We start from the raw sequence: 56863 nt of genomic DNA, 5'->3' as shown, positions 1-56863 counted from the left end.
TTACTTTGTGTAGAAAATCAGTCTAAAATACGTCCGTCACGGGAAAGAGTCACCACCTGCCAGGGGATGAACTTGCCGCTGGCCTGGAGCGCACGCTGGGCGGCGGACTGGAGCCCGCCGCAGCAGGGCACCTCCATCCGGACGATGGTGACGCTCTGGATGTCGTTGAGGCGGAGAATGTCGGTGAGCTTTTCGGCGTAGTCCACCCCGTCCAGCTTGGGGCAGCCGATGAGGGTCACCTTGCCCCGCATGAAATCATCGTGGAAGGATGCGTAGGCGTAGGCGGCGCAGTCGGCGGCGATCAGCAGCTTGGCCCCCTGGAAGAAGGGCGCCTGCACCGGGGTCAGCTTGATCTGGACCGGCCACTGGCCCAGCCGGGACACCGGCTTGCCGGCGGGAACCGCGGCAGGGGCCTCGGGGGCCTGGGCAGCCTGGAACTGGACGGCCCGGGAACCGGGACAGCCTCCCGCGTGGTGGGGGGCCTGCTGCTGGGCTTTGGCACGCTGGACGGCGGCCTCGTCGTAGGCGGGGGCCTCCCGCTGTTCAAAGGTGATGGCTCCGGTGGGACAACCGGGCAGGCAGTCCCCCAGACCGTCGCAGAAGTGCTCCCGCACCAGCTTGGCCTTGCCGTTCACCATCTCGATGGCGCCCTCGTGGCAGGCGGTGGCGCACAGGCCGCAGCCGTTGCATTTTTCCTGATCTATATGAATGATCTGTCGAATCATGGGGAAATCCTCCTTGGATGTGTTGGGGTTCTGAGGTGATTATAGTACAATGCGGGGAAAATGTATGTTGCTTTTACAACAAAAAGCGGAACGCAGCCCCAAAAACATGGATAAGCTGGGTGAAATCGCCCTGTTCCGCGGGGAATGGAGTGAGGCGGGGCTTTCCACGCAAAAGGCGCCGTCCTGTGGAAAAGACGGCGCCTCGGGGCTCAGGTGTGGAGGATCACCTCACAGCGGTCCTCCAGATTCGATGACAAAATGTATTTTTCTTCCAAAGGTATCCATTTTGTACGGAAATTCTCCAGGTTGACCCCCGGTCTCTGGGCAATGCGGGCCAGCCGGGTCTCCAGATCGGCGGTGACAAAGACGTGGAGGTCGTAGCAGGCCCACAGGTCGGGGTGGCAGCTGTAGGAGCCCTCCGCCAGAATGACCGGCTTCCAGGGGACGGCCACCGGGGGCTTCAGCTGGCCGGTGTGGCAGTCGTAGGGACGGTAGAGGGCGTCCCGGCGGTCCAGCAGGGGGGACAGGGCCTCAGTGAAAAACCGCTCCCGGTCAAAGTTGCCTCCCGGCTGGGCCATCCGCTGGGGCGTGCGCTGTTCGGGCCGGAGGAAAAAGTCGTCGGCGTGGAGGACGGTGCAGTCCAGCCGCTGGGCCAGCAGGGCGGCTACAGTGGTTTTGCCACTGCCGCACCGGCCGTCGATGGCCACCACGGCGCGGCCCTGCCGGGATAGAAGTTCCTCCACCCGCGCCGCAAGGGCGTCCAGCCCGGCGGGGGGAGAGGGGAGATGAGAAGTTTCCTGTGCGTTATGAATCATAGATGATTTCCTTTTCGTACATCAGTGGAGGCGAAAGGTTCTACCTTATTATATAGAAGATTCTGCGGAACGCAAGATGGGACCAGAAATCTGAAATGGTATCTGAAATTCGGTGCAAAAGGAAACACTTTGGGCCGATTTTTTCGTATAAAGCGGATAGACAATCACGTCGCTATGTGATACCCTAATATAGGATCAAATGATTGTGCCCCCAGGAGAGAAGGCCTGGGGGCGACGTTTGGCAGGGGCCGGCTGACGTGCACCGGGCGGCCCCATGGAAGTGTACACACCCAAGAAGAGAAAGGAACGGATTCAGAATGAAGAAGATTTCCCGCAAAGGTTTTCTGAAGATCGCCGCCGCTGCTGCCATGAGCAGCGTGACCGCCGGCGCCCTGGCCGCCTGTGAGTCGGCCGGTTCGGCTGTCTCGGGGGCTGCTTCGGGCTCGGGTTCGGTGGCAGCAGGGGCTACCTACATTCCCGGCACCTATGAGGGCACCGCCCAGGGCATTTCCTCCACCGTCAAGGTCACCATGACCTTCAGCGAAAGCGCTGTCACCGACGTGGTGGTGGATACCTCGGGTGAGACGGCTTCCTATGGCGCTGCCGCTGCCGAGGAGCTGAAAGAGCAGCTGCTGGCCGCCGGCTCGGCTGAAATCGACGGCGTGTCGGGCTCCACCATCACTTCGGATGCCGTCATGAAGGCAGCTCAGAGCTGCTTTGCCCAGGCTAAGGGTGAGGCGGTTGTGACCTCGGTCCAGCTGCCCTCCGGCGATGAGAACGACTGGCTGGGCACCGAGCCCGATATCGATGAGGCTGCCATCACCGATACCTGGGACACCGATATTGTCATCGTGGGCGCTGGCAACGGCGGTATGGCCGCTGCTGCCTTTGCCGCACAGAACGGCCTGAATTTCCGTATCATTGAGCAGAATGCTGCCGTTCAGGATACCCGTCACTGGTACGGAGCCATCGACACCGCCGCCGCCAAGGCCGCTGGCGCCGAGCCCTGCGACCGCGCCAAGCTGCTGAGCGAGATTTCCCGCTATGCCTCCGGCAAGTGCGACCAGCGCGTGGTCAAGACCTGGATCGATGAGTCTGCCGCCATGCACGACTTTGTGGCTGGTATTCTGGAGGGCGAGTACGGCTGGACCTGTGAGTTCACCTCTGGCACCGAGGCAACATGGCCCGCCGAGAACGCCGATCACAACACCGATTATCTTTACCCCGTCCAGGAGCACAACTACATGGCTTCTGAGTCCGCTTCTGGTATGCAGCGCAACCAGGCATTCCAGGATTATATTGAGAAGCGTGGCTACTCCATCGACTTCAACACCGCCCTGGCCAAGCTGGAGAAGAACAGCGACGGCCGCATCACCGGCATCATCGCCCAGAGCAACGAGGACGGCCACTTCATCCGCATCAATGCGGCCAAGGGCGTCCTGCTGGCCTGCGGCGGCTACCCCGGCAACCCCTACATGATGGAGCAGCTGGACCCTCTGGGCACCAGCGTCACCACCGCCTGCTCCTATTCGCCGGCTGACCGCGGCTACGGCATCCGCGCCGCCGTCTGGGCCGGCGCCAACCTGGACAAGGAGTCTGCTCCCATGCTGTTCGACCGCGGCGTGGTGCCTCCGGGACAGGACGCCGGCTACATCGACAGCCCCAGCGCCTTTGGCGGCAAGGCTTTCCCCGGCCCCATCAAGCAGTATAACCCCGGCACTCAGCCCTTCCTGAAGGTCAACCGCCACGGCGAGCGCTTTGCCAACGAGAGCAGCCCCTACAACGACATCGTCTACGCTGCCGCCCATCAGCCGGGCCGCGTCTACGCCCAGATCCATGACGACAACTGGTACGAGGACGTGCAGCGTTTCCATACCATCGGCTGCTCGGCCCAGACCCGCAACGGCGGTCCGGACTACGTGCTGCCCAAGATGGAGGAGGCTGAGGCCGCAGGCTGCTTCTTCCGCGCCGACACCCTGGAGGAGCTGGCCGACAAGCTGGGCTTCACCGGCGCCGACAAGGACACCTTCCTGGCCACCGTTGAGCGTTACAATGAGCTGTACGATCAGCAGAAGGACGACGATTTCGGCAAGCCGGCCTACCGTCTGAGCGCCATCCGCAAGGCTCCCTTCTATGGCTGCTGGCTGGGCGCTTCGCTGCTGACCACCGAGCAGGGCATCGCCATCAACGAAAAGGGCCAGGCTCTGGACACCAACAACGAGCCCATGGAGGGCCTGTACATCACCGGCGATATGTCCGGCAGCTTCTTTGCCAACAACTACCCCTGCCTGATGGCAGGCGTGGCCATGGGCCGCACCCTGACCTTCGCCCTGAAGGCCATCAAGGAGATGGGCGGTCTGGAGTAAAAACCGGCCGGGCATCCCCTGATCCCCCATAGAACCGAAAAAGAGCCGTGGAGCTTTGCCGCTCCACGGCTCTTTTGTTTGCGCTGAAGGCGGGCGGTCAGCGAATCTGACCGTTGCCGCGGATGATGTACTTGTAGGTGCACAGCTCGGCCAGGCCCATGGGACCTCGGGCATGGAGCTTCTGGGTGGAAATACCCATTTCGCAGCCCAGGCCGAACTCGCCGCCGTCGGTGAAGCGGGTGGAACAGTTGACGTACACCGCCGCGCTGTCCACCGCTGCGGTGAACAGGTCGATGTGTTCCTGGGTCTGGCTCAGGATGGCCTCGCTGTGGCCGGTGGAGTGCTCGGCAATGTGGCCGATGGCCTGCTGCACGTCCTCCACAACCCCCACCGCCAGGATGTAGTCCAGGAACTCGGTGTCAAAGTCCTGGGGCCCGGCGGGGGTGCCGGGGATGATGGCCGCGGCCTTCTGGTCCAACCGCAGCTCCACCGGATGAAGGCCGCGGGCCTCCCGGTCGGGGCCCAGACGCTGGGCCAGCCTGGGCAGGAAGGCCCCGGCGATGTCTTTGTGAACCAGGCAGACCTCCTCGGCGTTGCAGACGCTGGGACGGCTGGCCTTGGCGTTTTCGATGATGTCCAGTGCCTTGTCCTGATCGGCGGTGTCGTCCACATAGATGTGGCAGATGCCGGTGCCGGTCTGGATGCAGGGAACCTTGGCGTTTTCCACGCAGGCCCGGATCAGGCCCGCACCGCCCCGAGGGATCAGCAGATCCACATAGCCCACGGCGGTCATCAGGGCGTTGGCGGAGGCGTGGGTGGTGTCCTCAATCAGGCTGACGGCAGCAGCCGGCAGACCGGCGGCCGTCACTCCCTGGCGCAGGGCGTCCACAATGGCCTTGCTGGAGCGCCATGCCTCTTTGCCGCAGCGCAGAACACAGGCGTTGCCGCTCTTGAGGGCCAGGGCCGCCGCGTCACTGGTGACGTTGGGGCGGCTCTCGTAAATGATGGCCACCACGCCCATGGGGACGGCGGTCTTTTCGATCACCAGGCCGTTGGGCCGCTCGATGCGGCGCAGCACGGCGCTCACCGGGTCGGGCAGGGCCGCCACGTCCCGGATGCCCTGGGCCATGCCGTCCAGACGCTGTTCGTTCAGGGCAAGACGGTCCAGCATTACCTCCGAGATCCGCCCCCGGGCGGCCTCGATGTCGGCGGCGTTGGCGGCCAGAATGGCGGCCCGGTTGGCCGGGTTGTCCAGGGCGCCGGCCATCCCCATCAGGGCATGGTTCCGCTGCTGGGTGTCGGCCAGGGCCAGAGCGCCTTTCGCGTCACGGGCGGCGGTGAGAATCTCCTGTGTGGTCATGGGTCAGCCTCCTTTTTATTTGTTGGCCCGGGGCCGCGCTGCAAACCGGGTGCCGGCGGCTTCGCCCTCGGCAATCCTGTACAGCAGCTCGGGATGGGCTCCGTTGGCAATCACCATTTCCACCCCGTCGGCGGTGACCATCCGGGCGGCACGCAGCTTGGTGGCCATGCCGCCGGTGCCCAGGGCCGAACCGGCCCCGTCCGACAGGCTCATGATGTCCTCGGTGACGTTCTCCACCAGGGGGATCAGCTGGGCGTCGGGGTGGGTGCGGGGGTTGGCGGTGTACAGCCCGTCAATGTCGCTGAGCAGCACCAGCAGGTCCGCCCGGGCACAGCAGGCCACAATGGCCGCCAGGGTGTCGTTGTCGCCGATGGAGGAAATCTCCATGGTGGACACGGTGTCGTTTTCGTTGATGATGGGCAGCGCGCCCAGCTCCAGCAGGCGGTAGAGGGTGTTTTCGAAGTTCTGGCGGCGCTCGGTGTGCTCCACGTCCACGCCCGTCAGCAGAATCTGGGCTACGGTGTGGTTGTACTCGGCAAACAGCCGGTCATAGGTGTACATCAGCTCGCACTGGCCCACCGCCGCACAGGCCTGCTTGCCTGCCATGTCGGCGGGACGGCTGGGCAGGGACAGCTTGCCCACGCCCATGCCGATGGCGCCCGAGGAAACCAGAATCATCTCGTGGCCGGCGTTTTTCAGGTCGCTCAGGACCTTCACCAGCTCCTCGGTGCGGCGGATGTTCAGATGGCCGGTGGGATAGGTGAGGGTAGAGGTGCCGACCTTGACGACAATTCGCATGGCATCAGCCCTCCCGCAGCTTGATGGTCTTTTCATAGGCGGCGATGACCGCGTCGGTCACCGCCCCGCGGAAGCCCCGCTCCTCCAGCACCCGGACACCCTGAATGGTGGTGCCGCCGGGGCTGCAGACCGAGTCCTTCAGGACGCCGGGATGGCTGCCGGTGTCCAGCATCATCTTGGCGCTGCCCAGCAGCATCTGGGCGGCGTACTGCAGCGCCTTGGCCCGGGGCATTCCGCAGGCCACGCCGCCGTCCGCCAGGGCCTCAATGAACTGATACGCCCAGGCCGGGCCGCAGCCCGACACGCAGCAGGCGGCGTCCATCAGGTTTTCGGGCAGATTGTCCAGCATGCCGGCCCCTGCCATCAGCTGGCAGAAGGCTTCTTCCTCGCCGTCCTCCAGGCCCAGGGTGCAATAGGGAATCATCCCGGCGCCGGCCCCCGAGGGAATGTTGGGGTTGATCCGCACCACCGGGTAGTCGCCCCCGGCCATCTGGCGGATCTGCACCATGGTCAGGCCCGCCGCCATGGTGCACAGGATAAACCGCTCTTTGCGGCCCGCCAGCACCGGCTGCAGCTGGGCCAGCATGTCGGCCATCATCTGGGGTTTCACGCCCAGGAATACCACATCGCACAGGGCGGCGTCCTGGTTGGAGCCGGTGCGGCAGCCCAGCTCAGCCGCCAGGGCCTCGGCCTTGGCGGGGGTGCGGTTTGCCAAAACAACATTGCCCGGCTCCACCGTGCGGCAGATCGCCCGGGCCAGGGCTCCGCCCATGTTTCCGCAGCCAATAAAACCAATCGTTTTCATCCGGATTTCCTCCTTTACTTCCGATGGGACAGGATATGACGCGCCCGGCCCTGTCCGTTTGGCCGGGGTTCGCCCCGGGTGCCAGAGCCGCAGGCCTGCCGGATTCACAGGCGGACGCGGCGCCGGGGCGCGGTGTCCGGCGGCGTGCGTCACCCCTCGATGCGACCCGCCAGACCGCGGCATCTCAGGGGAAAACTCCCGCCCCGCGGCCGGCGCGCCTCTGCAGCCTGCCGCACGGCGGCACGCTGAAAATGCTGCTTCCATATTACCCGGAATGGCCCGCAAAATCAAGTCCTCTATACGGACGGTTGACAAAACCTGCCTGCGCGGTGTACAATAAAAACACAATGGGCTTGTGTGCCGACATGAGCCGGGAAGGGGGTATGCGCGTTGCGCAAGATGAAGCACGGACTGGTCCTGCTGCTGGCAGTGCTGGCTCTTTTGGTGTTGAGCGGCTGTTCGCAGCCCAAACAGGTTGGGACGCGCAGCATGGCCGGCGTGGCGGATCTGATCGCCAGTACGTCCGCCCAGACGGTGGTCACCAACGACGCCCCGCTGGACAGCGGCACCGCCGCTGCCGCCACCCATATGCTCAAGAGCCGCAGCGCCCCCGGCACCGGGGAGGACAACGGCATTCTGGCGGATGCGATGCGGGAAGCCTCCGACACCAGCCGCTACAATGCCCTCAGCGCCCCCACCGAGAGCGGCGTGACCCGGATGTCCCGGCTGTTCATCTATCCCGGCGACTGGAGCGAGGACGAAGTGGCCCGGGCCATCGTGGATGAAATCGACGAGATGGCCGCCGAACTGCCCTGCACCTCCCGCCAGGTGGTGATCGACAGTTATTTCACCTATACATATACCTATTCGGTCAGCGTGCGCCAGGCGTTCAGCGATCAGGCGTCGGCCTGGGTGGTGGGAATCGGCATCAACCAGACCGTAAAAGAGGAACATAAAACCTGATTTACGATAAAAATTTACAATAAAAAAGCAGTAAAAATATTTGAGTTTTGGGTGAAATATCATCCCACCAAAGTTGGGAAACAGAACCCCAACTTTGAAAACAAAAGCTCGAATGCCCACAAGCGCACCTGCCGAAAGGCAAGGGCGCTTGTTTTTATTAAATGTAAATTTTTTTAGAAGAACTCTTGGCGAAAAATGGTACGATTGACAAATCGCGGAAGTTGTACTATTATATGACTAGACGGGGTAGGGGCCGTCCTTATCCCGCAAAGGTCCAAGACTCGAAACAGGTAACCCCAGGCAAAATTTTACTTCTCTAATAAGGAGGTAAAGGTCCAATGAAACTCAAGCGCATTCTTTCCCTGGCGCTGTCCGGCGTCCTGGCAGTCAGCATGCTGACTGCTTGCGGTGGCGGCAGCAGCATCAGCAGTCTCCTTGACAATCGTACCTCTACTGTTCGCAGTGCCCTGAATGGTGCTCAGGAAATGGTGAGCTACAAGAGCAACGACAAGGAACTGGATGATGCGATTTCCAAAGTTGCAGGAACTCTGACCCCGGCTCAGGTCACCAACGGTATTGCAGACAGCAGTGTCAGCACCACCGTTCGCCAGCTGACTGGCTATGGTGATATGGGTCTTGGCGGCGCATGGAAAGCTCAGACCACGGTTGGCAGCGAGACCTTCGTGAAGGTCTTTGTCTACAACGTGGAGAACGAGGCTTTTGACACGGCCAGCGAAGTGGCAAGCAATATTGCCGAGCAGCTGAAAGTCATGGACCTCAAGAGCGAAGATGCGACCAAGGGTACGGACGTCACCAACTCTTACAAGGGCAACGTGGTTGCCTACGAAAAGACCATCGGCGAAGGCGATTCTGCTTTTGACGCATGGGTGGTTGGCGTTTCCATCACGCAGACTGTTACTGCTGACAAGTGATCCTCAATGACCCTATTTCCTTTTCGTGAGGAGAAAGCCCCTGACGGTGCGACGTTGGGGGCTTTTTAGTGTCAAAGAGACAGAGAAAGTCTCTTTTGTTTCATAGCCTAAACAAAAATCCACTGTATGGACAAACCGTGCAGTGGATTTTTGTTTTTGCTCCATCGCACTTATTTTGCGTCCCAAAAATGCGAAACGATGGAAGATTCTGGGTGAAAGACCAAAATTTATCAACGTATTTACGTTGTATAAATGTTATATTTCCCATTTTTCTCACCTTTTGCCAGTTCTGCCTTGACAAAGGAAACTCTGTTGTGTTAAACTATGCTCAAGGAACGGGGATGGTGACCTGTTCCCCAAATGTTTTGGTGCGAGTTACAAACAACAACAAGGAGGAAATTTCCAAATGAAACTGAATAAGGTTCTGGCTCTGGCTCTGTCCGGCATTATGGCCGTCAGCATGCTGGCTGGCTGCTCGACTGGCAACAAGGACGACAACAAGGACGAGCAGGTTCCTGTTGCTGACACTTCTATTGCTGGCATTCTGAACGATGAGCTGAAGGATGAGAAGATTGATGCTGTTTCTTTCCAGTATAGCACCGATCTGCAGGATGCTGTTGAGCAGGTTCTGCGCGTTAATGGTGGCCTGAAGAAAACTACTCAGGGCAACGATATCAGCGATGACATCGTTACCTATCAGGAGTACAGCCGTGAGGTCTTTGGGTCTCTGGGTAGCAAGGCTAGCAGCCCGGTCGTTGGCACTAAGGTTGCTGTGAGCACTCAGGTCAATGCTAGTGGTAAGACTGCCGAAGCAGTGAAGAAGGAAATGGCTCAGGCTATTGCTGATCTGGTTAAGGGTCTGGAGACTGAGAAAGAGGTTGGCAACCTGAAGTACACCTACACCTATACTGGTGAAGTTGCTATGGTTACTGCCGAGGATAATGATATGCCTGTCTACCTCGTCACCGCAGTTGTCACTTGCAAGACTTCTGCTCCTGTCGAGAAGTAATTTTATAACTAGCTAGGCTATCGTAACTCGTTTACACACTGATTATCGTATGATACAGTCCGTGCGGGGCGCGTGCAGCTGTCGTACCTTTCTACGAGGTGACCGCATAACCGCACAATATACGAAGCGCTTCGTATAGCACCAAAGGTTTATTACAAATTATTTGTAGTTTGCCGCACCAAAAAAGAACCAGCTGGGTGTGCAGACCCAGTTTTCCGGGGGCGGGCCGCAAGGCCCGCCCCCTTTTTGGTTTGCAGGGGAGGCCGGCTGCCAGCTTGTGATTGATTTTTCGGGCCGGACATGGTACACTTCCTCTGTAGAGAGTACAAGGAATGCAAAAACAGAAATGAGGAAGCTATCATGGTTACAATATTGTTGTCCACCATTGGCCAGCGGGGTGTGGATGCGCTGGCGTTTGTGCTGGCGTTTGTCCTGACGGCCCTGCTGACCAGTCTGTTCCGCAGCCGGCTGCCCCAGGACCATGGCCGCGCGTTTGCGGTGGATGGCGCGCTGTCCAAGGGCAAGGCCCGGGGCGCGGGATTGATTTTTGTGCTGTGCATCGTGCTGGTGGCCCTGGCGTTTATGCCGTTCCACCTGGAAACGGTCATTTATATGGTCCTGCTCATTGCTTCCATGCTGTCGGGGTATCTGGACGATGCCTCGGACACCGCGTGGAACGAGTACAAAAAAGGCCTGATCGATTTTGTGATTGCGGCGGTGGCCGGCGTCACCTATCTCAACTTCAACGGCTGCGGAGTCCGGTTTTTGAGCTGGTATTTTGTGCTGCCGTACCCGGTGTACCTGCTGCTCATCATTATCCTGATCTGGGCCAGCATCAATGTGGTGAACTGCACCGACGGCGTGGACGGCCTGTCCGCCAGCCTGGCGGTGGTGAGCATGGGCACTTTTGCCATGCTGTACGGCGAGTATCTGGGCAGCTACGTCACCGCCACGGTGGTGTTTGTGGGCGCTCTGCTGGCCTATCTGTGGTCCAACGCCAAGCCCTCCACCGTCCTGATGGGCGACGCGGGCAGCCGCGCCATGGGATTTTTCCTGGCGGTTCTGGCCCTCAAGTCGGGACATCCCTTTGCCTTCCTGCTGGCGGCGATGGTGTTTATCCTGGACGGCAGCCTGGGCATCATTAAAATCAGCCTCAAGCGTTTCCTGCACATCAGCGTGCTGAAAAACACCCTGACCCCCCTCCACGACCACGCCCGCAAGCGGCTGGGCTGGAGCGACGAACAGGTGGTCATCCGGTGGGTGATCGTCCAGTGCGTGGCGTCGGCGGTGCTGACGGTGCTGGCAGGCTTCGGCGCATAATGTTTTACGGCCCCGCTGGGAGAGCGTGTCGAAAAACGACACGCTTTAGGGGGAACCCATTTCTGCACGCATGCGCGTGGCAGAAATTCCTTGGTTGCGGTTCCCTGCTTTTGCGGCGGGCGTCGCGGCGCCCTTGCAAAAGACAGACCGCGGCACCTGCTCCGCTTCGCCTGTTTCTGCCGCAGGCAGAGGCTCAGCTCCGCAGTCCCTAATATCCCCCTGGGGACAAAATTTACCGCAGAACCGCGCACGCGGCCTTGCGGCCTCGCACACTCTCTGCGGCAAATTTCCCTGTAGGTGTCCCAGCCGTACGCACATGTCGTCCGGCCGGGACTTTTTGACAGTCTGACGGCCCCGCTGGGATAGGCGGGGCTGTTTTGTATCCCGCCCGGCGTGTTGACAAGTACACTTGTCTGTGTTATACTGAAAATGCAAACAAAACTTGTCAAACCCAAGGGAGGCGGTTCCATGAAAAAGGAAGAAATCCTGCGCAGAGCCCGGCAGGAGGGCGACGGCGAATATGAGGAGCGAATCCAGGGCCAGATCATGACCCGCAGCGCCCTGGTTGTGGTGGGGCTGTGCGCGGCCTTCTGGCTGGTGCGGGCGGGCCGCGCCTGGGCTGCAGGCGAGGCGCTGGCCCAGGTGTGGGACTATCCGGCCATTGCCACGGGATATGCGGCCTTTGTCCATCTGTGGATGTACAAGCGGCTGGACCAGCGGGTCAACCTGGTGAGCGGGCTGTGCTGCCTGCTGGCGTTTGTGATCTTTTCGGTGCAGTTTTGGCTGCACCTGTGAGGGAGGCGGCGTATGAATTCGGAACTGGTTTTGAAAAACCGGCTCAAAGAGGCGCGGGCGGCGGCGGGGCTGTCCCAGGCGCAGCTGGCGGCGATGGTGGGCGTCTCACGCAACACCATCAGCTCGATTGAGACGGGGCAGTTTAACCCCACTGCCAAGCTGGCGCTGATTCTGTGCATCGCGCTGGACAAAAAGTTTGAGGAGCTGTTTTATTTCGAGGACTGAGGCCCGAAACAGCAAAGAGGAGGCGGAGCCAATGACCCTAGACGAGGCCAAGAAAGCCCAGCGCCAGCAGGGGATTGCGGCGCGGCGGGCGCTGGACCCCTCAACGCGGCAAGCCGCCGATACGGCCATCTGTGCCCGCATCGCGTCCCTGCCGGCCTGGCAGGCCGCAAAACGGGTGCTGGGGTATGCCGCTTTTGGCGGGGAGCCGGACCTGTCGGCCCTGCTGGAAGGCCCGGAAGGCCGCCTGCACGGGACAGCCTGGCCGGTGTGCGGCCCGGATTGCACCATGACCGCCGCCCGGCCCCATCCGGAAAAGGGCTGGGAGACGGGGGCGTATGGCATCCGTGCGCCGGTGCTGGAACGGGCGGAGATCTTCCCGCCCGAGACCCTGGACCTGGTTCTGGTGCCCTGTACCGCCTTTGACGAGGCCTGCCGGCGGGTGGGCATGGGCAAAGGCTACTATGACCGGTATCTTCCCCGGTGCACTGGCGCGGCGGTGTACGGGGTGGCCTATGAGGTACAAAAAGTGGAGGCGGCCGCCGCGGGGCCGCTGGACATCCGCCTGGATGGCGTCATCACCGAGAGGGGGATTTACAGATGGAAATGATGCACAAAAGCTGTGAGCAGTTTTTGGAGGAACTGGCCTCCAAAGCGGCGGTACCGGGGGGCGGCGGCGGGTCGGCCCTGGTGGGCGCCGTGGGAACCGCCCTGGGGAACATGGTGGGCTGCCTGACGGTGGGCAAAAAGAAATATGCCGCCGTGGAGCCGGACATCCTGGCCCTGAATGAGAAGGCCGCCGCCCTGCGGGCCCGACTGGAAGGGCTGGTGGAGGCAGACGCCGAGGCCTTTGCGCCCTTGGCCAAGGCCTATTCCATCCCCAAAGAGGACCCCGCCCGGGCCGAAATCATGGCGGCCGCCCTGGAAAAGGCCGCCGCTGTGCCCCTGGAAATCATGGAGTGCTGCTGCGAGGCCATCGCCCTGCTGGAAGAATACGAGGCCAAGGGCAGCGTGCTGGCGGTGTCGGATGCAGGCTGCGGGGCGGTGTTCTGCCGGGCAGCGCTGGAAGGCGCCGGGCTGAATGTCAGCGTCAACACCCGCCTGATGGCCGACCGGGCCCGGGCGGAAGAGCTGGACGCCCGTGTGGCGGCCCTGCTGAAGGAATATGTACCGCGGGCCGAGGCGGTTTACGCCAAGGTTTGCGCACGACTGGGAGGAAATTGACCATGGCAACGCTTTTGAAAGGCGCGCAGGCCGCTGCCGCCCTGAACGAAAAGACGGCGGCCCGTGTGGCGGCCCTGGCGGAAAAAGGGATTGTGCCCACCCTGGCGGTGGTGCGGATGGGTGAGCGGGAGGACGATCTGTCCTATGAACGGGGCGTGATGAACCGCTGCGCCAAGCTGGGCATCGCGGTGAAGCCCTATCTGCTGGCGGCGGACGCCCCGCAGGCGGCGCTGATGGCGGTGCTGGAGGAGATCAACGAGGACGCCGGCGTCCACGGCTGCCTGATTTTCCGGCCGCTGCCCGCCCAGATCGACGACAAGGCGGTCCGGGCTGCCCTGGCCCCCGAAAAGGATGTGGACGGCATCACCGATGCATCCCTGGCGGGAGTGTTTACCGGCAGCGGGGTGGGCTATGCACCCTGTACGGCCCAGGCCTGTGTGGATATTCTGGACCATTACGGCATCCCCCTGGAAGGCAAACGGGTCACCGTGGTGGGCCGCAGCCTGGTGGTGGGCAAACCGGCCGCCATGCTGCTGGACCGCAAAAACGCCACCGTGACCATGTGCAATTCCCGCACCAAAGACCTGCCCCAGCTCTGCCGCCAGGCGGATATCCTGGTGGTGGCCATGGGCAAGCGCGGCGCCATCGGCGGGGACTGCATCGCCCCGGGCCAGGTGGTGGTGGATGTGGGCATCCACACCGATGAGGACGGCAAACTGTGCGGCGACGTCCGCTTTGCGGAGGCCGAGCCGGTGGCCAGTGCCATCACCCCGGTGCCGGGAGGCGTGGGCGCCATGACCACCTCGGTGCTGGCCGCCCATGTGGTAGATGCTTCCGAGAAGGCTGCACAGTAATCCGTAAAAACCTGCATAGACTTTGATCTGCCAACTGAAAAATTCTGCGTTGTTGCCCAAAAGCTAAGGTGAACACACATGAAGATACCGTTTCAGATGGCTCTGTTCAAAGCTGTTTTTGTGGTGGGTGTGCTGGTGGTATGTGCTCTTTGGGCTTTTGAACATTTTATCATCGGTGCGGTCCTTCTGAGCCTTTTGTTTGTATTTGATTTCGCTTTCCGGCGGTGCCCCTTTTGCGGCAAGCATTTTTCCATTCAATGGAGTAAGCTGGAACGATGTCCTTTTTGCGGAAAATCCTTGAAGTAGAAAACAGGAAATGAGTTACTGAAATAAAAATCCCCGCTCCCATGGAAGGAGCGGGGTTTTTGTGCTTTTTAGATCGTAAGACTTCGCATCGTACCGGGCCGCAGGCCCAAACGTAACGAGCGAGCCGGAGCGTAAAGGTCCCGCGGAACTGCCGGAGACCCGGAAAGTTTATGGTACCCAGTAAAAAGTTTTTTGCTTACTTTTCTTCAGAAAAGTAAGAGACGCCGGTGTCGGTGACGATGGCGTAGATGAGGGGGAGTTCCGAGGGTTTCTCGGGGCCGAAGGTGAAGGCGGAACGGTAGACCGCCTCGGCGGCTGCAAAGCGCTCGGGTGCGCCGCAGAAGGTGGCCAGGCTCTCGCCCCGGCGTACGTAGTCGCCCCGCTTCTTGTGCAGGATGATGCCGGCGGCGTAGTCCAGGGGATCGCCCTTTTTCTCCCGTCCCGCTCCCAGCAGAACGCTGGCAATGCCGATCTTCTCGGCGTCGTTGGCCGTAATGTACCCGTCGGCCTCGGCCAGTACCTCATACTTGGCCGCCGGCTGGTCAAACAGGCTGTAGTCCTCCAGAACCCGCACGTCGCCGCTCTGGGCCGCAAACATCTCTTTGCACTTGGCAAAGGCGCTGCCGTCTGCAATCACCTGCTGGGCCATGGCGCGGCATTCTTCCGGGGTTCCTTTGCCCGCCAGCACCAGCATGTAGGACGCCAGCTGCAGGCAGACTTCGGTCAGGTCGGCGGGGCCGCGGCCCTTGAGCACTTCCATGCTCTCCATCACTTCCAGGCTGTTGCCGATGTTGTGGCCCAGAGGCGTGTCCATGTCGGTGATCATGGCGGCCACCTTGCGGCCGTGGTGGCCGCCAATGGATACCATCAGCTTGGCCAGCTGGACGCTGTCCTCCACCGTCTTCATGAAGGCGCCGGTGCCGGTGGTGACGTCCAGCAGGATGGCGTCCGAGCCGGAAGCCAGCTTCTTGGACATGATGCTGGAGGCAATCAGGGGAATGCAGCTGACGGTGGCGGTGACGTCCCGCAGGGCGTACATCTTTTTGTCCGCCGCAGCGATGTTCTCGCTCTGGCCGATGACCGAAATGCCGATCCGATTCACCTGGGCGAAAAATTCCTCCTGGGTCAGGGCGGTGCGGGTGCCGGGTACGCTCTCCATCTTGTCGATGGTGCCGCCGGTATGGCCTAGGCCCCGGCCGCTCATCTTGGCAATCTTGACCCCGCAGGCCGCCGCAATGGGCGCAATCACCAGGGTGGTCTTGTCGCCCACGCCGCCGGTGGAATGCTTGTCCACCTTGATGCCGGCAATGGGGGACAGGTCCACCATCTCGCCGCTGCGGGCCATGATGTCGGTCAAAATGGCGGTCTCCTCGTCGGTCATCCCCCGCAGGTAGACCGCCATCATCCAGGCGGCCATCTGGTAATCGGGCACGTCGCCCGCCACATAGCCGTTGATGAGGGTCTCCAGCTCGGCGCGGGTATGGGTACCGCCGTCCCGCTTCTTTGCAATGATGTCGTAGATACGCATAGAAGATCACTCCAATCCCGATTGATAGGTTGCTTCCAGTATAGTATGACTTTTGCCCAAAGGCAAGGCCCCGGCCCGAAAGTTGGCAGAAACTTCACAGATCGCCCGCCGGTGCTTTTTCCATCACATAGTTGGCCAGGGTCACCCCTCTGCGCTCCACCTGCTGGGCCCGGATCACCCGGTAGCCGCGCCTGGCGAAGAAGGGGCGGGCCGTGACCGAGGCATGGGTGACCACCGGCCCGGCGGCAGCCTCTTCCAGCGCGTTGCAGAGGGCGGTGGCGACGCCCCGGCCCTGCAGGTCCTTGTGGACGTAGAGCCGGTCCAGGTAGCCGGCGGCGGGGTCCAGATCCCCGAAGCCCGCCAGCCGCCCATCCAGCTCGGCCACCAGGGTCCGGTGCGCCCGGAAGCTCTTGTCCCAGGCAGCGAGGTCGGGGCCGCAGGCGGGGGCCCAGGCGTCCAGCTGGGCGGGGGTATAGTGGGCCGCGTTGACGGTGTGGACCGTCTCGTAAAAGAGGGCCGCCAGAGCCGGGGCGTCTCCGTCCCGGTAGGGCCGCAGAAGGATTTCACCCGTGTGCTTTGCGGCGGCGTCCAGAGATGCCAGCCAGGCCTCCGCCTCGGGCCGGCCGCGGAAAATATGGACTTCCCGGCCGGGGCGGTACTGTTCCAGCAGGCGGAACAGCTCGGGCCGCTGGTCCGCACCAAAATCCAGAATCCACTGGCGGAACGCGGGGTCGAATTCCTCTTCCACCCAGGGGAGATCCTCGTGCCGGATGCCCACCCGGCTTTGGGCCCCCGCCAGACAGACCTCCAGGGGATAGTCCAGCAGGAAAATCGTGTCACAGGCGGCCATCCGCGGCTCCATGGTGCGCAGATAGTTGCCGTCAATGATCCAGGCGGGCCCGTCCATGACGGCGGCCAGAGCGGCGTCAAAGGCCTCAGGGGTGGTGTGGGTGCCGTCGGCCCGGTGCCACAGACAGTCCAGATAGTGGAGGGGCAGGCCGGTCCGGTCCCGCAGGCGGCGGGCAAAGGTGCTCTTGCCCGCCCCGGGACAGCCGATGACCAAAACTTTCTGCATGGGAAACACCTTCCTTTCAGAGAGCAAAACGGCGGCAAGCTGTTGCCGCCTGCCGCCGCGTTGGGTGTGTTTTTAGCGCGATCCCTTGTCGTAGGGGATGCCCTCGGCCTTGGGGGCCATGCTGTTCTTGGAAGTGAACGCGAGGATAATCATGGATGCGATGAAGGGCATCATGTTGTAGATGTTGCTGGACCAGCCCAGGTTGGCCAGGAAGGTGGAGTCGGCGATGTTGGCCAGGCTCTTGAACACGGCGAAGAACATGGCCGCGCCAAAGATGTGGAAGGGTTTCCACTGGCCGAAGATCATGACCGCCAGGGCCAGGAAGCCGGCGCCGGCCACGCCCACCTCAAAGTTCCAGGTCTGGACAGGGGGAACGATATAGGCCATGCCGCCGATGGCGCCCAGGGCGCCCGAGATCAGGACGCCGGCGTAGCGCATTTTGTAGACGTTGATGCCCACCGAGTCGGCGGCCTGGGGATGTTCGCCGCAGGCCCGCAGACGCAGGCCAAAGCGGGTCTTGTACATGACGATATAGCTGATGACCAGCAGGACAATGCCCAGAGGGACAAAGACGCTGAGCTCCAGCCCGCCCACCGAGAACAGGAAGGGACGGTTGGTGTAGTTCAGCTTGGCGCTGCCGCTCTCGCTGAAGTACTTGGCCAGAACCACCGCCACTGCGGTGGCCAGCAGGTTCAGAGCGGTGCCGCCGATGGTCTGGTCGGCTTTCAGGTTGATGGAGGCGAAGGCCAGCAGCAGGGAATAGACCATGCCGGCCAGGGCCGCCGCCACAATGGACAGAACCACGATCAGCCATGCGGGCATGGTGGCGGGCAGAAGGGTCAGGGCCAGGACGCCGGCGACGCCGCCGATGACCATGATGCCCTCCAGGGCAATGTTGATGATGCCGGAGTGCTCGCTGAACATGCCGCCCAGGGCTACCAGCATCAGGACGATGCCGTACAGCAGGGTATATTTGATGAGCAACAGCATAGCTTAGTCCTCCTTTTTGCCGGTCTTATCTGCCCGTTTGCCGCCGGACAGGAGCTTGGCGATCTTGCCGCGGAACAGCATCGAGAAGGCGCACAGATAGATGATGATGCCGCTGATGAGGTCGGCCACCTCGGTGGGGTAGTAGCGGGTGGACAGGAACGAGCCGCCCACCGTGATGTGGGAGATGAACAGGGCCGAGAAGATGGTGCCGATGGGGTTGGAGCTGGCCAGCAGGGCCACCGAGATGCCGTTGAAGCCCATGGCCGGCAGGGTGGTGGAGTTCAGGGGGTTCCACTCGGACACGCCGGACAGGTAGTACAGGCCCGCGCCAAAGCCGGCCAGAGCGCCGGCGATGACCATGGACAGCACCAGGTTTTTCTTCTCGTTGATGCCGGCGTAGCGGGCGGCGTTCTTGTTGAGGCCCACGGCCTTCAGCTCATAGCCGAAGGTAGTCTTGTCCAGCACAATCCAGATCGCGATGGCCACCACGATGGCCAGGAAGATGGCGATGGTGGTGCTGTTGGTCTGGAACATGTTGTTCAGGCCGAAGTCGGGGATGATGGAGCCCTCGGCGCCTTCCAGGCGGCGGAGGTTCCAGGTGCGGGTGTTGCGGGAGTCGTACATCACGCCGGTGCCGTTGCCGTACACAATCTCATTGACCAGATACAGGCCGATCCAGTTGAACATGATGGAGGTGATAACCTCGTTGATGTTCAGATAGGCCTTGAACAGGCCGGGAATGGCGCCCCACAGGCCGCCCAGAATGGCGGAGGCCAGCAGGCCCACATACCAGGGCAGGTGAAGGACGATGGCGCAGTACAGAGCGCCGTAGGCGCCCAGGGTGTACTGACCGGCGGCGCCGATGTTGAACAGGCCGGTTTTGAAGGCGAAGGCCACCGAAAGACCGGTCATGATGAGGGGGGCGGCGTTGGCCAAGGTGCGGCCCACGCCGTAGGGGGCGTCATAGAAGCCGCCCTTCAGGATGCGGACAAAGCCGTCGGTCCAGGCGTGCTCGGCGTTGATGGCCAGCAGCACCAGATAGCCGAACACCAGGCCGATCAGGATGCACAGCAGAGCTGCCAGCACGCTGACAAAGGCCGACCGGCTGTTGCCCCCGCGGGAAAGCATCTTTTTCTTGGTATCCATAAAGCGCTTATTCTCCTTTCCCCTGCTTGCGGGCGCCGGCCATATACAGGCCCAGCTCCTGGACGGTGGTGGTCTTGGGGTCAAACTCGCCCACGACCTCGCCCTCGTACATGACGAGGATGCGGTCGGACAGGTTCATGACCTCGTCCAGCTCCAGGCTCACCAGCAGAACCGCCTTGCCGGCGTCCCGCTGGGCCACGATCTGGCGATGGATATACTCGATGGCGCCCACGTCCAGGCCGCGGGTGGGCTGCACAGCCACCAGCAGCTTGGGGTCGCGGTCGATTTCGCGGGCGATGATGGCCTTCTGCTGGTTGCCGCCCGACATGCTGCGGGCAATGGTGACACTGCCCTGGCCGCTGCGGACGTCGTACTGCTCAATCAGACGGTCGGAATACTCCCGCACCTTGTCCTTGCGGATGAAGCCATGGCTCTGGAACTCGGGCTGCCAGTAGCGCTGCAGCACCATGTTGTTCTCCAGGCTGTAGTCCAGCACCAGACCGTGCTTGTGACGGTCCTCGGGGATGTGGCTCATGCCCGACTTGGAGCGCTCCCGGATGGAAGCGTGGGTGATGTCCTTGCCGCAGAAGGTGATTTTGCCCTTGGTGACCTTTTCCAGGCCGGTGAGGCCGTAGACAAACTCGGTCTGTCCGTTGCCCTCGATGCCGGCCAGGCAGACGATCTCGCCCGCCCGCACCTGGAACGACACATCCCGGACGGCGCTTTTCTTGTGGGTGGAGCTGGGCACGTTCACGCCCTGAACGTCCAGGATCACCTCGCCGGGATGGGCGGGGGCCTTGTCCACCTGCAGCTGAACGTCGCGGCCCACCATCATGCGGGACAGCTCTTCCTGGTTGGTGTTGGCAATGTCGGTGACGCCCACATACTTGCCCTTGCGCAGGACGGTGCACCGGTCGGCCACCGCCATGATCTCGTTGAGCTTGTGGGTGATGAACAGGATGCTCTTGCCCTCTTTCTTGAAGCCCCGCATGATCTCCATCAGCTCGTCGATCTCCTGGGGGGTCAGAACGGCGGTGGGCTCGTCAAAAATCAGGATCTCATTGTCCCGGTAGAGCATCTTCAGAATCTCGACGCGCTGCTGCATGCCCACCGAAATGTCGCTGACCAGCGCGTCCGGGTCCACCCGCAGGCCATATTTCTCGCTCAGAGCCATGACCTTCTTGCGGGCTTCGGCTTTCTGCAGAAAGCCCAGCTTGTTGGGCTCCACGCCCAGGATGATGTTGTCCAGAACGGTAAAGCATTCCACCAGTTTGAAGTGCTGGTGGACCATGCCGATGCCCAGCGCGTTGGCGTCGTTGGGGTTGCGGATCTGGACCTCCTTGCCACTCTTGAGAATCTTACCCTGCTCGGGCTGGTACAGACCAAACAGCACGCTCATCAGGGTGCTCTTGCCGGCGCCGTTTTCGCCCAACAGAGCGTGAACTTCACCTTTGCGCAGCTGGAGGGTAATATCATCGTTCGCCTTGATTCCAGGGAATTCCTTGGTAATGTGGAGCATCTCGATCACATAATCCTCGGCCAATCTGCTCACTCTCCTTTCACATGATGGTAACGCTTTGTTATCACTTTATCCATTATAACGTATTCTAATGCTACTTTGCAAGGAAAATATGTCTCAAAATCTGGCATTTTGCAAAAAAGACAGAGATTTTGTGCCGGAAACGGTGGGATACTACTGAAACCGGTGAGTTCGACAAAAAAGTATGACTTTACTTGTGGAACCTGCCGAAAAATCCGCAAAAAAATTAAGATAAAAAAGCACAGCTTTATGCTCTTTTTTGCGGCGCAAAATCCCTGAAAATCCGGCTTTTTGAGGGGTTGAAAGCAGGGGGAGGCCGGAGAAACGGAACAAAAAAGCGGGGCACCCGTAGGGGTGCCCCGCTCGATGGAAACCGAAGCTTGTCCAGCCTGGTTACAGGACCAGCTTACTGAACGTAAGTGACCTTGACCAGATCGCTGGTGGTGGGCTTCACGCTGTCCTCGCTGGAGTTGTCCACAACGATCTCGCCGGAAGCGATCTTGGCCTTGACAGCCTCGTACTCCTCGACGGTGAAGGTGCGGAAGTTCCAGCTGTCCTCAGCGGTGGGCAGGCCGACGTAGTCGCCTTCCTCCAGGCCGAAGTTGCCGTTGGTAGCAGCGATGGTGGTCCACTCGCCGTCGTCGATGTCGCCCAGAGCGGACTCAACAGCGACGGTCAGCTGCTTCATAGCGGAAGTGATGAAGGGGTTGTAGCTGTAGGTGCCGTCAGCCACGCCGTTGGCGCCGATGTAGTTCTGGTCAACGTCCACGCCGATGACGTAGCCGTTGGACTTGATGGCAGCCTCCAGAGCGGAGGTGTAGATGCCGCCGCCGCAGGCGAAGACGACCTCAGTGCCGCTGGTGTACCAGCCCTCCATACGGGAGGTGATGTTGGCGTCGCCGTAGAACTGGCCGCCGTAGTAGTAGTTCACCTCAACGGCGTTGCCGGTCTCCTGAGCAGCAGCGTCGATGCCCTGGATGTAGCCGTAGCCGTAGCGGATAACAGCGGGAACAGCCATGCCGCCCAGGAAGCCCAGCTTGGTGAAGCCGTCCTTGGCGATGGCGTAACCTGCCAGGTAGCCTGCCTGCTCCTCCTTGAAGGTGATGCAGTAGCAGTTGGCGGGGATGGTGTCGGTGCCGATGTCGGCCTGGGTCACGTCAATGGCGATGAAGCGGGTGTCGGGGTACTGCTCAGCAGCCCAGGCCAGGGAAGCGCCGTACAGGTAGCCGACGCAGACAACGGTGTCAGCGCCGTCGTTGACAGCCTGACGGATCATGGTCTCGCGGTCCTCATCGGAAGCGTCAGCCTCGGGGATGTAGTACTGGCAGTTGTCGCCCATGTAGTTCTGGACAGCGGTCCAGCAAGCCTGGTTGAAGCTCTCGTCATCAATGGTGCCGGTGTCGCAGCACAGAGCCACGTAGGAAACAGCGGTGCCCTCAGCGGCCTCGCCGGAGGCAGCGCTGGAAGCGGTGCTGGAAGAAGCAGCAGTGCTGGAAGCGGTGCTGGAGGAGCTGCCGCAGGCGGTCAGAACAGAAACAGCAGCGGCTGCGCCAGCCACGGCCATAAACTTACGACGCGAAATCATATTCATAAGAATTATCTCCTTTTTAACAGTTGTCTGCAACCATTTACGGACAGAAACATGATGCGGAATGCGGGGGCATAACGCCGCATTCTCTATATTCCAGTATAGCTACAAAATGTGTGAGGTTCAAGCGGTTTTCCATTACAAAATCTTTACAATATTGGCCGAAAAATAGCGAAAACCAACACAATCACGGGTGTTTTGCTTTGGAATTTTAGGTAATTTGCGTCAGATGTTGGCCGGGCCGAAACCGAAGGGAAGCAGTTCGCCCAGGGTGCGCTCGATGAAGTCGTCGGGGGTTTTGGCCATGATGACATTGAGGCTGGGCCCGCAGAACTCATACAGAGCCTGGCGGCAGACCCCGCAGGGTCCCGTGACCAGCTCGTTGACCTCGCCCATCCGGGCGCCCACCACCGCAATGTCGGTGAAATGGGTGACCCCTTCGCTGACCGCCTTGAACAGAGCGGTGCGCTCGGCGCAGCTGGTGGGGGTAAAGGCGGCGTTCTCAATGTTGCAGCCGGTGAAAATCTGACCGTCGGTGCTGCGGAGGGCGGCTCCCACCGTGAAGCGGCTGTAGGGGGCTACAGCCCGGGTGCGGGCGTCCAGCGCCAGGCGGATCAGCTCCTGTTTTTCCTCACGGGTCAGTTCAGACATGGTGTTCTCCTCAATACTCTGCGCCCAGGGCCACCTTCATCATGTCGGTGAAGCTCTTCTGGCGCTGCTCGGCGGTGGTGATCTCGGGGGAGACAAAGCTGTCCGAGATGGTCAGCAGGCAGGCGGCGTTCTTGCCCAGGATCTGGGCGTTGGCAAAGAGGGCGAAGCTCTCCATTTCCACGCAGACGCAGCCCTGCTCGTCCCGCAGCTTTTCCCAGTAGGTGGGCTTTTCGTCCGAGGGCTGGCGATAGAACACGTCGGAGGAGTGGATGTTGCCCTCGATGAGGGGGATGCCCTGCTTGGCGGCGGATGCCTTGAGCTTTTCGTTCAGGGAACGGCTGGGGAAGGTGATGTGGCCCTCAAAGCCGCTCTGGGTCTTGGCGTAGCTGGACTCACTGACTGCGCCGGAGGCCAGCACCACGTCGAACAGCTTGGCCTTGTCGGTGTAGCTGCCGGCGGAGCCGATGCGGATGATGTTCTCGACGCCGTAGAACTTGAACAGCTCGTAGGAGTAGATGCCGATGGACGGCATACCCATGCCGCTGCCCATCACGCTGATGGGGCGGCCCTCATAGGTGCCGGTGAAGCCCAGCATCCCGCGGACAGCGGTGACCTGGCGGACATCCTGCAGGAAGGTCTCGGCGATGAACTGGGCCCGCAGCGGGTCGCCCGGCATCAGGACGGTTTTGGCGAAATCGCCCGGTTCTGCGGCAATGTGCGGAGTGGACATAGGGACAAACCTCCTTTATTTGTTGAAGTAATTCTGAGGCGGCAGGTAACGGCCGTTGTAACGGATCTCAAAGTGGCAGTGGTTGCCGCTGGAACGGCCGGTCGAGCCGACGTAACCAATCAGCTGGCCCTGGCTGACCGCCTGGCCGGCGCTGACGGTCAGGGACAGGCAGTGGGCGTAAACGGTGCTGTAGCCGTTGCCGTGGTTGATGATGATGGAGTAGCCGTAGCCGCTGCCGGCGCCGTTCCGCTCGTAGCCGGCCTTGCTGATGACGCCGCTGGCGGAAGCGTAGATGGGAGTGCCGGCGGGGGCGCAGATGTCCACGCCCTTGTGGCTGCTGGAATACCAGCGGGAACAATAGGTGTACTGGGGCACCGGCCAGATGAAGGTGCCGTTGCCCACCTGGGCGACGCTGCCGCTGGGCAGCTTGGTGCCCACCACGATCTCCCGGTTGACCGGCTCCTTGGTGACCTCGCTGCTGACGATGGTCTGTTCCAGCAGGTTGCCCTCGGTGTCGTAGACGTTCTCGGCGGTGATGGTGCGGATGCCGTTTTCACCCTCCTGTACCGTGTGGGTGGTGCCGAAGGCGTATTCGCTGGACTGGGTTTTCTGGGTGGAGAAGGGGATCTCCTCGGTCCAGGTGACGGTCCGGGTGATCTGGACCTCCAGCATGGCCTCCTCCCGGGTGACGATCAGCTCGTCGCCGGGGAAGATGGCGGTATCGGTGGTGATGTCGTTGAGCTCGCACAGCTCTGCGGTGGTAAGGTTGTTCTTGGTGGCAATCAGGCTGATGCTGTCGCCCTGCTGCACGGTGTAGACCCGCTCGGCCTGGCGCACGCCCGACAGCAGGGACACCACATCGGCGTAATCCTTGAAGCTGTCGGTGAAATACAGCCCGTCCTCCAGGGTGACGGTCCGGTTGAAGCTGACCACGGCGGTGGGGTCTGCGTCATCCTGATAGGCCGAGAGCATATCGTTCAGGTACAGCTCCAGCTGGTCGCCCTCGGCGCAGACGGCGGTCAGTTCCCCGTCCAGATAGAGGGCGGTGCCCTCGCTGATCTCGTCGCTGACAGCGGACAGGATGGCGTCGGCCATCTGGCTTTCGTCCAGCACCTCGGTGGAAATGGCCAGCCGGTAGGTGGGCTCGATGGTCAGCTCGGCTTTGCCGGAGGTGCCGGCGTAGTTGACGCGCTGGAGCACGTCCTCACGGGCCGAGTCAAAAGTATCTTCGTTGGCCACATGGCCCACCGTGACGCCGTTGACGTCCACGGCCAGGGTGTAGGGGCTGCCCACCATGACCTGAACCACCGTCAGCAGGACGGCCAGAGAGCCCAGGGGCAGCAGGTATACCACCATCCGGGGCAGCAGGCCTGCATAGCGGACCGCACCGCGGCCTAAGTACTGAAGGTCGGCCACAATGCCGGCCCAAAATCCTTTTTCACGGCGGACGTTGGTGCCGTGAACCCAGATGTTGCGCACACCGCGGCAGAGCACATACAGAGGCTCAAACAGCTCCCGCAGCACCGTCCGGGCGCCGGGGAAGGCGGTGTCGGCCACATCCTGCCACGCCCGCAGAAAGGCGGCGGACAGCCAGATGGCGGCGGATTCAATGACCCGCCCGGCCTGGATCATGCTGTATTCGCCGGCGAAGCCCAGAGAATACAGAAAGTCGCCGGCCTGCCGGGCCAGCGGGAAACGGCTGAGGAAGGCGCCGAAGCCCTCCATGCGGCGGCGGGTCCGGGCGCGGAAATGGTGGCGGCGCAGCAGGCTGCTGCACTGCACCCGGGCCCAGAATGCCCGCAGTTTTTCTTTTGTTGTCAGGGGAGGCGGGGCGCTCGGCTGAACGTCCTGCGGCTCCTTGATTTTATCGTCAATCAAAAGAGTGGTTCTCCTTCCGGTGGGATTGGATGCATCTATACAAAAGTGAAGGCATATCGCATCAAAAGCCCGGCGGCGGCCGGGAACGGGACAGGGAAGAAAGCCTGTCCGGCCCCGCCCCGCAGCGGGGGCGCGGAACGCGCAAAAAATACAGCCCGGCCAGACCAGCGGCTGCCGGACCGTACGTTCTTAACTAAATTATACACCGTGCAGGCCCTGAGGCAAGGTTTTGCACAGAATTTGGATGAAGCTTTCACCGACTTTTCACGAAAATAACGCAATTATGTCGGCGGGCAGGGGGCTTTCCACCGTGACGGGGGAGAGCCGCAGGGGCATGTCAATCCAAAAGCCGTCGGGCATGGGATGTCCCTCGGGCGCCAGGAACCGCTGCCGGCCGCAGTGGAGGGCCTGACGCCCGATCCGGTCCCGGTGCCCGCCGTACAGGTCGTCTCCCGCCAGGGGATGGCCGATGGAGGCGAAGTGGACCCGGATCTGATGGGTGCGCCCGGTGACCGGGACGCAGGCCGCCAGGCTGAGGCCCTTTTCCGCCTTTATAATGGTATACTCGGTGCGGCTGGGCTTGCCGTCGGGGGTGACACACCGGCCGATGATGCTGTCGCCCCGGCGGCCGATGGGGGCGTCGATGACCCCCGGGCCCAGGGGCAATTCGCCCTCGGCCACCGCATAATAGAGCTTGTCCACGTTTTGGGCCAGCAGGGGAGCGGCGTAACTGGTCTGGGCCGCCAGCACCAGGCCGCTGGTGTCCTTGTCGATCCGGTTCACCGGCCGAAAGACCGGGCTGCGGCCGGCGGCCTGCCGCAGGGCGGCGTAGCCGTTGGCCAGGGTGCCGCCGGGATAGTTGAGGGTGGGGTGGACCGCAATGCCGGCGGGCTTGTCCAGCACCACCGCGAAAAAGTCCTCGTAAACCGTCCGCACGGGGATGTCCGGCTGGGGCTCACAGCCGCCCTCCTCCTCGGGGAAGGCGAAGGACACCACCTGACCCGGAAAGACCCGCTGGTTGGCCAGAACCGGCTTTCCGTCGGCCCAAAAGCCGCTGCCCCGGAACTTCACCGCCCGCAGCAGGTCGGTGGACAGGCGGCACTCCCGCAGAAAGCTGCGGAGCAGGACCCCCTCGGGCCCGGCCTGCGGGGGAACAGGGAAATACAGCCGCATGGCCTGGGGCCTCCTTTCCGGGCTGAAATGTCATATAAGTATAACAAAAAATCCCGAGACTTGCAAATGACGCCGGATTATGGTATCATGTAGCGTGGAAAACGAGTGGAACATACGGCGGCGGGGCGGCTTGACCGCTCTGAGGAAAGTCCGGGCTTCACAGAGCACGGTAACTGCTAACGGCAGCCGGGGGTGACCCCAGGGAAAGTGCAACAGAAAGGAAACCGCCGCACCTTTGTGCGGTAAGGATGAAAGGGCGAGGTAAGAGCTCACCAGCGGATGGGTGACCATTCGGCTTTGTAAACCCTACCGGAAGCAACGCCTATATGGGACGTACAAGCGCTGCTCGCGTGTCCTGAAGGCGGCACGAGCCCGTCAGCAATGGCGGGCCTAGACAGATCGTCGTTTAATACAGAACCCGGCTTACGGTCTATCTCGTTTTCCACCTGAGACGTTTTGGGGGCCTGCTTTGGACAGCAGGCCTCCTTTTTCTGCGATTTTAACAGTTTGTTTCTTTTCGTTTTGGTGAAAATGTGCTATACTAAAGCCGATCCATGCTCTTTGGAGCGTCAAATGCTGGTGTAAAATTGGACAGGATGTGTCTTGTATGAAGGATGGTTTTCTGAAAGCAGCGGCCCTTTCCCCCGCGCTGCGGGTGGCGGACTGCGCCTATAACGCCGGGCAGATTGTCTCGGCCCTCAACGACTGCGCACGGCGCGGGGTCAAGCTGGCGGTGCTGCCCGAGCTGGCCCTCACCGGCTATACCTGCGGGGATTTGTTCTTCCAGCAGGCGCTGCAGCAGGCGGCCCTGGCCGGGCTGGGGGAGATCCTCCGGGCCAGCGAAGGGCTGGACCTGGTGGCTCTGGTGGGCCTGCCCCTGATGGTGAACGGCAAGCTGTACAACTGCGCCGCCGTGGTCTGCCGCGGCCGGCTGCTGGGCATCGTCCCCAAGACCTGCCTGCCCAACTACGGCGAATTCTACGAAAAGCGCCACTTCGCCCCCGGCAGCAAGACCGTCCGCACCATGACGGTCTGCGGACAGGAGACCCTGTTCGGCACCTCGCTGCTGTTTGCCTGCCGCCAGATGCCCGAGTTTGTGCTGGGCGTGGAGCTGTGTGAGGACCTGTGGAGCGTTCTGCCCCCCTCCACCTTCCACGCCATGGCGGGCGCCACCGTCATCGCCAACCTGTCCGCCAGCGACGAAACCGTCGGGAAGGCGGAGTACCGCCGGGATCTGGTGAGCAACCAGTCGGCCCGGCTGCTGTGCGGCTATCTGTACGCCTCCGCCGGCCACGGCGAGAGCACCCAGGACATGGTCTTTGCCGGCCACAACCTGATCGCCGAGAACGGCGCCCTTCTGGCCGAGTCCCAGCCCTTCGCGGGCGGGGACGCCGAGACCGAGCTGGACTGCGCCCGGATGCTGGCCGAGCGGGCCCGCAACACCAGTTTTGTCCCCTCGGAGGAGGGCTATCAGACCGTGTCCTTTGACCTGGAGGTCACCGACACCGTCCTGACCCGGCGGATTGATCCGGCTCCCTTTGTGCCGGGCGATCCCCTCCGCCGCGCCCAGCGGTGTGAGCTGATCCTGCGGATGCAGGCCGACGGCCTGGCCAAGCGGATCGAGCACACCCACGCCAAAACGGCGGTCATCGGCATTTCGGGCGGCCTGGACAGCTGCCTGGCCCTGCTGGTGGCGGCCCGGGCCATGCGCCAGCTGGGCCGTCCTGCCGCCGACGTGCTGGCGGTGACCATGCCCTGCTTCGGCACCACCAAACGGACCCGCAGCAACGCCGAAATCCTCTGCCAGGAGCTGGGGGTGTCCTTCCGGGAGGTCAACATCACCAACACCGTCCGCAGCCACTTTGCGGACATCGGCCACGACGGCCAGACCCCCGACGTTACCTTTGAGAACAGCCAGGCCCGGGTCCGCACCCTGGAACTGATGGACATTGCCAACCTGCACGGGGGCTTTGTGGTGGGCACCGGCGATTTGTCCGAGCTGGCTCTGGGCTGGGCCACCTACAACGGCGACCACATGAGCATGTACGGCGTCAACGCCGGCGTCCCCAAGACCCTGGTGCGCCACCTGGTCCAGTACGAGGCCGACACCGCATCCAGCGAGGAACTGCGCCGGGTGCTGGTGGATATTCTGGACACCCCCGTCTCGCCCGAGCTGCTGCCCGCAAAGGACGGGGAGATCGCCCAGCGCACCGAGGAGCTGGTGGGCCCCTATGAGCTCCACGACTTCTGTTTGTATTACGTTCTGCGGTTCGGCTTTGGCCCCCGGAAGATCTTCCGGCTGGCACAGGCCGCCTTTGCGGGCCGGCCCGAGTACCCCGACGCGGTGCTGTACAAGTGGCTGCGCAGCTTCTACTGGCGGTTCTTCGCCCAGCAGTTCAAGCGCAGCTGCCTGCCCGACGGCCCCAAGGTGGGCAGCGTCACCCTGTCTCCCCGCGGCGACTGGCGGATGCCCAGCGACGCCTCGGCGGCGGCCTGGCTGGCCCAGCTGGAGGAGCTGAACATCCAGTAAGGAGTGTCTATGCAGCACAAAAAACTGCTTGTGAATCTTTTGTTTGCGGCGGTGATCCTGGCCGCGGCGGCCGCACTGTTTCTGCTGCGGGACGCCGGCAAGGACCCCGAACGCCCGCTGAAAGCCCAGCTGGTCTACGGCGACGACAGCACCGTTCTGGACCTGCCGCTGGACGTGAACCAGCGATACGACGTGGATACCGGTTATCTCACCGTCCACATTGAAATCAAGGACGGGGCGGCCCGCTTTGTGGATTCGCCCTGCCCCGACCATGTCTGCGAGGGGTATGGCTGGCTGACCCTGGAGGATCAGACCGCCACCTGCCTGCCCGCCCGCGCCGTGCTGACCCTTGTGCCGGCCGGCTGATGCAAAGGAGCTTGAACCCTATGGACTTTGACTTTGAGCCGGAGGAGCGCTCGTCCGGTACATCGCGGCATCAGCCGCAGAAGATCCGGCGCAGCGACGAGAAGTCGGCTGCCGATCCGGTGACGGTGGACAGCCGGGACTTTTTCCAGCCCAGCCAGGAGCCGCCCGCTCCGCCGCCTTCTGCGCCGTCCCATGCGGCCCACACGGCCCATGCGGGCCGCGGGACCCGTCCGGCCCGCACCACTGCCCGCACGGCCGCCAAAGCGTCCGAACATTCACCCATCCGAGGCTTACTTATGCTGATCCTGTTCCTGCAGGCAGTCCTGAGCGCGGCAGCTCTCGTGCAGCTGTACCGCACCAAGATGCTGCCCGTCTATTACCTGGCGGTTCTGGCCGCTTTGCTGGTTTTGGTCTGGCTGCTGGTCTACAAGTGCCAGCGGTACAAGGTGCGGGGGTTCCTGACCCGGGTTCTGTCCCTGGTGCTCAGCGCCGCCATGGCGGTGGGCTGCGTCTGGGCCCAGCAGGGCCTGGACGCCCTGGACAAGGTCACCATCGGGGATGAAACCATCACCGACTACGAGGCCATGGCCATCACCACCGAGCCCTTTGTGGTCTACCTCAGCGGCGTGGACACCCGGGGCGACCTGACCGACAACGCACGCAGCGACGTGAATATTCTGGCGGCGGTCAACCCCCTGACCAAGCGGGTGGCCCTGGTGAACACCCCCCGGGACTACTACGTGGACCTGGCCGGCACCGACAGCAAGGACAAGCTGACCCACGCCGGTCTCTACGGCGTGGAAACCTCCATGGAGACCCTGGGCGGCCTCTACGGGGTGCCGGTGGACCACTATGTGCGGATCAACTTCGCCGGATTCATTGATGTGGTGGACGCTCTGGGCGGCATCGACGTCTACTCCGACTACACCTTTACCTCGGTGGGCAGCCCCGGCTATTACAATCCCACCGATTTTGTGGAGGGCTGGAACCATCTGGACGGCGCCGCCGCCCTGGCCTTTGCCCGGGAGCGCCACGCGTTCCCCACCGGCGACATCCAGCGCGGCATCAACCAGATGAAGGTCATCGAAGCCATACTGAACAAGATCAAGAGCCCCGCCATCCTCACCAGCTACAGCCGCCTGCTGGCGGCAGTGTCGGACAACTTTGTAACCAGCCTGTCCTCCAACCAGATCACCGCCCTGGTGCGGATGCAGCTGTCCGACTTTGCCGTGTGGGACATCGAGAGCTATACCGTCACCGGCAGCAGCTCCTCCAGCACCCACTGCTACTCGGCCCAGGGCCAGAAGCTGTATGTCATGATGCCCGACGAGGAATCGGTGGCCGGCGCCCAGACGCTGCTCCAGTCGGTCCTCAGCGGCGAGCCGGTCCCCTCGGCCGACAGCGCCGCCTCCGGCGAGGCTTCCAGCGAAGCCGCCAGCGAGACGGAATAAAACCACAGGATTTCATCTTATCGTGCAGTGCCGGATGGCACTGCACATTTTTTGTGCCTTTTGCTGGTTTTGCGGGATACATCTTGTTGCATATTATGGAATTGACATACTTGTCCTGGTGGCATAAACTATAAGTATAGTCACGAAGATAGGGGCAGTATGCCCTGCGAAAAAAAGCAAAGGTAAGGTGTTCACAATGTATCTGGATGAATACAAGCGCTGGATGGCGGCCGACCTGGAGGACGCCGATCTCAAGCCTGAACTGGCAAAAATCGAGGGAAATGATGCAGAGATCAAGGACCGCTTTGCTGTTGCGCTGAAGTTCGGCACCGCCGGCCTGCGCGGCGTGCTGGGCGCCGGCACCAACCGGATGAATATTTACGTTGTCCGTCAGGCCACCCAGGGCCTGGCCAACTGGGTCAAGACCCAGGGCGGCACCCAGACTGTGGCCATCAGCTACGACAGCCGCCTCAAGAGCGATATCTTTGCCAAGACGGCCGCCGGCGTTCTGGCTGCCAACGGCATCAAGGTCCGGATTTACGACGCTCTGATGCCGGTTCCGGCCCTGAGCTTCGCCACCCGCTACTACAACTGCAACGCGGGCATCATGGTCACCGCTTCCCACAACCCCGCCAAGTACAACGGCTACAAGGCCTACGGCCCCGACGGCTGCCAGATGACCGATGACGCCGCCGCCATCGTCTACGACGAGATCCAGAAGACCGACGTGCTCACCGGCGCCAAGTACATCTCCTTCGCCGAGGGCGTCGAGCAGGGCCTGATCCGCTTTGTGGGCGACGACTGCAAGAACGCCCTGTACGAGGCCATCGAGGCCCGCCAGGTCCGTCCCGGCCTGTGCAAGACCGCCGGCCTGAAGCTGGTCTACAGCCCCCTGAACGGTTCCGGCCTGGTGCCCGTCACCCACGTGCTGAACGACATGGGCATCACCGATATCACCATCGTTCCCGAGCAGGAGTACCCCAACGGCTACTTCACCACCTGCTCCTACCCCAACCCCGAGATCTTCGACGCCCTGAAGCTGGGCCTGGAGCTGGCTGAGAAGTCCGGCGCCGACCTGATGCTGGCCACCGACCCCGATGCCGACCGCGTGGGCATCGCCATGAAGTGCCCCGACGGCAGCTATGAGCTGGTGAGCGGCAACGAGATGGGCGCCCTGCTGCTGGACTACATCTGCGCCGGCCGCATCGAGAAGGGCACCATGCCCGCCAACCCCGTGGCGGTCAAGTCCATCGTCTCCACCCCGCTGGCCGATGCCATCGCCGCCCACTACGGCGTCGAGATGCGCAGCGTCCTGACCGGCTTCAAGTGGATCGGCGACCAGATCGCCAACCTGGAGGCCGCCGGCGAAGTGGACCGCTTCATCTTCGGCTTCGAGGAGAGCTACGGCTACCTGGCTGGTCCCTACGTCCGCGACAAGGACGCCGTCATCGGCTCCATGCTGATCTGCGAGATGGCTGCTTACTACCGCAGCATCGGTTCCTCCATCAAGCAGCGTCTGGAGGAGATCTACAAGGAGTACGGCCGCTACCTGAACAAGGTGGACAGCTACGAATTCCCCGGCCTGACCGGTATGGACAAGATGGCTGGCATCATGAAGGAACTGCGGGAGAATCCCCCCGCTGAGTTCGCCGGCCACAAGGTGGTCAAGGTCACCGACTACGAGAAACCCGAGGAGACTGGCCTGCCCGCAGCCAACGTCCTGATCTACACTCTGGAAGGCGGCGCCACCGTCGTGGTGCGTCCCTCCGGCACCGAGCCCAAGATCAAGACCTACTTCACCACCCTCGGCAAGGACCTGGCCGAGGCACAGGCCCAGAAAGACGCTCTGGCTGCCGCTCTCCAGCCCCTGCTCGCCTAAAACATTGGACGGCACCACCGCATTGAACAAAAGTTGAAAGCAGCGCACGGATGAAAGTCCGTGCGCTGTTTTTGATGCAGGGGGCAAAAAGGGCCCCGGCCGGGGGATTATCCCACTGTGGAAGCGGGTTTTTCGGCACCGGGAGCAAAAGTGTAAAAAATGGAAATTCCCCGCCCCGACCGGCGGGGATCTTTTGTTTTGTGCGCGGGGCTGAAACAGTTGCAGTTTACAAGTCGATGCGTTATAATAATAATCGGATTTTTGTAGGATATACTGGACCTTTGCGCATTTGGCAGGCCAGTAACAAGGATGAGGACAGACAAATGAAAAAGAAAGCTTCCGCCGTGATACTGGCAGCAGGCTCTTCCAGCCGGATGGGCTTTGATAAACTTGCTTTTGACCTGGGGGGCGAGACGGTTTTGGGCCGCAGCCTCCGGGCGTTTGATGCGTGTCCCCAAATCAGCGAGATCATCCTTGTGACCGGGGCCGACCCGACCCTGGCCAAGCAGGAGGCCGCCCGCTGTCACAAGCCGGTGCGGCTGGTGTCGGGCGGGTCCACCCGGGCCGAGAGCGCCCGCAACGGCGTGCTGGCGGCGGTGAAGGAGCTGGTGGCCATCCATGACGCGGCCCGGCCCTTTGTGAGCCAGGAGGTTATCGAGGCGGCCCTGAACGGCGCCGAAGGCTGGGGCGCCGCGGCGCCCGCAGTGCCGGTGAAGGACACCATCAAGTGCGGCACCCCCGGAGACGGACGAACCGTCCCGGCCCAGTGCCTGGTGAGCCTGACCCCCGACCGGTCCAGCCTGTACGCCATCCAGACCCCCCAGTGTTTTGACCGGGATACATACCTGCGGGTCACCGAACAGCTGGACCCCCAGAAAGCCCGTCTGGTCACCGACGACGCCAGCCTGTTTGAGCTGTCGGGGCTGCCGGTGCGGCTGACCCAGGGAGACTACGCCAACTACAAGATTACAACCCGGGAGGACCTGCCCGGCGCCCCGATGCAAGGAGAGACCAAGATGCGTATTGGACATGGTTATGACGTGCACCGCCTGGTGGAGGACCGCCCCCTGATTCTGGGCGGCGTCAGCGTGCCCTTTGAAAAGGGCCTGCTGGGCCACTCGGACGCCGACGTCCTGACCCACGCCGTCATGGATGCGGTGCTGGGCGCGGCGGCGCTGGGGGACATCGGCCAGCACTTCCCCGACAATGACCCCGCTTATGCCGGGGCCGACAGCCTGGCGCTGGCCCGGGCGGTGGCCGCCCTGGTGGAAAAGGCCGGCTGGAAGGTGGGCAACATCGACGCCACCATCCTCTGCCAGCGGCCCAAGCTGGCCCCCCATATCCCCGCCATGCGCCAGAATCTGGCGGCAGCTTTTGGCCTGCCGGTGGATGCGGTGAGCGTCAAGGCCACCACCGAGGAACATCTCGGCTTTACCGGGGAGGGGCTGGGCATTGCCGCCCACGCCGTCGCCTTGATTCAGCCCCGCTGACAGGAGTGATAACCAATGAACTGGAGTTCCATCATCGCAAACTTTCAAACATTTAATCTGGCCGACCTGCTGGATGTGCTGATCGTCACCTTTGTGATCTATCAGATTCTGGGCATCGTCAGCCGCACCCGCGCCGGCCAGCTGGCCCGGGGCGCCCTGGTGGTGGGCGTGATCTATGTGGTGGCCACCACCGCCAACATGCGCACCGTCACCTGGATTATGAATTCGCTGCTCCAGGTCGGTCTGCTGACCCTGGTGGTGGTCTTTCAGCCCGAGATCCGCCGCGCTCTGGAGCGGATGGGCCAGACCGACCAGTGGTTTTTGAAGTTCTTCCGGGTCCGCCATGTGGACCCCGCCACCCGCGGCAGCTGGCGCAGCGCCATCATTGCCATCTGTGACGCCGCCGAGCGGTTTTCCGAGACCAAGACCGGCGCCCTGATCGTGCTGGAACGCCGCACCGACCTGGCGGAAATCGAGCGCACCGGCACCCCGGTGGACTGTGAGGTCAACCCCGAGATCCTGGGCACCATCTTCTACGAGGGCACCCCTCTCCACGACGGCGCCGCCATCATTGAGGATGGCCGCATCAAGGCGGCGGGCTGTGTGCTGCCCCTGTCCAACAACCTGGATCTGGGCAAGGATATGGGCACCCGGCACCGGGCCTGCCTGGGCATTGCCGAAAACTCCGACGCCATCGCCATTGTGGTGAGCGAGGAGACCGGCATCATCTCGATGGCCAAAAACGGCGTCCTGATCCGCCACTTTGACCGCCAGACCCTCTACACCCGTCTGGTGGACGAGATGATCCCCAAGGAAGCCGCTGCCGACCGCAGCAAGGGTTTTGATACCTTCAAGGGACAGGTCCTGTCCCTGATGGACTGGAGAAAAAAGGAGGGAGAGGGGAAATGAATCCGATCAAAAAGCCGTTCCGTGCCGACGGAGGGCAGAACCGTTCCCTTCTGGAGGATCGCCGGGTCCGGCTGGGCATTGCCTTTCTGGTGGCGCTCCTCATGTGGGTGGCCGTCACCACCGTGGTCAAGCCCAACACCACCATCGTGAAAAAGGGCGTGCCGGTGGACTATACCTATGAGTCCAGCGTCTATACCTCCCGGGGCCTCAGCATTGTGGAGGCCCCTGAGCGCACCGTGGACCTGACCATCTCGGGCGACGGCTACACCATCGGCGACCTGACCCAGGAGGACTTTGTGGTCTATCCCGACTACTCCTCGGTCCGCTCCAGCGGCACCAAGAACCTCCAGCTGCGGGTCCGGTGCGTCAATACCGCTGTGGCCAGCAACATTTCGGTGTCCATCGCCGACGCCGACAACACGGTGGACGTGGTGTTTGACGTGGTGGAGGAAAAGACCCTCCCCATCCAGGTGAATACCCGCTACCTGACCATTGAGGATGGCTACATCCTCTACAGCACCGCGGCCTCCAACGAGACGGTGACCCTGACTGGTCCGTCCAGCGAGCTGGCGGACGTGGCATCCTGCACCGCCGAGGTCAGTTACAGCGACATCCTCAGCGACAGCGTCACGGTGAACACCAACCTTCGCTTCTACAACGAGAACGGCCACGAGCTGGAGTTCAACTACGTCACCGCCGACCATGAGACGGTGGACGTCACCCTGACGGTGTACAAGACGGCAACCCTGCCCATCAATGTGCGGTTTGTGAATACGCCCCCTAACTTTGACGACTCGGTGCTGATTTATTCCCTCAGCCAGACCGAGCTGCGGGTGGCAGGCCCGGCCGACACGGTGGAGAACCTCTCCGAGCTGGCAGTGGGCACCATCGACCTGTCCACCTTTGCGCTGGACAAAGTCTACGAAATGCCCATCACCCTGCCCTCGGGCCTTGTCTCTCTGGACAACGTGGACACCGTCACCGTCAGCTTCAACTGCAGCGCCATGGCCACCAAGACTTTGAACATCCCGGCCGACAACATTGAGGTAGTCAACCTGCCCTCCACCTATCAGCTGACGGTGGAGACCGAGCGGCTGATGAATGTGACCCTCTGCGGCCCGGCCTCGGTGCTGGAAGGCCTCACCGCCGACCAGGTGGTGGCGCAGATCGATGCCGACGACTTCGCGGTGTCTCTGGGACAGCAGAACATCGCCTGCAGCATCTACGTCCCGGCGGACGGACGGGTCTTTGCCCTGGGCAGCTATACCGTCCAGTGCCGGATTCAGAGCAACTGAACGGTCCAACACTATAAAAGAAACGGAAACACAAGCACATGATCCTGGTTCGAGATATCCGCCTGCCCCTCTCCGCTGGAGAGGAGCAGGCCCGTGCCCAGGCGCTGCACCTGCTGCGCCTGCCTCAGAGCAAGGTCCGGCAGATGGGGGTGGCCCGCCTGTCGGTGGACGCCCGCCACGGCCGGCCCAAGCTCGTCTATACCATTGCAGTAACGCTCAAAGATGAGGGTGAGGAACCTGCCTATGCAGGGGCCTTGCCCTGCGTTGCTTTGCGCCAGGAGGCGCAGCTGGTGCTGACCCCCGGCGCCCAGACCCTGAAAACCCGGCCGGTGGTCTGCGGTCTGGGGCCTGCGGGGCTGTTTGCAGCCCTGGCCCTGGCCCAGCAGGGGTTTGCCCCCATTGTCCTGGAGCGGGGCCCCGCTCTGGAAGACCGGGTCCGGGCGGTGGAACACTTCTCCGCCACCGGTGAGCTGGACGAAAACGCCAACATTCAGTTTGGCGAGGGCGGCGCCGGCACCTTTTCGGACGGCAAGCTCACCACCCGCATCGGGGACCCCCTGTGCGATTACGTCACCCGGGTCTTTCTGGCCCACGGTGCGCCGGCGGAAATCGCCTGGCAGCAGAAGCCCCATGTGGGCACCGACCTGCTGCGGGGCGTCATCACCTCCATCCGCAAGGAGATTGAGGCCCTGGGGGGCGAAGTGCGGTTCAATACCGCCCTCACCGGCCTGCACACCCGCAACGGCGTTTTGACCGGCATCGACACCACCGCAGGGCCTCTGCCCTGTGAGGCGCTGGTACTGGCGGTGGGACATTCCGCCCGGGATACCTTTGAGGCCCTGATGGACGGGGGTCTGACCTTCGCCTGCAAGCCCTTCAGTGTGGGCTTCCGGGCCGAGCACCTGCAGAGCGAAATCGAAAAGAGCCTCTACCACGACGCCGCAGGCCATCCGGCCCTGCCCCGCGGAGAGTATCAGCTATCCCAACAGGTAAATGGACGGGGCGTTTATACGTTCTGTATGTGCCCCGGCGGCCAGGTGGTGGCGGCGGCCAGCGAGAGCGGCCGTGTGGTCACCAACGGCATGAGCTTCCATGCCCGGGCGGGCCGGAACGCCAACGCCGCGGTGGTGGCGGGGGTGGGCCCCGCCGACTTCGGGGACGATCCCCGGCGGGCCATCGCCTTCCAGCGGGAGCTGGAGGCCCGGGCCTATGCGGCCGGTCGGGCCGGCGGACCCTATGCGGCCCCGGCGGAAAACGTGGTCAGCTTTTTGGAGGGCCGGGGCGAGCTGAAAATCACCCGGGTCCAGCCCACCTACAACCGGGGCGTGGTGCCGGCGGATCTGGGCAGCCTGCTGCCGGCGGAGCTGACCGGGGCATTGCGGGCCGGTCTGCGGGCCTTTGACCGCAAGCTGGCGGGCTATACCGCCCCCGAGGCCATTCTTACCGGCCTCGAGACCCGGACTTCCAGCCCGGTGCGGCTGGTGCGGGGCGAAACCTATGAGTGCACCCAGCTGGCAGGGCTGTACCCCTGCGGCGAGGGCGCAGGATATGCCGGCGGCATTATGAGCGCCGCGGTGGATGGCCTGTGGGTGGCTTCGGCTCTGGTGAGCCGGTATCACCCGGCGGGAGATTGAGGGAGAACGCATGGACGAGAAGGAACGGAAAAGAAAACAGGACGAGGATGCCATCCAGCAGGAGCTGGAACGGCAGCTGCGGGACCTGGGCGTGACGGTTTCGGACGCATTCCGCCAGGGGTTTCAGGACTACGGCGATGAGATCGGCCGCCAGGCCGCCGAAGTGGGCCGCAGCTTCACCCACCTGATGAACGACGTGGTGGGGGAGGTGGACGACGCCCTGCGGGACGCCTTCAACCTGGAGCGGGGGAAGGCCCGCCGCCAGCACCGGGAGGAGCGCCGCCGCCGTCGGGAAGCGGCCCGGAATGGTTCGGCCTTTGAGGCGGAGCCCTACGATTATACCGCTGACTTTGGGGGCCGGCCCGGCAGCCAGCCCCAGGCACCGGCATCAGACACAGACTACAGCAAGGCCATCCGCCGCAGCGCCGTCAAGCAGTTCGCGGTGGGGCTGGCCATGCTGATCTGCTTCGGGGTGCTGGTGTTCGGCGGCTTCCTGGGGTCGATGGCCTGCTTCATCGGCACAGAGGCCGTGATGGAAGGCACCGCGGGCTTCAATGCCCTGCTGATCACCGGCCTGGGCCTGACGGGGATCTGGATCGGCTCCATCGTGGGGATGGTGGTGGGAGGCGACCGGCTGGAAGCCTCCAAGCTGCTCAACCGCTGCGCCGACGCCTTCGCCGCCATGGATGTCTCCCAGGGGATCTACCTGGACGACCTGGCGGGTCTGCTCCAGATGAAAAAGCGCAAGCTCCGCAAGCGGCTGCGGGAGCTGATCGAAAAGGGCTGGCTTGCGGGCTGGCTGGATGAAAAGGACGACTGCCTCTATCTGAGCGCCGCCGATTACCGGGCGGCCCATAACATTCCGCCCGCCCCGGCGGCGGAAAAGCAGCCCGAACCCGAAAAGCCGGCGGAGGAGCCGGCCCAGGGCCCCAAGACCCTTCACCTGGACACCGCACGGCGGTTCGCCCATGTGCTGGCCGAGGAGCGCCGGCTGATGACCGACCCCACCGCCGCCGACGAACTGGAAAAAATGCAGCAGACCACCGAGTCCATCTGCGCCTGGCTGGAGAGCCATCCCGAGAGCGCGCCCAAGGCCCGGCGGTTTGCGGAATATTATATCCCCACCACCCTCAAGCTGCTGCACACCTACAACGACGTGCAGGGCCAGAAGGGGGACAACGCCGAAGCCATCCGCCGGGATATTGGCGGAATCCTGCATACACTGAATACGGCGTACGAAAATCTCTATGACACCCTGTTGTCCGACGCAGCGCTGGACGTGTCCAGCGAGATTGCAGCCCTGGAGGGGATGCTGGCCAGCGACGGCCTCACGGGGGAGGGTCTGCGATGACCGGCCGCCCGTGGGAGCTCCGCACCCTGGACCGGGAGGCAGTGGCCGGCCTGCAGGAGGCCATTGCCGAGGAGCGGACCGAACAGCTGGAACAGGAGGCCGCCTTTGCAGGGGAGGAGTGGGACGACGCCAAACAGGCCTCGGTCTTTGCCCAGCAGATGAAGGAAGCCAGCCTGCTGGCGGGTCTGCTGGCCGCCCGGGGGTTCACCCAGCCGGAGGAGGCTTTGTCTTTCCTGGCGGGGGAGGACAGCCTCAGCGACCCCTTTTTGATGAAAGATATGGATAAGGCCTGCGCCCGCATCCGGCAGGCCTTGGAGCAGGGGGAGACCATCGTGGTCTACGGCGACTACGACGTGGACGGCGTGACGGCCACCTCTCTGCTGTACGAACAGCTCAAGGGTTTGGGCGGCGTGGTGAAATGCATGCTGCCCAGCCGGGAAGGGGACGGCTATGGCCTGTCCAAGCGGGCCATCGACCGGATCCACGAAAAGGGCTATACCCTGATCGTCACAGTGGACAACGGCATCTCGGCGGTGGAGGAGGCGGCCTATGCGGCCTCTCTGGGGATTGACCTGGTCATCACCGACCACCATCTTCCCCCCAGCACCCTGCCCGAGGCGGTGGCGGTGGTGGACCCCCGGCGGGAGGACGACCACAGCCCCTTCAAGGACTTGTGCGGCGCCGGCGTGGCCTTTAAACTCTGCGCCGCCCTGGAGGACTGCATGCCCGAGGAGCTGCTGGAATTTTGCAGCGACCTGGCGGCCATCGGCACAGTGGCCGATGTCATGCCCCTGAACGGCGAAAACCGAACCATCGTGAAAGCCGGCCTCCAGATTCTGCAGCACACCGAGCGGCCCGGTCTGGCGGCCCTGCTGGAAGAAGTGGGCCTGGCGGGGAAGAACGTCACCGCCGACAACGTCAGTTTCGGCATCGCGCCCCGGCTCAACGCCGCCGGCCGGATGGACAGCGCCGCCACCGCCCTGCAGCTGGTCCTGTGTGAGGACCCGGACCGGGCGTCTTGCCTGGCCCATCATCTGAACGAAATCAACGCCCAGCGCCAGGAGACCGAACAGAAGATCGAGCGGGCCGTGGAAGAAATGTTGGCCGCCGAGCCCGACCGCACCGAGGACCGGGTGATGCTCCTGTGGGGCAGCGGCTGGCACCAGGGCGTTATCGGGATTGTGGCCTCCCGCCTGGTGGAAAAATACGGCCGCCCGGTGATGGTGGTTTCCATCGCCGAGAACGGCGAGGCCAAGGGCAGCGGCCGCAGCGTGCCGGGGTTCAACCTCCACGGATGCATCACCGCCTGTTCCGACCTGCTGATCCGCTTTGGCGGCCACGCCATGGCCGCCGGCCTGCTGGTGCGGGAGGAAAACCTGCCCGAGCTGCGCCGCCGGATGAACGAGTGGGCCGCCCGGGAGTGTCCTGTCATCCAGGCGCCGCCCCTGGTGTGCGACCTGTCCCTGCGGCTGGCCCGGGTGACGGTGGAAGAGATCCGGGCGGTGGAGCGGATGGCCCCCTTTGGGGCCGACAACCCGGCCCCCGTCTTTCTGCTGGAAAACGCCGTGGTGGAGGGGATCTACCCGGTGTCGGAGGGCAAACACAGCCGCCTGCGGCTCCATCAGGGAGGCGCGGGCCTGTACGCCGTCTGGTTCGGCATGGCCCCCGAGCGGGTGCCCTACCAGACCGGCGACGCAGTGGACGCCGCCCTCAGCCTGTCGGTGTATGAGGGAGCCCGGGGCGCCCAGATTTCGGGCCGCATCCTGGATCTGCACCCGGCGGGCCTGGGGCCCGACGCACCCCGGCAGGCGGCGCTGGTGGATGCGCTGCGGCGGGGCGCCAGCCTCTCGGCGGAGGAACGGCAGCTCATCTGCCCCTCCCGCGAGGAAGTGGCCGCCGTCTACCGCGAACTGAAAACCCGGCGTTGGCACGCCGATGATCTGCAGCCCCTGTGCGCCCGGATGGGCACCGCCAGCACCGGCAAAACCCTGGTGGCGGTGACTGCCCTGAAACAGGTGGGCCTGGTGGAGGAGGCAGAGAGGGACGGCGTGCCCTATCTGGAGCTGGTGCGGGTGTCCGGGAAGAAAAACCTGGCCGATGCACCCATCCTGAAGTGTTTGGAGGAAAAGTAATATGCCAGAGGGAAAAAAGACAGCTGCGCCTGCCCCTGAGCAGGATTCCTATACCGCCAAGAGCCATCTGCAGCATCAGGTGAGAGAGGTGGGCACCGTGGTGGCCACCGCGTCCCCCGCCGAGGCGGTGGACTATATGGTCCCCTCGGAGGCGCGGCCCGAGATCATCACCTACGACAAGCTGCTGGAGGCCATTCAGGCCAGCGGCCGGCCCTACAACATGGAGATGATCGAGAAGGCCTACCGCATGGCCGACGACGCCCACAAGGATGTCCGCCGCCGCAGCGGCGAGCCCTATATCTGCCATCCGCTGGCGGTGGCCCGGCTGGTGCTGGACCTGGGCATGGACAGCGAGAGCATTGCGGCGGCCCTGCTCCACGACGTGGTGGAGGACACCCCCACCACGGTGGACGAGGTGAAATCCACCTTTGGGGCCGACGTGGCCCTGCTGGTGGACGGCGTCACCAAGCTGACCAAGATCCAGTTCTCCAGCATCGAGGAGCAGCAGGCCGAAAACCTGCGCAAGATGCTGCTGGCCATGAGCCAGGACGTGCGGGTCATGATCATCAAGCTGTGCGACCGGCTCCACAATATGCGCACCGGCGACGCCTGGCCCGAGCAGAAGCGCCGGGACAAGGCCCGGGAGACCATGGAGGTCTATGCCCCCATCGCCAACCGTCTGGGCATCCTGAACATCAAGGAGGAGCTGGAAGACCGCAGCCTCCACTATCTGGACCCCATCGGCTATGAGGAAATCAGCAAGCTGCTGAACGAGCGCTCGGGCGAGGAGTTCCTGGCCAACGTCTCCAGCCTCATCGAAAAGCGGCTGGAGGAGAGCGGCATCAAGGGCGCCACCATGAAGCGCCGGGTCAAGAGTATCTACGGCATCTACCGCAAGATGTTCGTCCAGAACAAGGCCTTCGATGAGATTTACGACGTGTATGCGGTCCGCATCATCCTGGATACCATCACCGAGTGCTACAGCGCCCTGGGCCTGATCCACGATATGTATCATCCGCTGCCCAACCGGTTCAAGGATTATATCTCCACCCCCAAGCCCAACGGCTACCAGAGCCTGCACACCACCGTCATCGGCCACGAGGGGATTCCCTTTGAGGTGCAGATCCGCACCCGCCAGATGGACGAACAGGCCGAGTACGGCGTCGCCGCCCACTGGAAGTACAAGGAGGGCATCGGCGGCCACGACAAGCTGGACGACCGTCTGGCCTGGGTCCGCCAGCTGCTGGAAAACCAGCGGGTGTCGGAGGATTCCGGCAACCTGCTCCACGACCTCAAGAGCGACCTGCTGCCCGAGGAGGTCTTTGCCTTTACCCCCAAGGGCGACGTCATCAATCTGCCCGCCGGGGCCACCTGCATTGATTTTGCCTACGCCATCCATTCGGCGGTGGGCAACCGGATGATCGGCTGCAAGGTGAACAACCGGATGGTCCCCATCGACCATGTGGTGGTCACCGGCGAGATCATCGAGGTGATTCTGGGACCCGCCGACAAGGGCCCCAGCCGCGACTGGCTCAAGATCGTCAAGACCAGCGAGGCCAAGAGCAAAATCCGCAACTGGTTCAAGAAGATGCGCCGGGATGAAAACATCGCGGAGGGCCGGGACGCCCTGGCCAAGGAGCTGCGCCGGGAGGGCATTCTGATCCCCGACGACAAGCTGGACGAATTCGTGGGCAGCTGCTGCCGCCGGATGCGCCAGAACAGCGCCGAGGACCTGTACGCGGCCATCGGCTACGGCGGCATCACCATTGCCAACTGCATCCCCAAGTTCAAGGAGGAGTACCAGAAGCTGCGGGCGGCGGAAAATCCCCCCATGGAGCTGCCCAAGGTGGACCTGCGCAAGGTGCATTCCACCGACGGCGTGGTGGTGGAGGGCTTCGACAATACCCCCATCAAATTTGCCAAGTGCTGCAGCCCCCTGCCCGGGGACCCCATTGTGGGCTTCATCACCCGTGGCTTCGGCGTCTCCATCCACAAGGCCAGCTGCACCAACGCCCAGGCCAGCATGCGGGACCCCTCCAACGCGCCCCGCTGGGTCAAGGCCTACTGGGCCGACAGCGTCAAGGAGAGCTATAAGGCCGGGCTGGAAATTGTGGCCCTGGACCGCACCGACCTGCTGAAAGACGTGCTGAACGCCCTGTCGGATATGCGGGTGCCCATCTATACCATGAACGCCCGCCAGGCCGACAACTGCGGCGTCATCAATCTGACCGTCGGCATCAACAATACCGAGCACCTGGACCGGGTGGTGGCCCGTCTGGCCAAGATCCGGGACGTGCTCAAGGTGACAAGGAGTTAAACAAAGTTCATGAGAGCTGTGATACAGGCCGTGTCCTCCGCCAGCGTGCGGGTGAACGGCGGCGAGCCCCGGGCCATCGGCCCCGGGCTGGTGATTTTGTTCGGGGTCAAGGACACCGACACCCTGGACATGGTGCCCCGCTTTGCGGAAAAGTGCGCCGGCCTGCGGATTTTCCACGACGAGAACGGCAAGCTGAACCGCAGCGCCAAAGACAATGGATATTCGGCCCTGGTGGTGTCCCAGTTCACCCTGTACGGGGACACCAAAAAGGGGATGCGGCCCAGCTTCATCCGGGCCGCCAAGCCGCCCCTGTCGGTGGAGGCCTATGAGCTGTTTCTGGAAGAAATGGGCAAACAGGGCCTCAAGGAGGTCCAGCACGGGGAATTCGGCGCCGATATGCAGGTATCCCTGGTGAACGAGGGCCCCTGCACCATTGTGATGGATACCGACGAGTGGAAGAAGGGAGAATAAGATGAAGGCATACCATGTAGTGGGGCAGGCCCCCATGTACACCAATACCTTCCTGCTGATCTCGGACGCAGGCCACGGTGTGGTCATCGACCCGGCGGCGGCCGCCTCGGACTACAATGAGATTCTGGAGAAAGAGGGCGCCAGCCTGACCCATATCTTCTGCACCCACGGCCACTTTGACCATGTGGGGGCCGCCGAGGAGCTGAAAGCCAAATGGGGCGCCAAACTCTGGTGTGAGGCCGCCGATGTGGAGAACAGCCAGTTCTTTCCCCTGAAGGAGGCAGACAGCGGCTATGAGGAGGGGGAGGTCATCCAGGTGGATGAGATGTCCTTCACCGTCTGGCACACCCCCGGCCATACCCCCGGCAGCGTCTGCCTGCTGTGCGGGAACTACCTCTTTACCGGGGACACCCTCTTTGCAGGGAGCATCGGCCGCACCGACCTGCCCGGCGGCAGCAGCCGCCAGATCAACGACTCCCTGCGCAAGCTGGCCGCCCTGCCCATCCCCGCCGGGGCCCAGGTCCTGCCGGGCCACGGGGAACTGTCCACCTTCGGCCAGGAACTGAAAAACAACTGGTATATCAAGAGCGCCTGTAAGGGAGCCCTTTCATAAGGAATTGGAATATGAAGATTTATATTACCGGCCTGCCGTCGGGGTACGACGTGGAACATCTGGTCCGGCTGTTTTACCCCATGGCGCCCCTGACCCTGACCCCGCCCGCCGAGGACGAAGACTGCGTCTGGGCCAGCCGGGACGACACGGGCCTCTCGGTGCTGGTGCGGGAAAAGGGGGCCAGCCGCAGGGCGTCCGCCCCGCTGCCCCAGGAGGATACCCCCGAGTTTGCCCTGGCCAGCCTGACCTATGACCTGCTCCGCAGCTGGACCGGCCTGCGTCCCCCCTGGGGCAAGATGACCGGGGTCCGCCCGGTGCGCCTGATCCACGACAAGCGGGCCGCCGGCTGGACCAAGGAACAGATCGACCAGTGGTTCCTGGGCCGGTTCGACTGCTCGGAGGAGAAATACCGGATGGCCAAGGCCATCGCCGACCTGCAGGAGCCCATTCTCCGCCGCGGGTCGGAGCCCAAAGCCTACAGCCTCTATATCGGGATTCCCTTCTGCCCCTCCCGGTGCAGCTATTGCAGCTTTGTCAGCTGCAACCTGGACCGGGACCGCAAACTGGTCCAGCCCTATGTGGACTGCCTGTGCCGGGAGCTGGAGGCCATCCGGGCGGAGGCGGACAAGGCCGGCCTGCATCTGCAGAGCATCTACATCGGCGGCGGCACCCCCACCAGCCTGTCGGCGGACCAGCTGCGCCAGCTGATGGGTACGGTGCGGGACCAGTTCCCGCTGGAGGGCCTGGCCGAATACACCGTGGAGGCGGGCCGCCCCGACTGCACCGACGCCGAAAAGCTGGCGGTCATCAAGGAATACGGCGCCACCCGCATTTCCATCAACCCCCAGACCTTCTCGGATGAGGTGCTGGCCCGGATCGGCCGGCGCCACTCGGCCCAGGATATTCTGGACTGCTATGCAGCGGCCCGGGCCGCGGGCCACACCGATATCAATATGGACCTGATTGCCGGCTTGCCGGGGGACACGGTGGAGGGCTTTGAACACAGCCTGAAAACCGCCATCGCCCTGGACCCCGAGAATATCACCGTCCACACCCTGACCCTGAAACGGGCCTCCCGGATCGTGATGGAAGATCAGGAGGACAACACCTACGCCGACGTGGCCGCCATGCTGGACAAATGCAGCCTGCTGCCCGCCGCCGGCTACCGCCCCTATTACCTCTACCGCCAGAAAAACACCCTCCAGAACCTCGAAAATGTCGGCTGGAGCAAGCCGGGCAGCGAGGGCTACTACAACATCTATATCATGGAGGAAGTGCAGACCATTCTGTCGGCGGGGGCCGGCGGCAGCACCAAACTGGTGGACACCGCAGGCCACCGAATGCAGCGCATCTTCAACTTCAAGTATCCCAACGAATACATTCAGCGCTTCGACGAGGTTCTGGAGCGCAAAAAAGGAGTGTCTGCGTTTTATGATTACGATTTGGGTACCGAAACGCCTGGTGGAGATTGATCTGTGCAACGTGGCAGCCCGCAGCCCGGCCCAGCTGGTGGAAATCAGCGAGGCCAGCTACTGCCGCCGCCTGCGCTATGCCGCCAAGAAAATCCGGCAGTCGGGGGCCAAGATCATCATGCTCACCGGCCCCTCCGCCAGCGGCAAAACCACCACCGCCCACAAACTGGCCGCCACCCTGCGGGACGGGGGCACCCCCGCCCAGGTCATCAGCCTGGACAATTTCTTCCGCGGGTCGGAGTACTACCCCAAAATGCCGGACGGCTCCCTGGATTACGAGCACCCCGACACCCTGGATATGCCCCTGATCCGCCAGTGCCTCCAGGAGCTGAGCCAGACCGACAACACCGTCCTGCCCACCTACGACTTTGTCCGCGAACAGCGCTCGGATGTGACCGAGGCCATCGACCTGCAGGGGGGCGTCTGCATTGTGGAGGGCATCCACGCCCTCAACCCCGTCCTCACCAGCCTGGTGCCCTCGGGGCATATCTACCGGATCTATGCCGGCCTGCGGGAGGAGTACTGCCAGGAGGGCCGGCGGCTCATCAGCACCCAGGACATCCGGCTGTGCCGCCGGGTCCTGCGGGACGCCGCGGCCCGGGGCCGCAGCCCCGAAAAGACCCTGGCCATGTGGGACCGGGTGCTGGACGGGGAGACCCGGTATATCAAGGGCTTCAAGAATACGGCGGACTTTTTGCTGGACACCGCCTTCACCTATGAGCTGTCCATCATCGCCGGACTGCTGCCCGAGGTGGGGCGCCAGATGTCCCCCGACAGCCGCTACACCGAGATGTGGGATGAGACCGCCCGCCGCTTTGAACACGTGGACCCCATCAGCCGGGAACTGATCCCCGAAGGGGCCATGCTGCGGGAATTTTATACCAGCGTTCTGTGAGCGGGCGGAAGGCCGCAAAACTGTAAAAGCGTCGGGCAACGTGTTGCATCCCGGTCCAAAGTGCGGTATACTGATGCTGTACCAGGCCGCGTTCCGGGTGCGACACCCCGGACCGCCGGCAGATTACCGAGAAGCGAGGTGTCTTTGAAAATGGATGCAGAAAAGTGGAAGGATACCATTCTGGCCAAGAGCCGTGAATATGTGGAGCTGGGTGTCAGCGTCGCCAACGACCTGACCGAAAAAGGCAAGACCCAGGCCAAGATCCTGTCCAACCAGGCCAAAATCAGCAAGGCTCAGCGCCAGCTGGGCGCTCTGGTGTACAGCCTGGCCAAGGGCAACGAAGAAAACCAGCCGCTGGTGGACCGCTACATCGACATGATTGATTCGATCGAGCAGGAGAACCGCCAGCTGAAAGCCAAGCTGACCCCCGCTGAGGCCAGCGAGGTGGAGCACGCAGCCGCCGATGTGGAGGCCGACCTGGCCGACGTCATGGCCGACCCCGTCCAGGAGGAACCCGCCCCCGAGGAGCCCGCTGCCGAGGCGGTGCCCGCGGATGACTCCGCCAAGAAGTACTGCCCCCAGTGCGGTGCAGAAGTGGCGCCCGACGCCCTGTTCTGCACCAAGTGCGGCGCACAGCTGTAAAAACCAGTCCTACAGAGGCGCTCCCCGCCGGGGAGCGCTTTTTGCATGTGGAAAAATTAGGATAAATGGGCCGAAACGCTTGAAAATTGGCGCAGTATAGGGTAGAATAAACTAGGATTTGTGCCGGTATTTCCGGCAGAAAGGGAGAGCGCTGCATGATCGACTGGCCTGAAAAGGAGCACTATACCGCGGAGGACCTGGTCCAGATCATCCGCATCCTGCGGGACCCGCAGGAGGGCTGCCCCTGGGACAAGGTCCAGACCCATCAGTCGATCCGCAAAAACTTCCTCGAAGAGACCTGCGAGGCCCTGGAGGCCATCGACGCAGACGACCCGCAGATGCTGCGGGAAGAGCTGGGCGATGTGCTGATGCAGGTGGCGTTCCATGCGGTGCTGGAGGAAGAACAGGGCCGCAGCACCTTCTCGGATATCTGCCGGGAGGTGTGCGAAAAGCTGGTCTTTCGCCATCCGCACCTTTTCGCGTCGTCGGCGGCGCAGAATGCCGGTATAAACGGCTGGGATGCGCTCAAAAATAAGGAAAAGGGCCGCCAAACCCTTGCCGATGAGCTGGACACCGTTCCCGCCACCCTGCCGGCCCTCATGCGGGCCCAGAAACTCCAGAAGCGGGCGGCCGGCCACGGCATCGGTCCCGCCGGCGAGGAACAGGCCCTGGATACCCTCCGGCAGGCCGCAGACCGCTGGCGCGCGGCTGCACAGGGGGATGTCCCATCCGATCAGGCGGCCCGGGCGGCCGGGGAACTGCTGTTCGCGGCAGTGGATTCCATCCGGCTGGCGGGGCTCGACGCGGAAGAAGCTCTCACATTTGCATCCAAGGCATTCTGCCGGACGCTGGAAGGCGGGCAGGGCGCTGATCGAACCGAACATTGAATTGATTTTGGAGGTACAACTATGACCAAGGCTGATCTGACTGCACAGGTTGCAGCAAACACCGATATGACCAAGAAGGACGCCGACAAGGCTGTGAACGCTGTGTTTGAGGCCCTGAGCCGCGCTCTGGCCAGCGGCGAGAAGGTCACCATCTCGGGCTTTGGCACCTTTGAGGTGCGCGAGCGCGCCGAGCGCCAGGGCATCAACCCCCGCACTCAGGAGCCCATCACCATCGCTGCATCCCGCAGCATCGTCTTCAAGCAGGGCAAGGCTCTGAAGGACTCCCTGTAAGCAAAGACGGGCCGGGACCTCTGCGTTCCTGCGATGAACCCGCTGCCGGAAGGGTCCGCCCCGTGCGGACAGCCGGCAGCTTTTTGTATGTTTGGACAAAGGAGAAAAATACCATGCGCCTGGATAAATATCTGAAGGTTTCCCGCCTCATCAAGCGGCGGACGGTGGCCAACGAGGTGGCCGACGCCGGCCGCATTCTCATCAACGGCAAGGTGGCCAAGGCCAGCGCCGCCGTCAACCCCGGGGACGTCATCGAAATCACCTTTGGCAACCGGCCGGTGAAGGTGCGGGTCCTGTCGGACGCCGAGCCCCGCACCAAGGACGTGGCCCGGGAGATGTACGAGGTCATCGAGGAATAACCCCGGGCCTCTGCCGCATAGACTGCATCACAGGAAATGTGCGGCGGGGGGCGATGCAATGGAAAAACAGACCGGCAAACCGGCCGAGACGGTGCCTCACAACCTGATCCTGGAGGAGCGCAGCCGCCTGACGGTCACCGGGGTGCGCCGGGTGGTCCGGTGCGACCCGGACAACGCGGTGATTGAGACGGCGGACTGTGTCCTCAACCTGACGGGGGCTCAGCTGAGCGTCACTGCCCTGGACCTGGAGCGGGGCGAAGCCAAACTGTCGGGCCGGGTGGACGCGCTGGAATACACCGAGGCCAGGACCCCGGGCGGCCTGCTGCGCCGCCTGATTCGCTGATGGCGCCGGTTCTGGCCCCCTGGCAGGCGGGGCGGGAGATGCTCTGCTGCCTGTATCTGGGCGCCCTGGTGGGGGCGCTGCGGGCGGTGGGGCCCCGGAAGGGCCGGGGAGCGTTTCTGCCCGACATGGCCCTGGTGGGGATGCTGCTGCTCTTTCTCCAGAGCTACGCCGCCGGCTACAGCGACGCCGGGAACCTGCGTTGGTACATGGTGGCGTCGGGATTTCTGGGGGCGCTGGCCGCCCATGGGCTGCTGGCCCCGGTGACGGCGCAGGTCTGGCGTCTGGCCCTCTGGCCGGGACTGGCCATGGCCCGCCTGGTGGGCCAGCGGGCGCTGCAGCCGGCCTTTGCGGCCCTGCGGGCCCGGCAGGAGGCGCGCCGCGCCGCCAAAGCGGCAAAAACCGCGGCAGAAAAGCAAAAAAAGAGCTTGCCAAAAGAGGAGCATCTGTTGTATAATTCGAATGTATAACGATTCGGTTGTGGACAGAGAATCCATAGGATGGAGGCAGCCAGGATGGCGCGGAACCGCAAAAAAACCAAAACCCTCTGGTGGGGCATCACCCGCCTGTTTTTCGTGCTGCTGCTCATCAGCATGCTGGCGGCGTATGTCTCGAACCAGGTGACCATCAGCTCCAAACAGGCGGAGCTGGACGCCCTGAACGAGCAGATCGCCCAGCAGAAGTCGGAAAACGAGGAGCTGGAGCGGATTCTGGACGGCAACCCCGACGAAATCGTCGAGTGGATTGCGCGGGACTCCTATGGCTATGCGGCTCCCAATGAGCGGATCATTGTGGACATCTCGGGCAACTGAAGTCGTCTGTTTGCGGCGGGCTGCTTTTGCGGGCAGCCCGGGAACTCTCTGGGCTGAAGAAAGGGTATAGAGCTTTGATAGAGGTTGGTAATATTTTTGAAGGCCGGATCACCGGCATCAAACCCTTTGGCGCGTTTGTGGCGCTGCCTGAGGGGCGTGTGGGCATGGTCCACATCTCGGAGGTGTCCAACGCCTATGTGCAGGACATTGCGGCGGTGCTCCATGAGGGCGAGACGGTCAAGGTGAAGGTCATCAGCATCTCGCCGGAGGGCAAGATCGCCCTGTCCATCAAGCAGCTGCTGCCCCCGCCGGAGCGTCCGGCACGGGACGGCGGCCGCGGCGGTGCGCGTTCCTCCGGCCCGAGGGATGGCCGCGGCGGCCCGCGGGGCGGCAAGCGTCCCCCCCGGGACGACGGGCCCCGGGTGTGGCAGCCCCGCCCGCCGGCCAAGAGCGACAACCTGTCCTTTGAGGACATGATGAGCCGCTTCAAGAGCCAGAGCGAAGAAAAAATGGCAGATCTCGACCACGAGTCGGGCGGACGCCGGGGCGGCTATGCCTCCCGGGGACGCCGGGGCGGCGGCCGCTGATCTGTTCCACAGACCAGAACCATCCGGGCCTGCCCCCAGCGGGAACTGTGCAAGGCAACCTTTGCCGCGCACCCCTGCGGGGCGGGCCCGTTTTGCTGCAAAGAAAGGAAGTCTCCATGTCTGCAAAGTTTGAACTGATTGCACCCTGCTTTTTCGGCTGCGAGTCCACCGCCAGCTTTGAGCTCAAGCGTCTGGGCGCCGAGGACCTGCGGGTCACCGACGGCCGTCTCACCTTCCGGGGCGGCGCAGACCTGATCGCCGCCGCCAACCTGAACCTGCGCACGGTGGAGCGGGTGATGCTCCTGCTGGCCAGCTACCGGGCCGATACCTTCGATGACCTGTTCGACGGGGTCTACGCCATCCCCTGGGAGGAGCTGCTGCCCGCCGACGCGGCTTTCCCGGTGAAGGGTTCCTCCCTGAACAGCAAGCTGTCCAGTGTGCCCGCCTGCCAGAGCATCATCAAAAAGGCCATCGTCAAGCGCCTGATGAAGGGCCACAAGACCACCGTCCTGCCCGAGACCGGCAGCGAGTACCGGGTACAGTTCCTTCTGCGGAAGGACCAGTGCGAGATCATGCTGGACACCAGCGGCGAGGGCCTGCACAAGCGGGGCTACCGCCGCAACGCCATGGAGGCCCCCCTGCGGGAGACCCTGGCCGCCACCATCGCCGACCTGGGCCGGGTGCGCCGGGACAGCCGGGTGGAAGACCCCTTCTGCGGCAGCGGCACCCTCATCATTGAGGCGGCCCAGAAGGCTATGAACATCGCTCCCGGCCTCCAGCGCCGGTTCGCCGCCGAGCGCTACAGCTTTGTGCCGGCGTCGGTGTGGGCCGAGCAGCGCCGGAAGGCCCTGGAGGAAATCAAGCAGGACGCCGCCTTTGAGGGCTTCGGCTATGACCTGGACCCCGCCGCCGTGGAGCTGGCCCGGGCCAATGCCCGCCTGGCCGGCGTGGACAAGCGCTGCCACTTTGAGGTGGCGGACGTGGCGGCGTTTGCGCCCCAGTCCGAGGCCATTGTCCTGACCAACCCTCCCTATGGCGAGCGGATGAGCACCATCGAGGGGGCCGCCCGCCTGGCCCAGACCTTTGGCCGCCAGATGGAGGCCCATCCCTGCGCCGGCGTCTATGTCATCACCGCCGATATGGAGTTTGAGGCCCACTACGGCCACCGCGCCACCAAGCGCCGCAAGATGTACAACGGCATGATTCCCTGTCAGGTCTATATGTATTACAGCGCCCCCGGCGCCAAGGCTGCCCGCCCCATGGCCAAGGAAGGGTTTGACGGCCGGCGGGCTCATCCCCACAGCTCCAACGGCGGCCGCTGAGCCGAAAAACCTGTTGAAACAAGGCAATCCCGGGACAAATGACTGCTCAAAACAGGGGAAAATAAATCAAGAAATTGAGACAGCAAAAAAGAACGGATTTTGGTTAAAAACCATCGGGTGGAACGGCTGAAACCGAATCTTTTCCGGGACAAATGCAAAGAGTTTTGAAATAGGAATTGCATCTGGACACAAAATCGATTATACTAATAGAAAGTTACGACCCGGGCTGCCCTGCAGGCGGCAAAAACCGGGCCCCAGGCGCCCCGGAAGGCGCCGCGGGCCGGGGCAGGGCAGGCAGAACCGGGACCCATTCTTGAATCCAGCGGTGCGCAGTGCGGGTGCGGCTTCCTCGCGGCCGAGGGGCAGGAACCGGCGGCGCACCCTGTGCGTGGATTGGTGATGAACCCGCGTTTGCGGGCACAGTATAACGGAGGCAGTGGGCCATGATGACAGGCAGACTCCACCCTTATCTGCCGGAGCTTACCATTTGGGATTATAATACCTATCTGCGCTATCGGCGCGGCGTGAAGTACCAGCTGTATCTCGAGTACGGCCTGTTTGCGTTCAGCCTGCTGCGGTGCAAGGGGGCCGGGGCGGCCCTGGCCCTGCTGTCCGACAGCCTGGCGGGCCGCCAGGCCACCTGTCAGGAGATCCGCCTCCCCGGCAGCCTGGAACGGGTGCCGGTGATGTGCCAGACCCGGGGCATCCGGCTGGCCGCCCAGATTGAGGTGCTGATGAGCTGGCACCGCCTCCAGGACCGCCGCCCCGCCGAGCTGCCCCTCCGTCTGAAGGTGCAGCGGCTGGTCCAGCGTCTGGCCCTCTACCGGGCCTACCGCAAGGCTGTGCAGGAGGAACCCGCCCTGGAGCGGATTTTCTATCAGCAGCGGGCCCAGGCGGTGGCCCAGCATCAGCTGCGGGGCCAGAACTATGCGGTGGCCTCGGAACCCATGAGCAACGTCTACGGGGCCCTGTTTTCGGTGCTGGCCCCCGACGACGCCGTCCAGCGCAAAAATATGCGGTACATTGGCAGCTGCATCGGCAAGGCCTTTTATCTGCTGGATAAGGCCGCCCGCCATCACCTGGACCAGAAAGAGGACCGGTACAATGTCTTTCTGGCCAACGGCCTCAGCGGCGAAGCCGCCAAGGAAAACGCCCGCCGCCAGGCCATTGCCGCCATCAACGATCTGTCCCGGGTGTACACCCTGATGGACGTGAAACTGAACCGTACCCTCTTGGACAACATCATGATCCTGGGCCTGCGGGATACCGTGGACCCCCTGGAGCACGGCTCCTGGGATCTGAATTGGGAGCTTCCTTCATGAAACAACGCAAAAATCCGAGCTGGTCGATTGCACTGTGCGGGATGGCTGTGGCCTTCTCGGTGGTGCTGATGCTCCTGGGGGCCATCATTCCCGTCGCCATGTTCATTGCCCCCGCTGCCGGGGGCATTTTCATAGGGGTGGTGAACGAGGAATGCGGTTCGCGCTACGCCTGGACCACCTACGGGGCCGCCAGCCTGTTGGGGCTGTTCTTTGTCCCCGACAAGGAGACGGCCCTTTTCTTTGTGGCGCTGCTGGGGTATTACCCGCTGGTGAAATCTCGGCTGGACCGCCTGCGGCCCGCCGTGGTGCGGGTAGGGGCCAAACTGCTGCTCTGCAACGGTTCGGTCTTGGTGCTGTACGGGGTGCTGCTGGTGTTTTTCCCCGGGGGGCAGATGGCCGATGAACTGCAGGCCGCGGCCCTGGTGATGGCGGCGGTGACCCTGCTGATCGGGAATGTGGCCTTTTTGCTGTTCGACCGGGCTCTGGCCAATCTGCTGCGGCTGTACCGGCTGGTGTGGCAGCCCAGGCTTCATAAGATGCTGGGAAAACGATAAAATACAAATGGGATGGAAAGAAGGAATGTGTACTTTCAGTTGACAAAAAGCGCCGGGCCACGCGGGTGACAGCCGTGAGGGTGACGAGGGGAAGGATCATCGAAAGATTCGGCGGATGTTCTTCCGGCTGATGGCTGTACCAGCCGAGAGAGAAGAGCAAAAAACGGCAGCAATACCGCAACAGATCTCTTCAAAGCAAGCCATACCGTGAATACAATCGTAGGGGCGGCCTCTGGCCCCCCTGGGAGGCTGAGCAGGCCCTGAAAGCAGGGGGCCTGCCGGCCATGGAGGTGTTTTGCTTATGTGTGGCATTGTAGGCTATGTGGGCGCCCGCTGCGCCCAGGATGTATTGCTGGATGGTCTGACCAAACTGGAGTACCGCGGCTATGATTCGGCCGGGGTGGCCCTGGAAACCCCCGACGCCATTCGGGTGGTCAAGACCAAGGGACGTTTGACCGCGCTTCGGGCCAAACTGGCCCAGGAAACCGCCGCAGGATTGCCGGTGAGCCACTGCGGCATCGGCCATACCCGCTGGGCCACCCACGGGGAACCCAGCGACGTCAACAGTCATCCCCATTCCACCCCCTACGTGAGCATCGTCCACAACGGCATCATTGAGAACTATGGCGCCCTGAAAGAGATGCTGGAGGCCAAAAACTATACCTTTGTCAGCGAGACCGACACCGAGGTCCTGGTCAAACTGATTGACAGCTGCTACCAGGGCGAGCCCCTGAAAGCCCTGACCGAGGCCCTGGCCCGGGTCCGGGGCAGCTACGCTCTGGCGGTGCTGTTCCGGGATTTCCCCGATACCCTGTTCGCCGTCCGGCGGGAAAGCCCCCTGATTGTGGGCTATGGGGAAGGGGAGAACTTCCTGGCGTCGGATATCCCCGCCATCCTGAAATACACCCGCAGCTACAGCGTCCTGGAAGAAGGGGACATGGTGGTCTGCAAGGCGGACGGCGTGGCCTTCTATGACGAGTTGGGGCAGCCGGTCCAGCGGGAACGCCTCACTGCCGACTGGGACGTGGAGGCCGCTGAAAAGGGCGGATACCCCCACTTTATGCTCAAAGAAATCAACGAGCAGCCCGCCGCCATTGCCGCCACCGTGGGGCCCCGGGTGGAGCAGGGAATGCCGGACCTGCGCATCCCGGACCTGACCGACGCGCGGCTGGCTGCCATCCGGCGGGTTCATCTGGTGGCCTGCGGCACCGCCATGCATGCCGGCATGGTGGGCAAGGCTGCCATCGAAAAGCTGGCCCGCCTGCCGGCAGAGGTGGACATCGCCAGCGAGTTCCGCTACCGGGACCCCATCCTCAGCCCCGAGGACCTGGTGGTCATCATCAGCCAGTCGGGAGAGACCAGCGACACCCTGGCGGCCCTCAAGCTGGCCAAGAGCCGCGGCGTGCCGGTGCTGGCCATCGTCAACGTGGTGGGCAGCTCCATTGCACGGGCGGCAGATTACGTCATGTACACCTACGCGGGGCCGGAAATTGCGGTGGCCTCCACCAAGGCTTATATGGTACAGATGTGCGTGCTGTACCTGTTCGCCCTGCGGCTGGCCTATGCCCGCGGCACCCTGGATGAGGCCGAAACCCGCCGCTACACCGCCGAGCTTCAGCGGGCGCCGGAAGTCGTCAAGCCTCGACTGGATGACTGTGAGTATATCAAATATCTGGCTAGCCTGTTTGTAAATACTCAGAGCTGCTTTTTCATTGGCCGGGGGTTTGACTACTCCCTGTCCCTGGAGGGCAGCCTCAAGCTGAAGGAAATCAGCTATGTTCATTCCGACGCCTATGCGGCGGGAGAACTCAAGCACGGCACCATCAGTCTGGTGACCGACGGGGTGCCTGTGATCGCCCTGGCCACCCAGCACAATGTCTATGAAAAGACCCTCTCCAACGCCAAGGAGACCAAGAGCCGCGGCGCCAAGGTGCTGCTGTTTACCACAAAGGATGCGGTGGTGCCGGAGGGAATTGCCGACTATATCGTCCGTCTGGACGAATACGAGGATATCTTCATGCCCCTTCAGCTGATTGTGCCGCTGCAGCTGTTTGCCTATTATATGGCTGTGCTGCGGGGCTGCGATGTGGATAAACCCCGGAATCTGGCCAAGAGCGTCACGGTGGAGTGATTTGCAAACCCGCCCACC

52 protein-coding genes and 1 other RNA gene are annotated in these 56863 nt (G+C 62.9%); 38 read left to right on the top strand and 15 right to left on the bottom strand.

Annotated elements, in window-relative coordinates; all coding sequences use genetic code 11:
• Positions 1–17 precede the first annotated feature (17 nt).
• Both B5F27_RS07065 and B5F27_RS07060 read right to left on the bottom strand, forming a co-directional pair.
• Entirely contained in the window at positions 18–725 is a 708-nt protein-coding gene (locus B5F27_RS07065) for a 4Fe-4S binding protein (RefSeq protein WP_087365781.1), read from the bottom strand.
• 209 nt (positions 726–934) lie between these two features.
• Positions 935–1540 (bottom strand): hypothetical protein, encoded by a 606-nt coding sequence (locus B5F27_RS07060; RefSeq protein WP_087365778.1) that lies wholly within the window; start codon positions 1538–1540, stop codon positions 935–937.
• A gap of 317 nt (positions 1541–1857) precedes the next feature.
• Here B5F27_RS07060 and B5F27_RS07055 point away from each other — a divergent pair, with 317 nt between their 5' ends.
• Positions 1858–3906 (top strand): FAD-binding protein, encoded by a 2049-nt coding sequence (locus tag B5F27_RS07055; protein WP_087365775.1) that lies wholly within the window; start codon positions 1858–1860, stop codon positions 3904–3906.
• Between the two features lie 97 nt (positions 3907–4003).
• On the opposite strand, the gene B5F27_RS07050 is transcribed toward B5F27_RS07055, so the two are convergent.
• The 3 genes from B5F27_RS07050 to proC are packed head-to-tail and all read right to left on the bottom strand — an operon-like array spanning position 4004 to position 6869.
• Entirely contained in the window at positions 4004–5266 is a 1263-nt protein-coding gene (locus B5F27_RS07050) for a glutamate-5-semialdehyde dehydrogenase (RefSeq protein ID WP_087365772.1), read from the bottom strand.
• A gap of 15 nt (positions 5267–5281) precedes the next feature.
• Positions 5282–6064: a glutamate 5-kinase gene (gene proB / locus B5F27_RS07045; RefSeq protein ID WP_087246222.1), complete on the bottom strand. Its 783-nt coding sequence runs from the start codon at positions 6062–6064 to the stop codon at positions 5282–5284.
• A 4-nt stretch (positions 6065–6068) separates the two neighbouring features.
• The gene (gene proC, locus B5F27_RS07040) at positions 6069–6869 is read right to left on the bottom strand and encodes a pyrroline-5-carboxylate reductase (protein WP_087246223.1); all 801 of its coding nucleotides are present in this window, start codon (positions 6867–6869) and stop codon (positions 6069–6071) included.
• A 390-nt stretch (positions 6870–7259) separates the two neighbouring features.
• Here proC and B5F27_RS07035 point away from each other — a divergent pair, with 390 nt between their 5' ends.
• From B5F27_RS07035 to B5F27_RS06995, 9 genes are all read left to right on the top strand, one after another.
• The gene (locus B5F27_RS07035; protein ID WP_087365768.1) at positions 7260–7832 is read left to right on the top strand and encodes a hypothetical protein; all 573 of its coding nucleotides are present in this window, start codon (positions 7260–7262) and stop codon (positions 7830–7832) included.
• Positions 7833–8170: 338 nt separating this feature from the next.
• Positions 8171–8764 (top strand): hypothetical protein, encoded by a 594-nt coding sequence (locus B5F27_RS07030; RefSeq protein ID WP_087365765.1) that lies wholly within the window; start codon positions 8171–8173, stop codon positions 8762–8764.
• 406 nt (positions 8765–9170) lie between these two features.
• The gene (locus B5F27_RS07025) at positions 9171–9773 is read left to right on the top strand and encodes a hypothetical protein (protein ID WP_087365761.1); all 603 of its coding nucleotides are present in this window, start codon (positions 9171–9173) and stop codon (positions 9771–9773) included.
• A 360-nt stretch (positions 9774–10133) separates the two neighbouring features.
• The gene (locus tag B5F27_RS07020) at positions 10134–11093 is read left to right on the top strand and encodes a phospho-N-acetylmuramoyl-pentapeptide-transferase (RefSeq protein ID WP_087365758.1); all 960 of its coding nucleotides are present in this window, start codon (positions 10134–10136) and stop codon (positions 11091–11093) included.
• A gap of 468 nt (positions 11094–11561) precedes the next feature.
• Positions 11562–11888 carry a DUF6442 family protein gene (locus B5F27_RS07015; protein ID WP_087246228.1) on the top strand — a complete coding sequence of 109 codons (327 nt, stop codon included), beginning with the start codon at positions 11562–11564 and terminating at the stop codon, positions 11886–11888.
• A gap of 12 nt (positions 11889–11900) precedes the next feature.
• Complete coding sequence (locus tag B5F27_RS07010) at positions 11901–12113, top strand: helix-turn-helix transcriptional regulator (protein WP_087246229.1); 213 nt, start codon at positions 11901–11903, stop codon at positions 12111–12113.
• 31 nt (positions 12114–12144) lie between these two features.
• Positions 12145–12720: a 5-formyltetrahydrofolate cyclo-ligase gene (locus B5F27_RS07005; protein ID WP_087365755.1), complete on the top strand. Its 576-nt coding sequence runs from the start codon at positions 12145–12147 to the stop codon at positions 12718–12720.
• Entirely contained in the window at positions 12711–13334 is a 624-nt protein-coding gene (locus B5F27_RS07000) for a cyclodeaminase/cyclohydrolase family protein (RefSeq protein WP_087365752.1), read from the top strand. The genes B5F27_RS07005 and B5F27_RS07000 overlap by 10 nt, the downstream gene beginning before the upstream one ends.
• A gap of 2 nt (positions 13335–13336) precedes the next feature.
• Complete coding sequence (locus B5F27_RS06995) at positions 13337–14188, top strand: tetrahydrofolate dehydrogenase/cyclohydrolase catalytic domain-containing protein (RefSeq protein ID WP_087365750.1); 852 nt, start codon at positions 13337–13339, stop codon at positions 14186–14188.
• A gap of 502 nt (positions 14189–14690) precedes the next feature.
• On the opposite strand, the gene B5F27_RS06985 is transcribed toward B5F27_RS06995, so the two are convergent.
• The 10 genes from B5F27_RS06985 to B5F27_RS06935 form a co-directional block, all read right to left on the bottom strand.
• Positions 14691–16022, bottom strand: coding sequence for a thymidine phosphorylase (locus tag B5F27_RS06985; RefSeq protein ID WP_087365744.1), 1332 nt, complete (start codon positions 16020–16022; stop codon positions 14691–14693).
• Positions 16023–16116: 94 nt separating this feature from the next.
• A complete protein-coding gene (locus B5F27_RS06980) occupies positions 16117–16584 on the bottom strand; it encodes a GNAT family N-acetyltransferase (protein WP_087365796.1) in 468 nt (155 codons plus the stop codon).
• Positions 16585–17169: 585 nt separating this feature from the next.
• Positions 17170–18087 (bottom strand): ABC transporter permease, encoded by a 918-nt coding sequence (locus tag B5F27_RS06970; RefSeq protein WP_087246235.1) that lies wholly within the window; start codon positions 18085–18087, stop codon positions 17170–17172.
• A gap of 3 nt (positions 18088–18090) precedes the next feature.
• The gene (locus tag B5F27_RS06965) at positions 18091–19233 is read right to left on the bottom strand and encodes an ABC transporter permease (protein ID WP_087365741.1); all 1143 of its coding nucleotides are present in this window, start codon (positions 19231–19233) and stop codon (positions 18091–18093) included.
• A 7-nt stretch (positions 19234–19240) separates the two neighbouring features.
• Positions 19241–20752 carry an ABC transporter ATP-binding protein gene (locus B5F27_RS06960; RefSeq protein ID WP_087365793.1) on the bottom strand — a complete coding sequence of 504 codons (1512 nt, stop codon included), beginning with the start codon at positions 20750–20752 and terminating at the stop codon, positions 19241–19243.
• Between the two features lie 427 nt (positions 20753–21179).
• Entirely contained in the window at positions 21180–22364 is a 1185-nt protein-coding gene (locus B5F27_RS06955; RefSeq protein ID WP_242956861.1) for a BMP family ABC transporter substrate-binding protein, read from the bottom strand.
• A 222-nt stretch (positions 22365–22586) separates the two neighbouring features.
• A complete protein-coding gene (locus B5F27_RS06950) occupies positions 22587–23012 on the bottom strand; it encodes a cytidine deaminase (RefSeq protein WP_087246237.1) in 426 nt (141 codons plus the stop codon).
• A gap of 10 nt (positions 23013–23022) precedes the next feature.
• On the bottom strand, positions 23023–23742 hold the full coding sequence (gene deoD / locus B5F27_RS06945) for a purine-nucleoside phosphorylase (protein WP_087365738.1): 720 nt from the start codon (positions 23740–23742) through the stop codon (positions 23023–23025).
• A 15-nt stretch (positions 23743–23757) separates the two neighbouring features.
• Complete coding sequence (locus tag B5F27_RS06940) at positions 23758–25620, bottom strand: peptidoglycan DD-metalloendopeptidase family protein (protein ID WP_087365735.1); 1863 nt, start codon at positions 25618–25620, stop codon at positions 23758–23760.
• Between the two features lie 264 nt (positions 25621–25884).
• Positions 25885–26793, bottom strand: a complete 909-nt coding sequence (locus B5F27_RS06935; RefSeq protein ID WP_087365732.1) for an RluA family pseudouridine synthase — start codon at positions 26791–26793, stop codon at positions 25885–25887.
• Positions 26794–26895: 102 nt separating this feature from the next.
• On the opposite strand from B5F27_RS06935, the gene rnpB reads away from it, so the two are divergent.
• The 28 genes from rnpB to glmS all read left to right on the top strand — a co-directional run bounded on the left by rnpB (position 26896) and on the right by glmS (position 56845).
• An RNA gene (rnpB, locus tag B5F27_RS06930) (RNase P RNA component class A) lies at positions 26896–27235 on the top strand.
• 165 nt (positions 27236–27400) lie between these two features.
• Positions 27401–29323, top strand: a complete 1923-nt coding sequence (locus tag B5F27_RS06925) for an NAD(+) synthase (RefSeq protein ID WP_087365729.1) — start codon at positions 27401–27403, stop codon at positions 29321–29323.
• 9 nt (positions 29324–29332) lie between these two features.
• Positions 29333–29689: a NusG domain II-containing protein gene (locus B5F27_RS06920; protein ID WP_087246242.1), complete on the top strand. Its 357-nt coding sequence runs from the start codon at positions 29333–29335 to the stop codon at positions 29687–29689.
• Positions 29690–29709: 20 nt separating this feature from the next.
• Entirely contained in the window at positions 29710–31140 is a 1431-nt protein-coding gene (locus B5F27_RS06915) for an LCP family protein (RefSeq protein WP_087365725.1), read from the top strand.
• Between the two features lie 196 nt (positions 31141–31336).
• The gene (locus B5F27_RS06910; protein WP_087246244.1) at positions 31337–33019 is read left to right on the top strand and encodes a phospho-sugar mutase; all 1683 of its coding nucleotides are present in this window, start codon (positions 31337–31339) and stop codon (positions 33017–33019) included.
• A gap of 323 nt (positions 33020–33342) precedes the next feature.
• Positions 33343–34509, top strand: a complete 1167-nt coding sequence (gene ispF / locus B5F27_RS06905; protein WP_087246245.1) for a 2-C-methyl-D-erythritol 2,4-cyclodiphosphate synthase — start codon at positions 33343–33345, stop codon at positions 34507–34509.
• Positions 34510–34524: 15 nt separating this feature from the next.
• Positions 34525–35418, top strand: a complete 894-nt coding sequence (gene cdaA / locus B5F27_RS06900; RefSeq protein WP_087246246.1) for a diadenylate cyclase CdaA — start codon at positions 34525–34527, stop codon at positions 35416–35418.
• Positions 35415–36713 (top strand): CdaR family protein, encoded by a 1299-nt coding sequence (locus B5F27_RS06895; RefSeq protein ID WP_087246247.1) that lies wholly within the window; start codon positions 35415–35417, stop codon positions 36711–36713. The genes cdaA and B5F27_RS06895 overlap by 4 nt, the downstream gene beginning before the upstream one ends.
• Positions 36714–36751: 38 nt before the next feature.
• Complete coding sequence (locus B5F27_RS06890) at positions 36752–38347, top strand: FAD-dependent protein (RefSeq protein WP_087365722.1); 1596 nt, start codon at positions 36752–36754, stop codon at positions 38345–38347.
• A 10-nt stretch (positions 38348–38357) separates the two neighbouring features.
• Positions 38358–39698: a 5-bromo-4-chloroindolyl phosphate hydrolysis family protein gene (locus B5F27_RS06885; RefSeq protein WP_087365719.1), complete on the top strand. Its 1341-nt coding sequence runs from the start codon at positions 38358–38360 to the stop codon at positions 39696–39698.
• A complete protein-coding gene (recJ, locus tag B5F27_RS06880; RefSeq protein WP_087365714.1) occupies positions 39695–41830 on the top strand; it encodes a single-stranded-DNA-specific exonuclease RecJ in 2136 nt (711 codons plus the stop codon). Before B5F27_RS06885 ends, recJ begins: the two co-directional genes overlap by 4 nt.
• A gap of 1 nt (position 41831) precedes the next feature.
• The gene (locus B5F27_RS06875) at positions 41832–44147 is read left to right on the top strand and encodes a bifunctional (p)ppGpp synthetase/guanosine-3',5'-bis(diphosphate) 3'-pyrophosphohydrolase (RefSeq protein WP_087365710.1); all 2316 of its coding nucleotides are present in this window, start codon (positions 41832–41834) and stop codon (positions 44145–44147) included.
• A gap of 9 nt (positions 44148–44156) precedes the next feature.
• A complete protein-coding gene (dtd, locus tag B5F27_RS06870; protein WP_087246252.1) occupies positions 44157–44618 on the top strand; it encodes a D-aminoacyl-tRNA deacylase in 462 nt (153 codons plus the stop codon).
• A gap of 1 nt (position 44619) precedes the next feature.
• The gene (locus B5F27_RS06865) at positions 44620–45231 is read left to right on the top strand and encodes an MBL fold metallo-hydrolase (protein WP_087365707.1); all 612 of its coding nucleotides are present in this window, start codon (positions 44620–44622) and stop codon (positions 45229–45231) included.
• Between the two features lie 11 nt (positions 45232–45242).
• Positions 45243–46703 (top strand): coproporphyrinogen dehydrogenase HemZ, encoded by a 1461-nt coding sequence (hemZ, locus tag B5F27_RS06860; protein WP_087365705.1) that lies wholly within the window; start codon positions 45243–45245, stop codon positions 46701–46703.
• Positions 46663–47598 carry a nucleoside kinase gene (locus B5F27_RS06855; protein ID WP_087365703.1) on the top strand — a complete coding sequence of 312 codons (936 nt, stop codon included), beginning with the start codon at positions 46663–46665 and terminating at the stop codon, positions 47596–47598. The genes hemZ and B5F27_RS06855 overlap by 41 nt, the downstream gene beginning before the upstream one ends.
• Before the next feature lie 150 nt (positions 47599–47748).
• Positions 47749–48240, top strand: coding sequence for a zinc ribbon domain-containing protein (locus tag B5F27_RS06850; RefSeq protein WP_087365787.1), 492 nt, complete (start codon positions 47749–47751; stop codon positions 48238–48240).
• Between the two features lie 155 nt (positions 48241–48395).
• Positions 48396–49127 (top strand): MazG family protein, encoded by a 732-nt coding sequence (locus B5F27_RS06845; protein WP_087365701.1) that lies wholly within the window; start codon positions 48396–48398, stop codon positions 49125–49127.
• A gap of 21 nt (positions 49128–49148) precedes the next feature.
• Positions 49149–49418, top strand: a complete 270-nt coding sequence (locus B5F27_RS06840) for an HU family DNA-binding protein (protein ID WP_087246257.1) — start codon at positions 49149–49151, stop codon at positions 49416–49418.
• Between the two features lie 113 nt (positions 49419–49531).
• Positions 49532–49777: an RNA-binding S4 domain-containing protein gene (locus tag B5F27_RS06835; RefSeq protein ID WP_087365699.1), complete on the top strand. Its 246-nt coding sequence runs from the start codon at positions 49532–49534 to the stop codon at positions 49775–49777.
• Positions 49778–49835: 58 nt separating this feature from the next.
• Positions 49836–50120, top strand: coding sequence for a YabP/YqfC family sporulation protein (locus tag B5F27_RS06830; RefSeq protein WP_087246259.1), 285 nt, complete (start codon positions 49836–49838; stop codon positions 50118–50120).
• Positions 50121–50158: 38 nt separating this feature from the next.
• The gene (locus tag B5F27_RS06825; protein ID WP_087365696.1) at positions 50159–50587 is read left to right on the top strand and encodes a hypothetical protein; all 429 of its coding nucleotides are present in this window, start codon (positions 50159–50161) and stop codon (positions 50585–50587) included.
• Between the two features lie 45 nt (positions 50588–50632).
• The gene (locus tag B5F27_RS06820) at positions 50633–50929 is read left to right on the top strand and encodes a septum formation initiator family protein (protein WP_087246261.1); all 297 of its coding nucleotides are present in this window, start codon (positions 50633–50635) and stop codon (positions 50927–50929) included.
• 74 nt (positions 50930–51003) lie between these two features.
• Positions 51004–51516 (top strand): S1 RNA-binding domain-containing protein, encoded by a 513-nt coding sequence (locus tag B5F27_RS06815; RefSeq protein WP_087246262.1) that lies wholly within the window; start codon positions 51004–51006, stop codon positions 51514–51516.
• 116 nt (positions 51517–51632) lie between these two features.
• A complete protein-coding gene (locus tag B5F27_RS06810) occupies positions 51633–52838 on the top strand; it encodes a class I SAM-dependent RNA methyltransferase (protein WP_087246263.1) in 1206 nt (401 codons plus the stop codon).
• A 443-nt stretch (positions 52839–53281) separates the two neighbouring features.
• Positions 53282–54160 carry a DUF5685 family protein gene (locus tag B5F27_RS06805; RefSeq protein WP_242962117.1) on the top strand — a complete coding sequence of 293 codons (879 nt, stop codon included), beginning with the start codon at positions 53282–53284 and terminating at the stop codon, positions 54158–54160.
• Positions 54157–54714 (top strand): hypothetical protein, encoded by a 558-nt coding sequence (locus tag B5F27_RS06800; RefSeq protein ID WP_087246264.1) that lies wholly within the window; start codon positions 54157–54159, stop codon positions 54712–54714. The genes B5F27_RS06805 and B5F27_RS06800 overlap by 4 nt, the downstream gene beginning before the upstream one ends.
• 301 nt (positions 54715–55015) lie before the next feature.
• The gene (gene glmS, locus B5F27_RS06795; RefSeq protein WP_087365694.1) at positions 55016–56845 is read left to right on the top strand and encodes a glutamine--fructose-6-phosphate transaminase (isomerizing); all 1830 of its coding nucleotides are present in this window, start codon (positions 55016–55018) and stop codon (positions 56843–56845) included.
• Positions 56846–56863: the final 18 nt, after the last annotated feature.

This window comes from Faecalibacterium sp. An192 (genome assembly GCF_002160175.1).
Lineage (GTDB): Bacteria > Bacillota > Clostridia > Oscillospirales > Ruminococcaceae > Faecalibacterium.
Note: the sequence above shows the minus strand (reverse complement) of the source record. Positions and strands in the feature narration are given on the sequence as shown.

Excerpts from the sequence above, each read along its gene's own strand:
- hemZ (WP_087365705.1), top strand. The coding sequence starts at position 45,243 with ATGAAGATTTATATTACCGGCCTGCCGTCGGGGTACGACGTGGAACAT.
- B5F27_RS07005 (WP_087365755.1), top strand. The coding sequence starts at position 12,145 with ATGACCCTAGACGAGGCCAAGAAAGCCCAGCGCCAGCAGGGGATTGCG.
- B5F27_RS06875 (WP_087365710.1), top strand. The coding sequence starts at position 41,832 with ATGCCAGAGGGAAAAAAGACAGCTGCGCCTGCCCCTGAGCAGGATTCC.
- B5F27_RS06895 (WP_087246247.1), top strand. The coding sequence starts at position 35,415 with ATGAATCCGATCAAAAAGCCGTTCCGTGCCGACGGAGGGCAGAACCGT.
- B5F27_RS07000 (WP_087365752.1), top strand. The coding sequence starts at position 12,711 with ATGGAAATGATGCACAAAAGCTGTGAGCAGTTTTTGGAGGAACTGGCC.
- B5F27_RS06845 (WP_087365701.1), top strand. The coding sequence starts at position 48,396 with ATGATCGACTGGCCTGAAAAGGAGCACTATACCGCGGAGGACCTGGTC.
- B5F27_RS07020 (WP_087365758.1), top strand. The coding sequence starts at position 10,134 with ATGGTTACAATATTGTTGTCCACCATTGGCCAGCGGGGTGTGGATGCG.
- B5F27_RS07055 (WP_087365775.1), top strand. The coding sequence starts at position 1,858 with ATGAAGAAGATTTCCCGCAAAGGTTTTCTGAAGATCGCCGCCGCTGCT.
- B5F27_RS06910 (WP_087246244.1), top strand. The coding sequence starts at position 31,337 with ATGTATCTGGATGAATACAAGCGCTGGATGGCGGCCGACCTGGAGGAC.
- B5F27_RS06840 (WP_087246257.1), top strand. The coding sequence starts at position 49,149 with ATGACCAAGGCTGATCTGACTGCACAGGTTGCAGCAAACACCGATATG.
- B5F27_RS06960 (WP_087365793.1), bottom strand. The coding sequence starts at position 20,752 with ATGCTCCACATTACCAAGGAATTCCCTGGAATCAAGGCGAACGATGAT.
- B5F27_RS06865 (WP_087365707.1), top strand. The coding sequence starts at position 44,620 with ATGAAGGCATACCATGTAGTGGGGCAGGCCCCCATGTACACCAATACC.
- B5F27_RS06920 (WP_087246242.1), top strand. The coding sequence starts at position 29,333 with ATGCAGCACAAAAAACTGCTTGTGAATCTTTTGTTTGCGGCGGTGATC.
- B5F27_RS06950 (WP_087246237.1), bottom strand. The coding sequence starts at position 23,012 with ATGTCTGAACTGACCCGTGAGGAAAAACAGGAGCTGATCCGCCTGGCG.
- proC (WP_087246223.1), bottom strand. The coding sequence starts at position 6,869 with ATGAAAACGATTGGTTTTATTGGCTGCGGAAACATGGGCGGAGCCCTG.
- ispF (WP_087246245.1), top strand. The coding sequence starts at position 33,343 with ATGAAAAAGAAAGCTTCCGCCGTGATACTGGCAGCAGGCTCTTCCAGC.
- B5F27_RS06830 (WP_087246259.1), top strand. The coding sequence starts at position 49,836 with ATGGAAAAACAGACCGGCAAACCGGCCGAGACGGTGCCTCACAACCTG.
- B5F27_RS06890 (WP_087365722.1), top strand. The coding sequence starts at position 36,752 with ATGATCCTGGTTCGAGATATCCGCCTGCCCCTCTCCGCTGGAGAGGAG.
- deoD (WP_087365738.1), bottom strand. The coding sequence starts at position 23,742 with ATGTCCACTCCGCACATTGCCGCAGAACCGGGCGATTTCGCCAAAACC.
- dtd (WP_087246252.1), top strand. The coding sequence starts at position 44,157 with ATGAGAGCTGTGATACAGGCCGTGTCCTCCGCCAGCGTGCGGGTGAAC.
- B5F27_RS06855 (WP_087365703.1), top strand. The coding sequence starts at position 46,663 with ATGATTACGATTTGGGTACCGAAACGCCTGGTGGAGATTGATCTGTGC.
- B5F27_RS07025 (WP_087365761.1), top strand. The coding sequence starts at position 9,171 with ATGAAACTGAATAAGGTTCTGGCTCTGGCTCTGTCCGGCATTATGGCC.
- B5F27_RS07015 (WP_087246228.1), top strand. The coding sequence starts at position 11,562 with ATGAAAAAGGAAGAAATCCTGCGCAGAGCCCGGCAGGAGGGCGACGGC.
- B5F27_RS06985 (WP_087365744.1), bottom strand. The coding sequence starts at position 16,022 with ATGCGTATCTACGACATCATTGCAAAGAAGCGGGACGGCGGTACCCAT.
- B5F27_RS07010 (WP_087246229.1), top strand. The coding sequence starts at position 11,901 with ATGAATTCGGAACTGGTTTTGAAAAACCGGCTCAAAGAGGCGCGGGCG.
- B5F27_RS06800 (WP_087246264.1), top strand. The coding sequence starts at position 54,157 with ATGAAACAACGCAAAAATCCGAGCTGGTCGATTGCACTGTGCGGGATG.
- recJ (WP_087365714.1), top strand. The coding sequence starts at position 39,695 with ATGACCGGCCGCCCGTGGGAGCTCCGCACCCTGGACCGGGAGGCAGTG.
- B5F27_RS06820 (WP_087246261.1), top strand. The coding sequence starts at position 50,633 with ATGGCGCGGAACCGCAAAAAAACCAAAACCCTCTGGTGGGGCATCACC.
- B5F27_RS06935 (WP_087365732.1), bottom strand. The coding sequence starts at position 26,793 with ATGCGGCTGTATTTCCCTGTTCCCCCGCAGGCCGGGCCCGAGGGGGTC.
- B5F27_RS06805 (WP_242962117.1), top strand. The coding sequence starts at position 53,282 with ATGATGACAGGCAGACTCCACCCTTATCTGCCGGAGCTTACCATTTGG.
- B5F27_RS06955 (WP_242956861.1), bottom strand. The coding sequence starts at position 22,364 with ATGAATATGATTTCGCGTCGTAAGTTTATGGCCGTGGCTGGCGCAGCC.
- proB (WP_087246222.1), bottom strand. The coding sequence starts at position 6,064 with ATGCGAATTGTCGTCAAGGTCGGCACCTCTACCCTCACCTATCCCACC.
- B5F27_RS06850 (WP_087365787.1), top strand. The coding sequence starts at position 47,749 with ATGGATGCAGAAAAGTGGAAGGATACCATTCTGGCCAAGAGCCGTGAA.
- B5F27_RS06810 (WP_087246263.1), top strand. The coding sequence starts at position 51,633 with ATGTCTGCAAAGTTTGAACTGATTGCACCCTGCTTTTTCGGCTGCGAG.
- B5F27_RS07065 (WP_087365781.1), bottom strand. The coding sequence starts at position 725 with ATGATTCGACAGATCATTCATATAGATCAGGAAAAATGCAACGGCTGC.
- B5F27_RS06885 (WP_087365719.1), top strand. The coding sequence starts at position 38,358 with ATGGACGAGAAGGAACGGAAAAGAAAACAGGACGAGGATGCCATCCAG.
- B5F27_RS07030 (WP_087365765.1), top strand. The coding sequence starts at position 8,171 with ATGAAACTCAAGCGCATTCTTTCCCTGGCGCTGTCCGGCGTCCTGGCA.
- B5F27_RS06835 (WP_087365699.1), top strand. The coding sequence starts at position 49,532 with ATGCGCCTGGATAAATATCTGAAGGTTTCCCGCCTCATCAAGCGGCGG.
- B5F27_RS07050 (WP_087365772.1), bottom strand. The coding sequence starts at position 5,266 with ATGACCACACAGGAGATTCTCACCGCCGCCCGTGACGCGAAAGGCGCT.
- B5F27_RS06825 (WP_087365696.1), top strand. The coding sequence starts at position 50,159 with ATGCTCTGCTGCCTGTATCTGGGCGCCCTGGTGGGGGCGCTGCGGGCG.
- B5F27_RS06995 (WP_087365750.1), top strand. The coding sequence starts at position 13,337 with ATGGCAACGCTTTTGAAAGGCGCGCAGGCCGCTGCCGCCCTGAACGAA.
- cdaA (WP_087246246.1), top strand. The coding sequence starts at position 34,525 with ATGAACTGGAGTTCCATCATCGCAAACTTTCAAACATTTAATCTGGCC.
- B5F27_RS06925 (WP_087365729.1), top strand. The coding sequence starts at position 27,401 with ATGAAGGATGGTTTTCTGAAAGCAGCGGCCCTTTCCCCCGCGCTGCGG.
- B5F27_RS06970 (WP_087246235.1), bottom strand. The coding sequence starts at position 18,087 with ATGCTGTTGCTCATCAAATATACCCTGCTGTACGGCATCGTCCTGATG.
- B5F27_RS07060 (WP_087365778.1), bottom strand. The coding sequence starts at position 1,540 with ATGATTCATAACGCACAGGAAACTTCTCATCTCCCCTCTCCCCCCGCC.
- B5F27_RS06965 (WP_087365741.1), bottom strand. The coding sequence starts at position 19,233 with ATGGATACCAAGAAAAAGATGCTTTCCCGCGGGGGCAACAGCCGGTCG.
- B5F27_RS06915 (WP_087365725.1), top strand. The coding sequence starts at position 29,710 with ATGGACTTTGACTTTGAGCCGGAGGAGCGCTCGTCCGGTACATCGCGG.
- glmS (WP_087365694.1), top strand. The coding sequence starts at position 55,016 with ATGTGTGGCATTGTAGGCTATGTGGGCGCCCGCTGCGCCCAGGATGTA.